This window comes from Thermotoga petrophila RKU-1, from assembly GCF_000016785.1.
Taxonomy (GTDB): Bacteria; Thermotogota; Thermotogae; order Thermotogales; family Thermotogaceae; genus Thermotoga; species Thermotoga petrophila.
Genome location: NC_009486.1, coordinates 1,777,013 through 1,823,511, shown reverse-complemented (window position 1 = coordinate 1,823,511; position 46,499 = coordinate 1,777,013). Strand labels below are relative to the sequence as shown.

The 46,499-nt window shown below is 43.9% G+C and carries 43 protein-coding genes and 1 riboswitch (1 of these 44 cut by a window edge); of the genes, 23 read left to right on the top strand and 20 right to left on the bottom strand.

Annotation, left to right across the window (positions count from 1 at the left end):
• Window positions 1-18: 18 nt before the first annotated feature.
• The 3 genes from TPET_RS09245 to TPET_RS09235 are packed head-to-tail and all read right to left on the bottom strand — an operon-like array spanning window position 19 to window position 3,001.
• A complete protein-coding gene (locus TPET_RS09245; protein ID WP_011944218.1) occupies window positions 19-759 on the bottom strand; it encodes a DUF4895 domain-containing protein in 741 nt (246 codons plus the stop codon).
• Window positions 756-1,949, bottom strand: a complete 1,194-nt coding sequence (locus TPET_RS09240) for a vWA domain-containing protein (RefSeq protein WP_011944217.1) — start codon at window positions 1,947-1,949, stop codon at window positions 756-758. The genes TPET_RS09245 and TPET_RS09240 overlap by 4 nt, the downstream gene beginning before the upstream one ends.
• The gene (locus TPET_RS09235) at window positions 1,946-3,001 is read right to left on the bottom strand and encodes an AAA family ATPase (RefSeq protein ID WP_011944216.1); all 1,056 of its coding nucleotides are present in this window, start codon (window positions 2,999-3,001) and stop codon (window positions 1,946-1,948) included. The genes TPET_RS09240 and TPET_RS09235 overlap by 4 nt, the downstream gene beginning before the upstream one ends.
• Before the next feature lie 67 nt (window positions 3,002-3,068).
• Between TPET_RS09235 and TPET_RS09230 the strand changes: the two genes are divergently transcribed.
• Both TPET_RS09230 and TPET_RS09225 read left to right on the top strand, forming a co-directional pair.
• Window positions 3,069-3,476: a hypothetical protein gene (locus tag TPET_RS09230; protein ID WP_011944215.1), complete on the top strand. Its 408-nt coding sequence runs from the start codon at window positions 3,069-3,071 to the stop codon at window positions 3,474-3,476.
• Window positions 3,442-3,900 carry a restriction endonuclease gene (locus tag TPET_RS09225; RefSeq protein ID WP_048810907.1) on the top strand — a complete coding sequence of 153 codons (459 nt, stop codon included), beginning with the start codon at window positions 3,442-3,444 and terminating at the stop codon, window positions 3,898-3,900. The genes TPET_RS09230 and TPET_RS09225 overlap by 35 nt, the downstream gene beginning before the upstream one ends.
• Here the strand turns inward: TPET_RS09225 and TPET_RS09220 are convergent.
• A complete protein-coding gene (locus tag TPET_RS09220; protein WP_011944213.1) occupies window positions 3,881-5,050 on the bottom strand; it encodes a TolB family protein in 1,170 nt (389 codons plus the stop codon). The genes TPET_RS09225 and TPET_RS09220 overlap by 20 nt on opposite strands.
• A gap of 27 nt (window positions 5,051-5,077) precedes the next feature.
• Here TPET_RS09220 and TPET_RS09215 point away from each other — a divergent pair, with 27 nt between their 5' ends.
• Genes TPET_RS09215 through mtaD form a run of 3 tightly spaced genes read left to right on the top strand, consistent with a single transcriptional unit; the run spans window position 5,078 to window position 8,019 of the window.
• A complete protein-coding gene (locus TPET_RS09215) occupies window positions 5,078-6,355 on the top strand; it encodes an ArsB/NhaD family transporter (RefSeq protein ID WP_011944212.1) in 1,278 nt (425 codons plus the stop codon).
• Window positions 6,356-6,364: 9 nt separating this feature from the next.
• Window positions 6,365-6,802: a CBS domain-containing protein gene (locus TPET_RS09210; protein WP_011944211.1), complete on the top strand. Its 438-nt coding sequence runs from the start codon at window positions 6,365-6,367 to the stop codon at window positions 6,800-6,802.
• Window positions 6,799-8,019: a 5-methylthioadenosine/S-adenosylhomocysteine deaminase gene (gene mtaD / locus TPET_RS09205; protein ID WP_011944210.1), complete on the top strand. Its 1,221-nt coding sequence runs from the start codon at window positions 6,799-6,801 to the stop codon at window positions 8,017-8,019. The genes TPET_RS09210 and mtaD overlap by 4 nt, the downstream gene beginning before the upstream one ends.
• Here the strand turns inward: mtaD and TPET_RS09200 are convergent.
• Window positions 8,007-8,363, bottom strand: coding sequence for a PadR family transcriptional regulator (locus tag TPET_RS09200; RefSeq protein ID WP_011944209.1), 357 nt, complete (start codon window positions 8,361-8,363; stop codon window positions 8,007-8,009). The two genes, mtaD and TPET_RS09200, sit on opposite strands and share 13 nt — an antisense overlap.
• The gene (locus tag TPET_RS09195; protein ID WP_038053785.1) at window positions 8,360-9,124 is read right to left on the bottom strand and encodes a class I SAM-dependent methyltransferase; all 765 of its coding nucleotides are present in this window, start codon (window positions 9,122-9,124) and stop codon (window positions 8,360-8,362) included. Before TPET_RS09195 ends, TPET_RS09200 begins: the two co-directional genes overlap by 4 nt.
• 65 nt (window positions 9,125-9,189) lie before the next feature.
• On the opposite strand from TPET_RS09195, the gene panD reads away from it, so the two are divergent.
• From panD to TPET_RS09165, 6 genes are all read left to right on the top strand, one after another.
• The gene (gene panD / locus TPET_RS09190) at window positions 9,190-9,534 is read left to right on the top strand and encodes an aspartate 1-decarboxylase (protein WP_011944207.1); all 345 of its coding nucleotides are present in this window, start codon (window positions 9,190-9,192) and stop codon (window positions 9,532-9,534) included.
• Window positions 9,535-9,539: 5 nt separating this feature from the next.
• Entirely contained in the window at window positions 9,540-10,454 is a 915-nt protein-coding gene (locus tag TPET_RS09185; RefSeq protein ID WP_011944206.1) for an RluA family pseudouridine synthase, read from the top strand.
• A complete protein-coding gene (locus TPET_RS09180) occupies window positions 10,430-11,662 on the top strand; it encodes a hypothetical protein (protein WP_011944205.1) in 1,233 nt (410 codons plus the stop codon). Before TPET_RS09185 ends, TPET_RS09180 begins: the two co-directional genes overlap by 25 nt.
• Window positions 11,634-12,905, top strand: coding sequence for a DUF5693 family protein (locus TPET_RS09175; RefSeq protein WP_011944204.1), 1,272 nt, complete (start codon window positions 11,634-11,636; stop codon window positions 12,903-12,905). Before TPET_RS09180 ends, TPET_RS09175 begins: the two co-directional genes overlap by 29 nt.
• Window positions 12,906-13,087: 182 nt before the next feature.
• Window positions 13,088-14,407: a type I glutamate--ammonia ligase gene (glnA, locus tag TPET_RS09170; protein ID WP_011944203.1), complete on the top strand. Its 1,320-nt coding sequence runs from the start codon at window positions 13,088-13,090 to the stop codon at window positions 14,405-14,407.
• Window positions 14,347-15,375 (top strand): hypothetical protein, encoded by a 1,029-nt coding sequence (locus TPET_RS09165; RefSeq protein WP_012896686.1) that lies wholly within the window; start codon window positions 14,347-14,349, stop codon window positions 15,373-15,375. The genes glnA and TPET_RS09165 overlap by 61 nt, the downstream gene beginning before the upstream one ends.
• A gap of 55 nt (window positions 15,376-15,430) precedes the next feature.
• Here TPET_RS09165 and TPET_RS09160 read toward each other — a convergent pair whose 3' ends face one another.
• Complete coding sequence (locus tag TPET_RS09160; protein ID WP_011944201.1) at window positions 15,431-16,702, bottom strand: PhoPQ-activated pathogenicity-related family protein; 1,272 nt, start codon at window positions 16,700-16,702, stop codon at window positions 15,431-15,433.
• Window positions 16,703-16,958: 256 nt separating this feature from the next.
• Window positions 16,959-17,708 (bottom strand): DUF429 domain-containing protein, encoded by a 750-nt coding sequence (locus TPET_RS09155; RefSeq protein WP_238374338.1) that lies wholly within the window; start codon window positions 17,706-17,708, stop codon window positions 16,959-16,961.
• A gap of 29 nt (window positions 17,709-17,737) precedes the next feature.
• On the opposite strand from TPET_RS09155, the gene TPET_RS09150 reads away from it, so the two are divergent.
• On the top strand, window positions 17,738-18,427 hold the full coding sequence (locus TPET_RS09150) for a radical SAM protein (protein WP_011944199.1): 690 nt from the start codon (window positions 17,738-17,740) through the stop codon (window positions 18,425-18,427).
• Window positions 18,428-18,464: 37 nt separating this feature from the next.
• Here TPET_RS09150 and rbsB read toward each other — a convergent pair whose 3' ends face one another.
• From rbsB to rbsK, 6 genes are read right to left on the bottom strand one after another with little or no spacing between them, the layout of a single operon-like run.
• Window positions 18,465-19,352: a ribose ABC transporter substrate-binding protein RbsB gene (gene rbsB, locus TPET_RS09145; protein WP_011944198.1), complete on the bottom strand. Its 888-nt coding sequence runs from the start codon at window positions 19,350-19,352 to the stop codon at window positions 18,465-18,467.
• A 30-nt stretch (window positions 19,353-19,382) separates the two neighbouring features.
• Window positions 19,383-20,303: an ABC transporter permease gene (locus TPET_RS09140; protein WP_011944197.1), complete on the bottom strand. Its 921-nt coding sequence runs from the start codon at window positions 20,301-20,303 to the stop codon at window positions 19,383-19,385.
• A complete protein-coding gene (locus tag TPET_RS09135; protein ID WP_011944196.1) occupies window positions 20,300-21,784 on the bottom strand; it encodes a sugar ABC transporter ATP-binding protein in 1,485 nt (494 codons plus the stop codon). Before TPET_RS09135 ends, TPET_RS09140 begins: the two co-directional genes overlap by 4 nt.
• Window positions 21,781-22,188, bottom strand: coding sequence for a D-ribose pyranase (rbsD, locus tag TPET_RS09130; protein ID WP_011944195.1), 408 nt, complete (start codon window positions 22,186-22,188; stop codon window positions 21,781-21,783). The genes TPET_RS09135 and rbsD overlap by 4 nt, the downstream gene beginning before the upstream one ends.
• Entirely contained in the window at window positions 22,166-23,179 is a 1,014-nt protein-coding gene (locus TPET_RS09125; RefSeq protein ID WP_011944194.1) for a LacI family DNA-binding transcriptional regulator, read from the bottom strand. Before TPET_RS09125 ends, rbsD begins: the two co-directional genes overlap by 23 nt.
• On the bottom strand, window positions 23,176-24,069 hold the full coding sequence (rbsK, locus tag TPET_RS09120; RefSeq protein ID WP_011944193.1) for a ribokinase: 894 nt from the start codon (window positions 24,067-24,069) through the stop codon (window positions 23,176-23,178). Before rbsK ends, TPET_RS09125 begins: the two co-directional genes overlap by 4 nt.
• A gap of 237 nt (window positions 24,070-24,306) precedes the next feature.
• Here rbsK and TPET_RS09115 point away from each other — a divergent pair, with 237 nt between their 5' ends.
• The gene (locus TPET_RS09115) at window positions 24,307-24,870 is read left to right on the top strand and encodes a LemA family protein (RefSeq protein ID WP_012896679.1); all 564 of its coding nucleotides are present in this window, start codon (window positions 24,307-24,309) and stop codon (window positions 24,868-24,870) included.
• Window positions 24,870-25,586, top strand: coding sequence for a TPM domain-containing protein (locus tag TPET_RS09110; protein WP_011944191.1), 717 nt, complete (start codon window positions 24,870-24,872; stop codon window positions 25,584-25,586). The genes TPET_RS09115 and TPET_RS09110 overlap by 1 nt, the downstream gene beginning before the upstream one ends.
• Here the strand turns inward: TPET_RS09110 and TPET_RS09105 are convergent.
• From TPET_RS09105 to TPET_RS09095, 3 genes are all read right to left on the bottom strand, one after another.
• The gene (locus TPET_RS09105; RefSeq protein ID WP_011944190.1) at window positions 25,572-27,077 is read right to left on the bottom strand and encodes a MutS-related protein; all 1,506 of its coding nucleotides are present in this window, start codon (window positions 27,075-27,077) and stop codon (window positions 25,572-25,574) included. The genes TPET_RS09110 and TPET_RS09105 overlap by 15 nt on opposite strands.
• The gene (locus TPET_RS09100; protein WP_011944189.1) at window positions 27,074-28,591 is read right to left on the bottom strand and encodes a MutS-related protein; all 1,518 of its coding nucleotides are present in this window, start codon (window positions 28,589-28,591) and stop codon (window positions 27,074-27,076) included. The genes TPET_RS09105 and TPET_RS09100 overlap by 4 nt, the downstream gene beginning before the upstream one ends.
• 40 nt (window positions 28,592-28,631) lie before the next feature.
• Window positions 28,632-28,695, bottom strand: a riboswitch (Fluoride riboswitch).
• Window positions 28,696-28,716: 21 nt separating this feature from the next.
• A complete protein-coding gene (locus TPET_RS09095) occupies window positions 28,717-30,363 on the bottom strand; it encodes a M3 family oligoendopeptidase (protein ID WP_011944188.1) in 1,647 nt (548 codons plus the stop codon).
• Between the two features lie 138 nt (window positions 30,364-30,501).
• On the opposite strand from TPET_RS09095, the gene larC reads away from it, so the two are divergent.
• Genes larC through larE form a run of 3 tightly spaced genes read left to right on the top strand, consistent with a single transcriptional unit; the run spans window position 30,502 to window position 33,246 of the window.
• Window positions 30,502-31,695, top strand: coding sequence for a nickel pincer cofactor biosynthesis protein LarC (gene larC / locus TPET_RS09090; RefSeq protein ID WP_011944187.1), 1,194 nt, complete (start codon window positions 30,502-30,504; stop codon window positions 31,693-31,695).
• Window positions 31,688-32,443 carry a nickel pincer cofactor biosynthesis protein LarB gene (gene larB / locus TPET_RS09085; RefSeq protein ID WP_011944186.1) on the top strand — a complete coding sequence of 252 codons (756 nt, stop codon included), beginning with the start codon at window positions 31,688-31,690 and terminating at the stop codon, window positions 32,441-32,443. Before larC ends, larB begins: the two co-directional genes overlap by 8 nt.
• Window positions 32,440-33,246, top strand: coding sequence for an ATP-dependent sacrificial sulfur transferase LarE (larE, locus tag TPET_RS09080; RefSeq protein WP_011944185.1), 807 nt, complete (start codon window positions 32,440-32,442; stop codon window positions 33,244-33,246). The genes larB and larE overlap by 4 nt, the downstream gene beginning before the upstream one ends.
• Before the next feature lie 175 nt (window positions 33,247-33,421).
• On the opposite strand, the gene TPET_RS09075 is transcribed toward larE, so the two are convergent.
• Genes TPET_RS09075 through TPET_RS09065 form a run of 3 tightly spaced genes read right to left on the bottom strand, consistent with a single transcriptional unit; the run spans window position 33,422 to window position 39,048 of the window.
• On the bottom strand, window positions 33,422-34,183 hold the full coding sequence (locus TPET_RS09075; RefSeq protein ID WP_048810906.1) for a tyrosine-type recombinase/integrase: 762 nt from the start codon (window positions 34,181-34,183) through the stop codon (window positions 33,422-33,424).
• A 30-nt stretch (window positions 34,184-34,213) separates the two neighbouring features.
• Window positions 34,214-35,086: a GGDEF domain-containing protein gene (locus TPET_RS09070; RefSeq protein ID WP_148186856.1), complete on the bottom strand. Its 873-nt coding sequence runs from the start codon at window positions 35,084-35,086 to the stop codon at window positions 34,214-34,216.
• Window positions 34,990-39,048, bottom strand: a complete 4,059-nt coding sequence (locus TPET_RS09065) for an MG2 domain-containing protein (protein ID WP_011944182.1) — start codon at window positions 39,046-39,048, stop codon at window positions 34,990-34,992. Before TPET_RS09065 ends, TPET_RS09070 begins: the two co-directional genes overlap by 97 nt.
• A gap of 178 nt (window positions 39,049-39,226) precedes the next feature.
• Between TPET_RS09065 and TPET_RS09060 the strand changes: the two genes are divergently transcribed.
• From TPET_RS09060 to TPET_RS09035, 6 genes are all read left to right on the top strand, one after another.
• Window positions 39,227-40,525 carry a DUF438 domain-containing protein gene (locus TPET_RS09060; RefSeq protein ID WP_011944181.1) on the top strand — a complete coding sequence of 433 codons (1,299 nt, stop codon included), beginning with the start codon at window positions 39,227-39,229 and terminating at the stop codon, window positions 40,523-40,525.
• A 166-nt stretch (window positions 40,526-40,691) separates the two neighbouring features.
• Window positions 40,692-43,136, top strand: a complete 2,445-nt coding sequence (locus tag TPET_RS09055) for an AAA family ATPase (RefSeq protein ID WP_011944180.1) — start codon at window positions 40,692-40,694, stop codon at window positions 43,134-43,136.
• Window positions 43,126-44,022, top strand: coding sequence for a PglZ domain-containing protein (locus TPET_RS09050; RefSeq protein ID WP_011944179.1), 897 nt, complete (start codon window positions 43,126-43,128; stop codon window positions 44,020-44,022). The genes TPET_RS09055 and TPET_RS09050 overlap by 11 nt, the downstream gene beginning before the upstream one ends.
• A gap of 123 nt (window positions 44,023-44,145) precedes the next feature.
• Window positions 44,146-44,328 carry a hypothetical protein gene (locus TPET_RS09635; protein ID WP_238374303.1) on the top strand — a complete coding sequence of 61 codons (183 nt, stop codon included), beginning with the start codon at window positions 44,146-44,148 and terminating at the stop codon, window positions 44,326-44,328.
• 81 nt (window positions 44,329-44,409) lie between these two features.
• Entirely contained in the window at window positions 44,410-45,468 is a 1,059-nt protein-coding gene (locus TPET_RS09040) for a hypothetical protein (RefSeq protein ID WP_148186854.1), read from the top strand.
• On the top strand, window positions 45,465-46,499 hold the 5' portion of the coding sequence (locus TPET_RS09035) for a DUF1156 domain-containing protein (protein ID WP_011944176.1). The gene runs 1,716 nt beyond the window's last position; the window shows 1,035 of its 2,751 coding nt (coding positions 1-1,035); the start codon lies at window positions 45,465-45,467; its stop codon lies beyond the right edge, outside the window. The genes TPET_RS09040 and TPET_RS09035 overlap by 4 nt, the downstream gene beginning before the upstream one ends.

The following is a 46,499-nucleotide window of genomic DNA, read 5'->3' as shown; positions in this document are numbered from 1 at the left end:
GTTTTTGCACGGTATTTATTATAACATTGAAACGAGGACCTCATACATTCTTTTCAATTTTTCCATAAAATCTTTCACAAAAGATTCCATGTCAAAGTCTTCTTCGAAGAACTGATCGTATCCTATTCTGAGTGTGAGAAAGGCCTGTTCCATAGGATTCTGCGCAGGTTGAATGCCCTTTTTCTTTCTCAAAACAACTCCCATTTCGTGGAGCAGCGAGATGTGTTCTTTATCTACCCACTCTGGAGTTTCAAGGAACACATCGATTCCCTCGTTTCTCAGAACGATCTTCAGTCGCGATTTTAAAAGTTTCATCATCTTTTCCAGATTCTCATCAGATACCCTGTTCTGGAAGAGAAAGAACTCCATGTTTTTCACTTTTTCTTGAAGGAATATTTTTTGAAGCCAGCTTTCATTTCCGGCGGACCTTAAAACCTTCACCTTCAACGGCATCCTGAATATTCCCGCGGAGACCGAATCCACCCTTTCGAACAGCTTCGTGTAGAAGGCGACCATGGATTCCGGCACATCTGCTTCCACCTTGTATATGCACGGTTCCCTATCGAAGGGATCTTCAACGGAGAGATTCAGCAGTCTTCTGTCGGATGTGTCAACCATGAGAAACAACGACGGGAAACGGTGTCTCTTTATTCTGAGCACAAACGTGTGAAGATGCACGTTGTCAAGCTTACTCTCGTAGTCTTTAAGAGGATTGTGTACCGATGTTTCCTTCAGAAGAAGTTCCAGTTCCCTCTTCATGAAAGGACCACCACCGCATCTCTTCCATACATCTTTCTCGCTTCCTTGAGAAATTCTTCGTTGTGATACCTTGAGAGCACGAAAAGGATTCTTCTCCTTGCGATCGGAACGTCGGTGTGACCATCCGTGAAGACAACTGTTCCCTCTGACCTGAGGACCCTTTCTGAGTAATCGATCGCTGGCTGAAGATCTGTGCTTCCTCCTCCCACAATCTCCAGATCCTTCCACTTTCCAGATCTGTACTTCATAGCCGATGTAACACTCTTGTCAACCTGAACGAGCCAGAGTTCTTCCCCTGCTATGTTCGAGATCTTCTCGAGTTCGGAAATAAACTGGTTCAGCTCCTTCTCCACAATACTTCCGCTGGTGTCCACCACAGCGGCTATTCTGGGAAGGTACTCGTTCCTCCAGCCAGGAAGGTGATCGTACCTTCTGTTTGGCCTCAATGGAGTCGTGTGGCGATCCGCTTTTATCGAAACACCGAAGAACCTCCTGAGGAGTGTTTTCCAGTCCAGTTCGGGATTTTCGAGCGAGAGCGAAACTTCCCTTCTTACTCCAGAGGGAAGAGTATCTCCAAAGAGGTTGAAAGCTTTCTTGGTTCTGTCTTTTGTGAGATCGAGGATCATCTCAACTGGAACGTCTTCCTCGAACAGTCCTGAGTGGTCGTCGACGTTATCCCGAAACTCCGCCACCACTTCCACATCGTACTTTCCGAGTCTTTCCATCTCCTCTAAAATCCATTTATGATACGCTTCAGCGTTTTCGAACATCATCCACTCAGGTGGCAGTACGAAAAGCGTATCGTTGTCCGTCGCGTGACCTTCCTTCACAAGTACGTCGAGCGGTATCCCAAAGGCTGCAAGTTCCGGGATGTACTGATTTATAGCGGCATCCATGGCAAGATCCCATATCTTTCTGTCTCTTTCATCCTTGGGCTTTATTCGAAAGTGCTGGAGAACGATGTGCATGACCTCGTGTATCAGAAGAGCCTGAACCATTCTCAGAGGTTTTCTTTCTATCGCTTCTGGATTGTACAACAACATCACATCTCCGGTTGTGGAAAAAGAGAGCTTCAGATTCCTCGTGTTTTTCGATGGTACCAGCTTGACACCGAGAAGAACGTAATAATAGAACGGTGATTCCTTTCCTATGTTCAGCAAAGCCTTTTTGAGAATTTCCTCACCTTTCATAGCTCGTTCACCATTTTTCTCATGTCTTCTCTTTCCAGCATCTTCTCGAGTATTTTATCGAAGATCCAGGACTTTTCTCCTTCCTTTTGAGCTTCATCGACCAGAAATCTTAAAACACCGTAAAAAGATTCCCTGGGCATGATTTCGGAAAGTCTGACCAGGTTCTTCGATACGTCGTCCAGGTGTCTTTCAAGTGTTCTCACGTCCACTTTACTCAGAAAATCTACTATCCTGAGAACCAGAGTGTTCGCAGCGTGTATGTCTTCCAGATTTTCTATCTTTCCATCAAAGAGCACACTTTCCACAGAAGGGATCTTTACTCTCTGAAAGAACGAATCATAAAAGGCCTTTGCAGCCTCTGGCCCCACGATTCCTGCCGCGATGACGTAGCCGTACTTTTCTTTTTCATCATCCGTCAGAGTTTTCAGCACATTTGAGAGCTTGTACCAGCTTCTCGGGGAAGGTTTCAGGGATGTTCTCAGAGAGAGACTTCTTTCGGAGAAGAGGAACTCGGGGTAGTCCCTTATGAAGTCTCTCACTTCTTTCGATACATTGTTCTTCTCAGCCCACTCCAGCCACTCGGAAACGTCTGGGTTCACTTCCAGAATGAAGAATCGAGATATGAACGCGGGATCTGTGATGAGATCGGCCTGATCGTACTCTTCCTCCGGGGGGTTCATGGCTGCCATGATCCACGTTCCTTCCGGCAAGATATGGTTGTGAATTCTTCTATCCACAAGGAGCTGCATGATCGCGTTTCTGACAGAACGATGGGCTCTGTTTATCTCATCGAGAAAAAGAATCGTATCGTCGCTTTCGGGCCACCAGTCTGGTTTTAAAAAGACGGTTTTCTCTTCTGTGCGGGCGGGAAGTCCTATCAAATCACCCGGTTCCATCTGAGAAAGAACCAGGATGATCAGTTCTCTTCCTGTTTCCGCAGCTATGTCTCTGGCGATATCCGTTTTTCCCACACCGAAATGTCCTACCAGAAGCGGTATCTCACCGGCCATCATGATCTTTTTTGCGAGGTACTTTGCCTCTTCTACGCGCACCCTTTCACCTTCCTTTCTCCATCTTCAAATGATATCATGTATTTCTGGGTGGGGTGGTAAGGTGAAAATGCTCGGGATCGTTCTCACAGCAGTCGTTATTTTCATCGTTTTCATCCTGAGCCTGATCGAGAAAAGGAAAAAAGTCGATGTTGAAACTGTTTGCCGAACTGTAAAAAGGTACTACGAAGGCAGAGGATACCAGATCTCTCATAAAACAGTGAGCGGTTGTGAAGTGTTTCTGATAAAAAAAGGTCTCAGAAAGATCATCATCTGTGTGGGCAGCGTGAACTTCGATGTGGTGAAAGAAATCCTCTACATGGCATACACGAACAGAACACGTGACATCAGAGTGGTCTATTCTTCCATCACTAAGGAATCTCTGGAAGCGTTTGAAAGAATGAGAAGAAATTCGAAAATACACAAAACGAAGGTGAAAGTGCATGATTTACATCATTTTGAGTCTGTTGTCTTTTAGCCTTCTTGTTCTCTTTCTGCGATGGGGGAAGAAGAGGAGAAAACAAAACCTTAGAAACCTTCTCGAGGCGGGTCTCAAGAATCCATATCGGTTCGAAGAATTCGCCAGAGAGTATCTGAAAGAACACGGTTTTAGATCGGTGAGAACAACGCGAAAGAGTAAGGATTTCGGGGCGGATATCGTTGCGAAAAGACGAGGAAGTACAGTGGTTTTCCAGGTGAAGAGAAGAAACTCCACGGTGGAGAAAGAGGTCGTGAAGGAACTCGTTGCGGCGGCCTATATTTATGGTGCCACGGAAGTTGGAATTTTCACGAACAGCGAGCTTTCCACCGGCTTGAAAAAAGAGCTCGAGGAACTGAAAAGATCGGGTGGTTTCATAAAGAGGGTCCATGTCATAAAGAACATCAATCCTGAGGAATTCTGAAACGAACGATCCATATATCTGGTTCGCTCCCTTTGCTGTACACGGAAAAGGCTACAAGTTTTCCATCTTCAGAGAACGCAGGGTAGAACGCATCGTAGGGGATATTTTCTGTGAGGCACCACACCTTCCCAGAAACCAGGTCTTTCGCGTAGATCCTGAAAACTCCGTCTCTGTTGGAAGAAAAGATCAGGTAATTTTCAAACACGTCCGGGTCGAATTCGTTGTAAGGACTGTCCTCGAGAACTGTTATCGTTCCATCTGGAAGCAGCTCGTATATCCCAAAGTTTGACTCTTTGAGTCCCACGAACACGATACCCTGATTTCCTTTGGCCGGTGTGAAAACCCAGTCGAATGGAAGATAGTACGTCTTTTCTTTCATTGTTGTCAGATCTTTCACAACCAAGTGATTCGAAGTTGCATCTTCCTGAACGTAAACTACCGTGTTGTTGTCGATCCAGTTCGGATTGTAGGAAGCGTACCTGCCACGTGAGATGAGCTGTATCTTCTTCGAGTAATCGGGCGAGAGCGGCATGTAGTAGATGTTCCAGTTTCCATGGAGTGAGCCCTGGAAAAGCAGGTATCTTTCATCCGGTGATATTCTCGGGAAGTACTCGCTGCTGCCGTAGATGGGCATTGGAAGTAGTTCTCCGTTTTGCCTGTCGATCAAGAACAAATTTCTGTTGCCGGAGAGTCTTTCAGAAGAGAAAACCAGGTATCTGCTTGAAAAGTCACAGTACTCATCGAGTGCGGGATGATAGGTGAGCCGGAACACATCTGGAAACTCATTTTTGGAAAAGAGATAGACAGAGACCTTCTCCAGGGGAAAAGAGGCACACTCCATCACGAAATCTCTGTAATATTTGTAACCCCTGGGATTGTACTCGTACCTTGCAACTTCATTTCCGTGTTTCCATTCTCCCACATAGAGGTTGTCCGTTGCGTCGTAGGAGAGGAAAAACGTCATCGAAAACGTCGCCGTCGAAGAGTTTGTGATTGTCGCTTCTTTCGGAAGAAGTTCCAGAATTTTCTCCTGAACATCCGCAAGAACAGAAGAAGCCTCTTCGGTGCTGAACATACTTAAATCGAGGGTTACAACAGAGAAAGAAACCAGGGGTATAATAGCAAAGATAAACAGAAACATCTTCTTCATCGATCTCTTACCTCCGGGGGAGATATTTTGTTCGAAGACGCCGTTGTTTCACTTCTGATCTTTATAATAGTATACCTCTTCATCATTCTGGAAAAACACCACAGAGCGGTCATCACCATGCTCGGAGGGAGCGCTGCCCTCTTTCTTGTGTTCAAAGATCCCATCGAAGCGCTGGTCAGGTATGTGGATTTCAACACGATATTTCTCTTGATAGGAATGATGATCTTCGTGTCCGTTACAAAAAGAAGTGGTCTGTTTCATTTTTTGGGACTGTACTCTATAAAACTTTCCAGAGGAAGTGTGTTTTTCTTCTTTGTCTCAATAAATTTCCTCGTGGCTCTTCTCTCCTCTTTTCTGGACAACGTAACAACGATACTGGTGTTCGTTCCTGTAACGCTGGTAGTTTGCGACACGGTTGATCTGGATCCCGTTCCCTTCGTGATATCGGAGATCATATCTTCGAACATAGGCGGTACCGCAACGATGATAGGAGATCCCCCAAACATCATGATCGCTTCCGCGGCGAAACTTCATTTCCTCGATTTTGTGGTCAACGTGGCACCCGCTGCTGTTCTGACCCTCATCGTTACTTTGATCTTTCTCTCTGCTGTTTACAGAAGGGTCATATTCAGAAAAATACCGGTGGAAGTGGTCAAAGGTTTCGAACCCCGTAGGGCCATCGTTGACAAAAAGCTGTTTTATCTCTCCATAATACTAACTCTGGTTGTTCTTGTTCTCTTTTCTCTTCAGAAACCACTTGGACTTGAAAGTTTCGAGGTTGCTCTTCTTGCTGGCTTCCTCTCGCTTGCCTTCTTAAATAAAAAAGATATAGAGGATGTGTTCAAAGAGATCGAATGGGGCGTTATCTTTTTCTTCATAGGTCTTTTCCTTGTCGTTGGTGCCCTTGAAGAGGCCGGTGTTCTCGAAAAAATATCAGAACTCGTCATCAGGCTTTCAAAAGGGAAAATGGAAGGCACCCTGATATCAATTCTGGGAATATCTGGGTTGAGTTCCGCTTTCGTTGACAACATACCGTTCACTGCCACCATGATTCCAGTGATAAAGAAACTCGCGGTTCTGGCTCCGGAAACGTTTTCTGATCTGAGGCCCCTCTGGTGGGCTCTTTCTCTGGGAGCGTGTCTCGGAGGAAACGGAACTCTGATCGGTGCATCCGCGAATGTGGTAGGAACCTCTCTCATAGCAGACAGAAAGCATATAACCTTCTGGGAGTATTTCAAGATAGGTTTTCCCGTGCTCATACTCAGTCTTCTGGTGTCAGGAGTCTATTTGTTGATCAGATATTGAGGTGAGATCATGAAAGTGAAAGACGTCTGCAAATTGATTTCTCTGAAGCCCACAGTTGTAGAAGAAGACACTCCTATAGAAGAAATCGTCGACAGGATACTGGAGGATCCCGTCACGAGAACCGTTTATGTTGCGAGAGACAACAAACTCGTTGGAATGATCCCTGTCATGCACCTTTTGAAAGTTTCTGGTTTTCACTTTTTCGGGTTCATTCCAAAGGAAGAGCTCATTCGCTCCTCGATGAAAAGATTGATAGCAAAGAACGCATCTGAGATAATGTTGGATCCCGTGTACGTTCACATGGATACAACATTGGAAGAAGCCTTGAAGCTGATGATCGACAACAATATACAGGAGATGCCGGTTGTCGATGAAAAGGGAGAGATAGTGGGAGATCTCAACTCTCTCGAAATTCTTCTCGCTTTGTGGAAAGGGCGGGAGAAATGATTATAGGAAATTGTCTGATACTGAAGGATTTTTCTTCTGAACCTTTTTGTGGAGCCATAGAAATCGAAAATGGCATGATAAAACGAGTGACCCAGGGAGAACTGAAGGTCGATCTGGATCTCTCCGGCAAACTCGTCATGCCGGCTCTTTTCAACACGCACACTCACGCTCCGATGACTCTTCTGAGAGGAGTCGCGGAAGATCTCAGTTTCGAAGAGTGGCTCTTCTCTAAGGTGCTTCCAATAGAAGACAGATTGACAGAGAAGATGGCATACTACGGAACGATCCTCGCCCAAATGGAGATGGCAAGACATGGTATCGCCGGCTTTGTCGATATGTATTTCCACGAAGAATGGATTGCGAAGGCGGTCAGGGATTTTGGAATGAGAGCCCTTTTGACACGAGGACTTGTGGACAGCAATGGAGACGATGGCGGACGCCTCGAAGAGAATTTGAAGCTCTACAACGAGTGGAACGGTTTTGAAGAGAGGATCCTCGTTGGATTCGGTCCTCACTCGCCTTATCTGTGTACCAGAGAATACCTGAAGAGAATTTTCGACGTTGCGAAGTCTCTGAACGCCCCCGTAACGATTCATCTTTATGAGACTTCCAGAGAAAATTACGACCTAGAGGATATTTTGAACATTGGCTTGAAAGAAGTGAAGACCATTGCGGCTCATTGTGTTCATCTTCCCGAGAGGTATTTCGATGTCTTGAAAGATATTCCATTTTTCGTTTCTCACAATCCCACGAGCAACCTGAAACTCGGAAACGGGATAGCACCCGTTCAGAGAATGGCAGAGCACGGGATGAAAGTTACCCTCGGCACGGATGGAGCGGCGAGCAACAACTCTCTGAATCTGTTCTTCGAAATGAGACTCGCGAGTCTCCTTCAGAAAGCGCAGAATCCACGCAATTTGGATGTGAACACATGTTTGAAAATGGCAACGTACGATGGAGCACAAGCGATGGGATTCAAAAGTGGAAAGATTGAAGAAGGCTGGAACGCCGATCTTGTGGTAATAGATCTCGACCTCCCCGAAATGTTTCCAGTTCAGAACATAAAAAACCACCTCGTTCACGCTTTCAGCGGTGAAGTTTTCGCCACGATGGTCGCTGGAAAATGGATCTACTTCGATGGAGAGTACCCGACCATAGATTCAGAAGAAGTGAAAAGAGAACTGGCCCGTATAGAAAAAGAACTCTATTCTTCCTGAAGCACTCTCTTTATTCTTTCTTCGAGTGTTTCTATTCTTCTCTTCATATCCTCCAGAGACCTCAATATCTCTTTGAGATAGAGTTTCCCCTGCAGGGTGATCCTGTAGATCTTTCTGGGAGGTCTGACCGTTGTATCCCGCTCGGTGCTGAGAAGCCCGCTCTCTTCAAGATCGGAGAGTACACGGTAAATGTTGCCCATGTGACCGATTCCGGGTATCTCAATACCAAACTCTGAGAGCCTCTCTGCGAGCTCGTATCCGTGAGAAGGCTTCTCCGCTACGAGTAAAAGAATGGTACTGGCAAGCCACCAGCCCCGGAATCCTCTCCCGCCTCTGTGTCTCATCCTGCGCTCACCTTCCTCGCAACGCACCACAGTCTTCTACTGTAGCTGGTCAGAGGGGACTTGCTGAGAAGATCTTCATAAAAAGAAAACACAAACCCCGCGTCACTCAGTGCATACGCGATTTCTTTCACTCTGTAGCCTCTTTCTCTATGTATCTCATCGAATCTCTCCCACAGGTTCCCTTGCTTTCTCTCGAAAACGGTCACATAGAAGGTGGCAATGGATTCCTCCAGTTCGAACTCTATGGTTTGAACCTCGAAGATGTCCTTTCCATCCTGCTGAATGTACACGGGGCCTTCCTGATTGGCCATCAAAAGCCCATAAACGGTGTTCATGTCGAAAAGCAACGCTCCGCCTGCTTTCAAAGCTTCATGAACTTTCTCAAAAGTTTTTTTCAAATCGCTGTAATCCAAAAGATAGTTGAGACTGTCGAACCAGCAGGTGACGATATCGAATTCTTCGTGGAAATCGAGTTCTCTCATGTCTTTTTTCAAAAAAACCACAGGTACGCTTTCTTCTTTTGCCCTTTTTCTGGCAAACTCCAGCATCTCAGGTGAAAGGTCTATCCCCACCACTTCAAAGCCCTGCTTAGCGATTTCCACAGCAAACGTTCCTTCTCCACAGGCCACATCCAATACTTTTTTTCCTCGAACATGAAAGTTTTCCAGAATTTTGGTGAAATTTTTCGCTATTCTCCTTGAAAACGATGTGTACGGCCCTTCGTGAAAAACTCGGGCGAATCGCTTGTAAATAATTCCCACCTCCTGTGTTTCTGTAAAATCATAACATATCTTCACATGATAAAATCTTTCGGGAGGGTGAAACGATGCTGAACATATATCTGAAGTCCAAAATTCACATGGCTAAGATCACGAGGAAAGAGGTTTACTACGAAGGAAGTATAGAAGTAGACGAAGAGCTGATGGAGAAAGCGGGCATCAGCGAGGGAGAGGTCGTACTGGTGGTGAACGTCAACAACGCCGCGAGGTTCGTAACATACGTTATAAAGGGAAAGAGGGGAAGCCGTGAGATAAACCTATACGGTGCGGCCGCAAGACTCGGTGAAGAGGGTGACAGAGTGATCATCATGGCTTTCACCTTCAGTGACAAACCCGTGAAAGCGAAAACGATCGTTCTCAACGAGAAAAACGAAATCATTCAGGAGAAATGAAAGTCATGAGAGTGGAAGTCACCAAGGAGAATTTCTACAGAAGACTGGACAAATTTCTGAGGAACCAGCTGAAAGACGTACCCCTTTCGGTGATATACAAGCTCATCAGAAAGGGAAAAGTGTATGTCAACGGAAAACGTGTGAAGGATCCTTCCTTCGATTTGGAAGAAGGAGATGTGGTGGAATTCCGGTATGTGAATCTGGAAAATCTTCCGAAGAGATCCGAGAAGAAGGATCTCACTCCAGTTCCCATGAAACTCGATGTACTCTACGAAGGCAAGCACTATCTTGTGTTGAACAAGCCGCCAAACATAGCCATACATCCTGGGAAAGGGGTTCATGTCGCGACATTGATCGAAGGACTCCTTCACTACGGTCAGGAAAAGGGATTTTCACCGTTCCTCGTTCACAGACTCGACAAAGACACCTCCGGGCTTCTCGTTGTCGCCAAAGATAGAGAGGCCGCGAGGATTCTCACAGAGTTGTTCAAGGACAGAAACATAGAGAAAGAATACGTTACGCTCGTGAGAGGAACTCCTGAGAACAACATGAAAATCACCATTCCTCTCGATGGACAGGAAGCGATCTCTGAGATCGTCTCAGTGAAATCTCTGAGAGATGTTTCACTCCTCAGGGTGAAAATACACACAGGCAGAAAGCACCAGATAAGAAGACACCTTTCACAGATAGGTTTTCCCGTTGTGGGAGACGATACCTACGGTGACAGACATTTCAACAGGGAATTTCGAAAGAGATACGGTTTGAAAAGACTGTTCCTCCACAGCTACAGAATGAAGTTCATCGATCCGTGGACTGAAGAGGAGAAGGATTTCAGAGCACCCCTTCCAGATGATCTTCTCAGCGTTTTGAATTTTTTAGAAGAGAGGAGTGATGAATGGTTAGAAGAATTTCTCTCCTGATTCTCATCCTTTCGTCTCTTCTTCTGTTTTCTAAGGAAGTGCTCTTCAACACTTACAACAACACCGGCATTGTTTCGTTGACGAACAGAACTTTTCCTTTTACAACTTCGCGCGACCTGGAGCCCTTCAAAGCTTCTCTTGAAACAATATACACTCCTCCAGAGGTTCGAGGCATCACTCTCGATCTTCCAGACAGCACGGCTCTTGTCCTGAACAACGGTGTGACGATCGGAGTCGATGTGGGGGATATCCGAATTCCCAAGGATGTTTTCACCGAGCTTCTCGACAGCACAGATCTCACGTTCGTTTACGACGCGTTCCCCGTTGAAGTCTTTTCACACAACATGGTCGTTGTTAAAGAGCCCATTACAAAAGAGAAACTCGAGTATTATCTCTCCTTTTTTTTCAAGGAATTTGAGATTCCAAAGAGAATAGAAGGCACCATAGACGTCACCCCAGAGCCTCCTGAGGTGAGATACTCAAAGGTGTGGCACCCTCTTATCGGAACGGTGGTCTTTCTGAATGTGACTGACGATTCCACCTTTGTCACACTCTGGAATGGAAGGGAAGGCAAATTGTGGTACCAAACCACGGAAGCCACGAGGCTCGAAGTAGAAGTGGTGGACTCTATAGGACAATCCACCAGTCTCTCATTCGAAGCTCTTCCTGTTTCTTTCGCGGAAAGATCGTACCAATCTTCTGTTGAGTTCGGCCAAAGCCTCATTCTACCACCTCTTGTGAACTGGTTTCTTCCATCAACTGGAGAAAAGCTCACCGTGTTTTCTCCAGAGTTTCCGGGTGTCTATCACCTCATCGGTTACGATGAATCTGGAAATTTTTTGAGAATGAAAGTCGAGGTGAGAGACACCACTCCTCCACTCGTTCTCTCTCCGGAGAAGATAGAAGACGCTTCTTCTTTTCGAGTTGAATACATCTGCGATGGAAGAGAAGTCCAGAAGATACCAGATGGGCATCACGTTGTCTTTGTGAAGGCTACGGATACTTTCGGTAACACGAGTACCGCTTTCTTTGTGGTGAACAGACCGCACAGAGTGATTGTGAGAGAAAGGCCCGTTCCCGTGTATCTGGGACCAAAAAGGAAAATCCAGATCGGCGGACTCTCCCTGAAAGGGAGTTTGATCTTCGGCTGGACTAGGGAAGAAGTCGAGGTGATGATGGGTGAAGAAGTTTACAAACTTGAGAAATAGTCTTTTTCTCATTTTTCTGGTGAGTTCTGTTGTTCTCATCGTGTTCTTTCTTCCAGAAAGGGTGGCTTATGACAGGAAAGGGATGGAATTTTCCTTTCTGTTCGACGACATGATCGATGGAAAGCGAGTGGTTCTCTTTGACCTTTCGAGCAGAAAAGATTTGCCACCGGAAGCCGAGATCGTGATTCTCAAAGGTGAACCTCTCTTCTGGGAACCTCAAGAGTTGGCAGAGAAATTGAAAGGAAAATGGCTTGGGATTGTAGAGTTCGATCCATCTTACGATTTCGCAAGAAAAGTCGTGCTTTTGAAGAAAGACGGCCTCTTCTTTCGTGTTCACACGGTGAAACCCGAAGAGATAGAAAAGCTAAATCTGGACGAAGAAGCGCTGTTTCACAGGTACAAAAGAGCCGTTCTTGAACGAAGTGTGGAGGTTCTCTGGATAAGGGACATAGACGAAAAAGAGTTCCTCGTTCAGAGGCTTTCCAGTTATTTCAAAGGAAAAGTTGTACCGTTTCCGGCTCCTCCAGAATCTGAACCGCCTTTCCCGAAGTGGATCTTCTTGATACCTCCCATTCTTATGATAATCTCTCTGAACCCTCTGCTTCTATCTATAGTTCTCGTTTTGCCTTTTTCAAGGGAATGGTTCGTGTCTCTCCTTTTTGTTTCCGGTACACTGGCGGCGTATTTTGTGCCGAAAAAGAAATGGTTGAAAGTGTTGAGTTTTCTCTTTCTGTCGATCTCTCTGTCTCTGAGTCTCAGCGATCTGTACCACCTCAACGGTATCCTGGACTTCCGCGGAGTGAAACTTTCACTCGTGCTTCTTCCCGGGCTTCTCTTTCTTTCAGGACTTTGGAAGAACAGAAGAAACTGGAAAAAGTACCTGCCTCTCCTTTTCCTTGCCATTCCTGTGGGTTTCTATTATCTTATGCGTTCGGGAAATTCGGGATGGGTGCTGGAAGTTGAAAGAAAGTTCAGAGACTGGCTGGAGAGTGTTTTGATGGTTCGGCCCCGTTTCAAGGAAATTGTGTGCTACCCGTTTTTCTGGTTGGAAGGATTCAGAGAATACGATTTTCTCAGAGAGAGTTTTGGCAGCGTTGCACTCGTTTCGATGTTCAACACGTTCTGTCATGTTAAAACGCCTCTGGTGGTTTCTATCTACAGAAGCGCTCTTGGCCTTGCTATAGGATATGCCGTGTTCTTGTTTCTGAAGATATTTCTAAACCGCTTTTTAACTTCCAAATAATTTGCAATTCACAAACGGCTGTTATATTCTACGCATAAAGATGCAAAAAGAAAAACCCCTCTGTCCCCGGGGACAGAAAGGATTGTTTTTTTTGATTTTTACTGGCCCAAACAACTTTATTTCGTGTCTTGGGATATTGATTATACCACAATGATTTTTTATGTTCAAGAGGAGGTGTTGTTATGACGATTGAGACCATCAAAAGAATCATCGAAGAGGAGAATGTTCGATTCATCAGGCTGCAATTCACCGACATCAACGGAATCTTGAAGAATTTAGAGATAACGCCGGATGTTTTTCTCGAATCCTGGGAAGACGGCATCATGTTCGACGGTTCATCCATCGAGGGTTTTGTGAGAATCGAAGAGTCTGATATGTACCTCAAACCCGTCCTCGATACTTTCGCTGTTCTTCCATGGACGGTCGACGGTGCAAAGAGTGCAAGGGTCATCTGTGATGTTTACACCCCTGATGGTAAGCCTTTTGAGGGAGATCCCAGATACAGACTCAGAAGAATGATTGAAAAAGCAGAACAACTGGGTTACACACCGTATGCGGGCCCCGAGATGGAATTTTTCATCCTTCCCATCAACGAAAAAGGAGAACCTGTTCCTGAGTTTCTCGATCATGGAGGTTATTTTGATCTTCTGCCGCTCAGCAAAGTTGAAGAGATCAGAAGGGATATCGCAATAGCCCTCGAAAAGATGGGGATTATTGTTGAAGCAACCCATCACGAAGTTGCTCCCTCCCAGCACGAGGTGGACTTCAGGTACGACACTTTCCTGAGAACCGCTGACAATGCCCAGACTGTGAAACTCGTCATCAAAACAATGGCAATCTTCCACGGTTATCATGCAACTTTCATGCCCAAACCTTTCCACGGTGTGAACGGATCGGGAATGCATGTTCACATGAGTCTTTTCAGGGGGGACAAAAATATCTTCTACGATCCCGATGATCCTCTTGGGCTTTCTAAAGAACTAAGATACTTCGTTGGTGGTATATTGAAGCACGCCAAAGCCCTCGCGGCCGTCACGAATCCTACGATAAATAGCTACAAGAGACTCGTTCCCGGTTACGAAGCGCCTGTTTACATCTCCTGGTCAGTTGGAAACAGAAGCGCCCTCATCAGAATTCCAAAGGCAAGGGGGAAAGCAACAAGATTGGAGTACAGATCACCCGATCCATCCTGTAACATCTATCTTGCCTTCGCAGCTATCCTTGCGGCAGGTCTGGACGGTATCATCAACAAGATCGAACCTCCCGCGCCGGTTGAAGAAAACATTTACCACATGACGTCTGAGAGAAGAGAAGAACTCAACATAGAATCGCTTCCAGGATCACTGAAAGAGGCTGTCGAAGAACTCAAGAAAGACGATGTTATAATAGATGCACTGGGAGAACACATATTCGAAAAGCTTGTGGAGGCTGCCGAAAAGGATTGGAAGGAATTCAGCACCTACGTTACAAACTGGGAACTGCAGCGCTACTTGTATCTCTGATCGTAAGTGTTTTCGCAGGAATCCTCGAAACAGAGAGGATAGAGCTCAATGTGAATCCTTTGAGAGGAACGATCAACGAGGGTGTCATCACCCTCGTTGATTCTTTGAAAAGAGAAGTCGTCGCGGTGGATGCGCTTTCAAAGAGAGTAACAGCGCGTTTCACAGGTTTTTCCTACCCCGTCTGGGGCATGTATCTCGAAGGGAATTTCTACGTTACTGATATGTTCGAGGGAAAGTTCATTGAACTCACTCCTTCGGGAAAGAGAAAGAGAGAAATTCTTCTTGGTGGGGATCCCACGGTCTTTCTTTACCACAACGGTGTTTTTTACATTTCGTTGTTTTCCCAGGGAACGCTCGTTGGAGTGGATCTACGTTCCTTCAAAGTTGTGGAAAGGTACAGAACAGGAGTTTCAAGCACCTATTTCGTTCCAACTTCGAAAGGAATCGCCTACCTTTGTTACTGGAGAAATGAAGACGATCCCGATGTGATTTACCTCAGGTACGGCAGCATGACCTCTGTTCGTCTGGGACTCTCCCGTCCTTTGCGCTACGTGGAAGGTTCAAGCGGTGATTACGTCCTTGACTACCGAAACGGCTGGCTCGTGAAACTGGTGAACGGGAAAGTGGTGTGGGAGAAAAACCTTCCTGATTTTGCTTACGGTATTTCCTTCTATGGTCCCGATCTTGCAGTTGCCAGTCTTGTCTCTCCCGTTATATCTGTGGTGGATAGAAACGGCAGTGTAAGACAAATCAACGTGCCGCACCCTGTGCTCTACCTCGAGGAGATAGGAAACTATCTGGTGGCACTTTCTGTGGAAGCGGAAGAGATATATCTAATAAAAAACGATAGAGTCGTTCAAACGGTTAAAACGGGAAAGTATCCTCTGAAGATTTTCAAGATCTCAGAAAAAGAATTCGCTGTTCTCTGCACCGATTCTGGAGAACTCATATTCTACACAGTCTATTGAGTCTTCACTTGGACTATTAGATTCACCAACTACATTTTCCCAAGATTTCACCCCGCTATTCCACTATCATCTTACTGCAAAGCTTCATCCTCAACCCATTGATTTCGAGAGTGACTCTCAAGAAGTACGCTTGATAAAAACCTTCAGGCTTTTCAGGAGGTACCCCGATCAGCGAATAATCGGTTTCTTCCACGCCACGCCTAAGCCACACCGTCTTTCTGAAATCTCTGCTCTTCGATCTTGCAAACCACAGTTCCGCGTCTACAATTTCCGGGATCTTTTCAACGAGTATTTTACCGCCCTCGTAGGAAAATTCCACCTTCGGTAGTTTGGGATACATCTTGAAGAACGAAGAGAGAGTCTCTATTATCTCCTTCACATTCTTCAGGTTGTGAGGATCGTTCGGGGAGTAGAAGAGAAAGGTTTCGCCCGGGAGGTCGTCCACGTAGAGGTTCGCCGAATCCACGGTCCAGTATTCATCGTTGGTGCCAAGCACGAGGATTTTTGGAAGAGAGAGTCTCAATCTCATAGCGTAAGGATCGACCATTTCAAGGAGCCTTTTTCCCAGATCACTTTCGAGAATTTCGAAGAGCCCTCTTTCCTGATAATCTTTGAGTTTTTCGCTGTAAGTGCTGTAGTACTCCTTTTGATGCAAGAGCTGGGCTTCTATGTTCAGATTGTCGTACACCATAGGAGCGATGGCGAAAACACGCGGGTCAAAGATCGCCGTAAGATACGTGGTCCACCCTCTTTTGGAAGCCCCTGAAACCATGAAGCCTTTGATTTCTATGCCTTTTTTCTCAAGGAAATCCTGCGCTGTGTCCATGGCCTTTATCACACCGTACGTCATGGGAACAAGGAGAGGAAGGTATGGATCGGGTTTTTCAAGGTACATTCTGAACGTCTCTGCAATCAACGCATCTTCTCTGAGACCAAAGATCGGCTGATTGGGAACATCACCCACAACCACGAAGGGAGACTCAAACATCCTCGCCACCCACAGATACTCCAGGACGTCCTCCAGAAACGACCTGTAGTAACCTTCGTTTTCCTCTTTCCTGCTCCCACCTGTTATCAGCAGGAATGCTCGATCTTTGTATCGTAGATTGGATGGAAGAATGATACCCACCCTGTGAAACCACTGAATCTCCTGCCATTTCATTCCATAGGATTTGAGAACGTATATTTCCTCACCCTCCTGGGTAGTGGTTGAGATCTTCGTTTCGTAAAGAGAAGTTCCTCTTTCTCGAGTGAGAACGTCCAGAGGATGCACGGCGAAGATCGTGGCGGTGAGAATCAGCATTATCAAACTTGTCGCTTTTTTCATACTTTCCCTCCTCATCAGGAGAATTTCATGTGTTCAGGGTCCTTGAATTCATCAACGCTGGCTTTTTTATTTTCCAACCTCTCTAATCCGCTACTTCCACACGGGCACGCTTTTGTGGATTTTCATCACGATGAGGTTGAATAATCTTTCGCAGATACCTGGAAGTTTCTCCCTTAGCGTTTTTCCTGCTTCACCTTCTGAAACCTTGGCTCTTTTGAAGAGAGGTAAAGGCTCTGATGGTGATTTTTTTCATCCTTTAATATCCTACCAGACTCTGAAGCAAAACGCTGGGAAAACGTGAGGGAGACACGGTAGACAGAAAGTTCCATCTTCCATTGATGATCTTTGGGATTTTTATGCTCATCGGAAGACCGTAGCGATCGTTCGGTGGGTTTTCGGGGATCGTCTCCAGTGAGAACTGTCCGGAGAGGGCAAGTACCAGAGCGTCGAGAAGGTCGTGAAGGGCAACTTTCAGTCTTTCTTCAGTCTTTTTCAGTTCTTTCACATCGAGTGTGAGGAATCTCCTCAGAACATCTATTCTCTGCTTAATTCCTTCTTCTGTGTGTTTTGAGGCAAGAAGTCTTCCAGAAAGCCTCAAAAAGCAAAGCTCTGGATGAGATTCTTTGATCACACTAACCAGCGAAGGATTTTCTCTCAAGAAGAGATCCACTTCCCTCACTTTTTCCACGATGTTCCAGAACTGAACAGAAAATCCCTTTCCCTGCTTTTTCCTGTTGATCATCAGAGCGTCCTCATAGGTTTTCTGATAAACCGCTTCTCTGACAGGCACGGTGAACACACATCCTGCCCGCCTTGAAAGGATCTTCCGTGCGAGTCTGTCACACACTCTTTCACCGGTCTCCGGAAGCCCTATGGGAATGTCCACAAGCACAGGAAATCCCAGGAACGAAAAGCGTTCCATGAGACCTATCTCCAAAACTTTGCGTTCTTCGACCAGGGCGTACACCCATCCTCTTCGGGTACCATCCACGCCGGCCGTGATCATCGTGTACATTATAAACCGGAGGGAATATCATGGGATTCGATCCGGTTGAAAGGTCAAAGAAGATAGAAAACCTTGTTATGAAAGACGGAGAGAGAAAATACTACAGGTTCAGGTACTCTCTGTATTATGGTGGGATCGTAACGGCAGACTCTGTCGGGTGTAATCTGCTCTGTGCTTACTGCTGGAACTACTTCAAGAACATGAGGCTAGAGAAGGTGGGAGACTTTTTCTCACCGGAAGAGGTGGCAGAAAAACTCGTGGAGATCTCAAGAAAAAGAAGATGCGATCTTTTCAGGATCAGCGGCGCAGAGCCGATTCTTGGAAGAAAATCGGCAGAACACACAAAAGAAGTGATGAAACTCGTGAAAGGAACGTTCATCCTGGAGACAAACGGCATTTTGTTTGGCTACGATCCATCCCTGGTGGATCTTTTCACTGACTTTGATGTTCTTGTGAGAGTGAATGTGAAGGGCTGGGACGAAGAAAACTTTGAACGAATAACCGGCGCGGATGGGCGGTATTTCCACTATCAGCTGAAAGCCCTGGAGAACCTGTATGGAAAGGTGCGTTTCTGGGTTGCCGTAATGTACGATCTATTCGGCGAAGAAGGACTGAGTGAACTCAAAAAGAAACTTCCCGTTCCTTGCAGGATAGAGAAGGAGTATCTGGAAAAATATTCATTCGTGGTGGAAAATTTGAGAAAGAGAGGTATTTTATAAAAGAGGGTGGGAAGAATTCCCACCCTCCTTAGGCTCTTCACTCGACGTTTTCAGTAGTTACAAGCTTCAATTCAACCGGGAAGAAGACTGTACCTGTTGTCAGATATTCAAACGCTTTTGTGACTGCCAGCTGACCCATCAGGTATGGTTGCTGCGCAATAGTTGCTTCCATTTCTCCCTTCTTGATAGCTTCTATTGCATCAGGAATGGCATCGAATCCTACTACGATTATGTCATCGAGTTTTCCAGCCGCTTTGATAGCTTCAATGGCTCCCAGCGCCATTTCATCATTTTGAGCAAAAACAGCATCGATGTCAGGATGTGCTTCAAGGATGTTTTCCATCACTGTGAGCCCCTCTGCTCTGTTGAAGTTAGCAGTTTGCTTCGCTACAAGCTGTAAGCCAGGATATTTCGCGAGTTCCTCTTCAAAGCCCTTCCCTCTATCTCTTGCTGCGGATGTTCCAGGAATACCTACAAGTTCCACTACCTTCCCCTTTCCGTTTAAAACTTTCGCTATGTACCTTGCTGCCATTCTTCCACCTTCAACGTTATCAGAGGCAATGTGGCACACTACTTTTCCTCCATTTGAAGCCCTATCCACTGTTATAACAGGAATCCCCGCTTCGTTTGCACTTTCCACGGCTGATACAATTGCGTCGCTATCAGTTGGGTTAATGATGATGAGATCAACACCTCTTTGGATCAAGTCTTCAATATCGTTGAGCTGCTTCGCTGGGTTATCCTGAGCATCCAAAACAATCAAATCGATTCCTAGTTTCTTTGCTGTATCTACAGCGCCATCTCTCAATGTTACGAAGAACGGGTTATTCAATGTTGATAGTGAGAGTCCTACAACGTACTTTGCGCCGAATGCTACTCCCAGCATAAGAAGTACCGCCAGCAAAGTGAATACCAACTTCCTCATACCACCACCTCCCTGAGATTTTCTGGGTGCTTATTTCTCTCTTTCCAGAAGGACCGCCGCCAGAATGATACTTCCTTTTACTGCTTGTTGATAAAATGGTGAAACATTCAGCAAATTGAGACCGTTGTTTATGATTCCCATGATCAAAGCTCCAAAGAGTGTTCCAAATACTGTTCCTTTCCCTCCAGAAAGGCTTGCTCCACCCAGAACCACCGCCGCGATGGCATCAAGTTCGTATCCTTGTCCAAAAATGGGTTGAGCGCTGTTAAGCCTCGCTGTTAAGATCATGGCGCTGATAGCAGAATATACCCCACTCACGATGTAAAAAATCATTTTGTAATTGTCAACGTTGACGCCACTTAACCTTGTTGCTTCCTCATTGCCACCTATTGAATATGCGTACAAACCAAGTTTTGTTTGGGAAAGGAGATACCAAGTTAGAAAAAACACTCCAAACATGATGAAAACAGGAACAGGGATCGAGAAAATCTCTCCACGTCCAATGAACCTGAAGGCATCGCTGAACCCCGTTATTGGCATACCGTTTGTGTACAGAAGGGTAAAGCTTCTGGCAATTGCCATCGTTGCGAGCGTTACAATGAAAGGTTGTAGTTTCGCCTTGGCTATCACAAAGCCATTGAAAAGACCAAAAAGAGCACCAACTCCCAGGCCTGCCAACATAGCTAGAAAAATGGATCCTTGCTTCAGAATTGACGCGAGTACAACAGCACTGAAAGCAAAAACAGATCCCACTGAAAGGTCTATTCCACCAGAAATGATGACAATTGTCATCCCAAAGGCTATGATTGCTTGAACAGAAACCTGTCTCAACACGTTGAGCAGATTGGAAATCGTTAGAAATCTATCGGAAAGAATCGACAGAGCGACCAACAGTGCAACGAATCCAACAACTACCGGGTATCTTCTCATAAGATTCCATATCTTTTTCATTTCACTTGCACCCCCACTGCAGCTTTCATGATGTTTTCTTGGGATATTTCATCTTTCTCCAGCAATGCTGTCATTCTGCCTCTATGCATGACCATTACCCGATCGCACAGATTAACTATCTCTGGTAACTCAGAAGAAATGAAGATAATCCCAGTCCCCTCGTTTGCCAGGTGATTCATCAACTCATAAATTTCTACCTTAGATCCCACATCGATACCGCGGGTTGGTTCCACGAACACGGCGAGTCGTGGCTTCTTCACCAAATATTTCGCTATCACTACCTTTTGTTGATTACCACCTGACAGATTTTTAACCAGCTGTTTGATGGAGGGAGTCTTAATATTCAGTTGTCTTACGAAGCGCTCAGCGATTCTAGCCGATTGTTTCCAGTCTATCTTTATGAACCGCGAAACAATATCTGTATTTGGAAGGATAATGTTTTTCATTACACTCAGTTCGAGAACGAGTCCCAGGGTTTTTCTATCTTCCGGAACCATAATGATACCATTTTCTAAAGCATCTAAAGGACTATCTAGTCTTTTTATTTCTTTTCCAAAAAGCACCATTCTTTTGAAATGTGGTTTCAGTGCCCCAAAAAGTCCCAAAGCAAGTTCGCTCTTACCGCAGCCTACTAGCCCAGCTATTCCGAAAATTTCTCCCTTTCTTAATTCGAAGGAAAGAGGTTCTACATAACCTGGCACAGAAAATTCCTCCACTTCAAAAAGCACTTCTTCTGTACACTTGTTAAATTTGGGATACATTTCCGATATTTTCCTTCCTATCATCATTTGTATGATGGTGTCGCGATCGTAGTCCCTCAAACTTCCCGTTCCTATCTTTTTTCCGTCTCTCAAAACAGTAACTCTGTCTGCTATTTCAAATATTTCGTCGAGACGATGTGAGATGAATATTATGGAGATTCCACGATTCTTCAAATCACGCATTATTTCGAAAAGTCTTTTCACCTCGTGTTCGGTAATGGTTGCGGTTGGTTCGTCCATTATCAGAATTTTTACTTTCCTAGAAAGGGCTTTGGCTATGGATACCAGCTGTTTCTCCGAAACACTCAATTCTTCTACCTTTTTATCAGGCTGAATGTCAAATTCAAGCTGCTTCAGAAGTTCACCGGCTTTTCTTACGAGATTTTTTTTCGAAACGTTCCAATTCTCTTCCAATCCCAAAAAAATGTTCTCAGCTACTGTAAGATTTTCACAAAGGTTCAACTCTTGATGAATCATTGATATCCCATGGCTTTGCGCTTCGAGAATAGAATTGAAAGTCACTTCTTTCCCATCCAGGAAGATCTTTCCCTCATCCGGTTTGAGAATTCCCGATAGTATTTTCATCAGAGTACTCTTACCGGCACCGTTTTCTCCAACAAGTGCATGAATTTCTCCCCTTTCCAGGTCAAAATCCACTTTGTCAAGAGCTACTACCCCTGGGAAGCGCTTCGTAATTTGTTTCATTTCGAGCAATTTCAAAATATCACCCCACTCACAAGAATGACGTTCGAATACGGTCTGTCAGCTCCTGTTCTTACAAATCCTTTCGAAGTTCTGGAAATTTTTTTGAACTCCTCATGAGGTACGAATTCTATTTTTACATTACTATTGTTTTTCCCTACGAGATTAATCAGTAAATCTCGAGTCTCAGGATTTTTTTCGTTCATCTCCTCAGCCAGGATGATTTTCTCAACCTCCAATTCCTTTAGAATAACTTCTACCACTTCCAGAAGGCCAGGTTTTCCTTTGTCGACTACTAAATCTACTTTCTTGGCTCCATCGGGTATGGGGAAACCCATATCAACGATTGCCAGCATGTCAGTATGTCCCATGTTTGCCACCATCTCGGATATAGTGGAGTTAAGAATTCCCACTCGTTTCATACTCTGAACCTCCTTTGGTTGATTCTCTGATGATCAACTCTGTTTCAAGCACGATCTTTTTATTCTTTTTGTTTTTTCCGCTTATCATCCAATGAAGTATCTTTGCGGACTCATAACCCATCGCATGAAAAGGTTGTCTAACTGTTGTCAGCGATGGTTTGTAATGCTTGCTGAACGGTAGATCGTCGAATCCGGTAACACTTACATTCTTGGGAACCTCGTATCCCATTTCCTCCAGGGCATCTATTGCCCCGTACGCCATAAGGTCGTTTCCACAGACGACAGCATCGGGGATCTTCCCTAGCTTCTTCACAAGTGAAAAACCACTTTCGTAGGTGAATTGTCCAAAGAACACCACATAGTCCTTTATCCCAGCTTCTTTGAGGGCATCCACGAATCCTCTTAACCTTTCCGTAGCACTGTACGTTCCTTCTTCGCCATTTAAAAAAGCAAACGATCTATGTCCTGTCTTCACCAGATACCACACAAGTTTTTTCATACCGTTGTAATTGTCGCTAACCACATACGGTGCATCGTACCCTTCGTATACCCTATCCACAAAAACCACTTTCACCTTGTTTAAGATGCTGTTCAATACTCGGTTGCTACTTCCTGCCCCAACCAGCAGCAGTCCATCCATTTTCTTTGAAACCAGCATCTCAATTAACTTTTCTTCTTCTTTAACATCATGGTTTGAACTACACACTACCAAAGAGATCTTTTTCTTTTTAAAGAAATCCTCAGCTCCTTTAATAATGAGCGAAAAAAATGGGTTTGTTATGTCAGGTACAATGAATCCTACTGTATCGGTGTATCCCTTTCTCAAACTTCGTGCCACCAGATTTGGTGTGTATCCCATTTTCCTGATAACCTCAAGTACCTTTTCCTCAAGTTCTTTTCTCACCGGTGCACTTTTGTTTATCACTCTTGAAACCGTGGAAGGCGAGACACCTGCCTCACGTGCTATATCTTTTATGGTCACTTTTTTCATAATTTCACCTTCAAAAACTCTTCCACTTCCTGCCGTGAGGGTATAGAACTTTGAGCCCCGAGCCTTGTTACGGATATAGCCGCTGCCGCCATTCCGAAGATCACAGCATCTTCAAGACTTCTGCCCTCTGCCAGCCCAACAGCGAAGGCTCCGTTGAAAACATCCCCTGCTGCTGTTGTATCCACGGCTTTTACCTTGAAAGCCGGAAAATGCTTTTTCTTATGTTTGTTCACAACAAGTGCTCCTTTGCTGCCGAGTTTCACTATCACGTTCTCGACACCAAGTTCCAAAAACCTTTCAGCGGCTTTTTCGATGGACAAAAACTCACCGAAAACTTCCCTCGAAAGAGCTTCGATCTCCTCCTCGTTCGGCGTAAGATAATTCACATGCTGGAAGATTTCCTTGCTTATTCCCTGTACAGGTGCAGGATCAAAAATTACGATACCGTTGAACCTCTTTGCACACTCCAGAGTGGTTTCAAACGAGATCTCGTTCTGAAGGAGAAGAATCTCACTCTCAGAGAGTGCTTTCCAATCGATCATCTCTTTCTTCAATTCGGCATTCGCACCAGAAAAGATGATGATTCTGTTCTGACCGTTCCTGTCCACCTCTATGAAGGCTCTTCCGGTAGGGGCATTTACTTGGAGGCACCCTTTTATTCCATGCCTTTCAAAATTATCCGAGAGAATTCTTGCATAATCGTCGTTTCCCAAACATGTCAAAAAATAACAGCCTCTTTCTCCTATTTTTGCAACGGTTACAGCCTGATTTGCTCCTTTTCCGCCGGGAAAAATGTTCATCTCGAGTGCCTTTTGAGTTTCTCCCGGTTTGGTGAAGTGATCAACCTTGAGGACGATGTCTATGTTTGAACTTCCAACAACTGATATCACTAGTGGTTTCCTCCTTGTATGGAACTTTGAAAACGTTTTCGAAATCGTTTTCACAAGAATGGTAACACAAATAGAAGCAAAACGTCAACATGAGAAAAACGAAGAAAAATCACAATAAACGCTGATAATTTCCGTTAATCGTCAGAAAACAGATTTTTTCCACATTATCTACGAATGAGAAATTCCAACAACATAAAATTCCATGATAACATGTTAAAAGTGGAAGGAGGGATTTCTGTGAAAAAAGGCCTCATCGTTCTGATAATCGTTCTGATCGTAGTGGTCATCATCATCGGCACCACGATAGGATACTACAACTACCTTGTTTCGCTGGAACAGGAAGTGAAGGAAAAGTACAGCCAGATTCAGAACCAGCTTCAAAGGAGAGCAGATCTCATACCCAACCTCGTGGAAACGGTGAAGGGATATGCTGCACACGAGAAAGAGATTCTCGAAGAGATAGCGAATGCAAGAGCGAAACTGATAGGTGCAAGAACACCACAGGAGAGCGCCCAGGCTGATGCAGAGCTTTCTTCAGCCCTCTCAAGACTTCTTGCCATAGCGGAAAACTATCCCAATCTCAAGGCTGACGCGAACTTTCGCCAGCTCATGGATGAACTCGCCGGAACGGAAAACAGGATCGCAGTCGCTCGAAGAGACTACAACGAAGCAGTGAAAAGGTACAACACCGCTATAAAGAGGTTCCCCGGTGTGATCTTTGCAAGGATGTTCGGATTCGAAGAGAAACAGTACTTTGAAGCAAAAGCCGGAGCAGAGCAGGTGCCAGAGGTGAAGTTCTGATGAGAAGAATCCTTTTTTTGATCCTCACTGCTTTATTTGTTCTTTTGTTTTCCGTTGAGTTTCCAGCCCCCACTCCGTACAAGTATGTGAACGACTATGTGGGTGTGCTAGATTCAGAGACGGTGGAAAAGATCGTTGCCGTTGGAAAAGAACTGGAGAAAAAAACGACGGCTCAGGTTGTTGTGGTGGTGGTTCCTTCTCTTTCTGGTCTCACGGTGGAAGAATACGCGAACCGGCTTTTCAGGGAATGGGGAATAGGCCAGAAAGAAAAGAACAACGGAGTCCTTCTTCTTGTCGCCATGAGCGACCGAAAAGTGAGGATAGAAGTGGGTTATGGTCTGGAAGGCGCCATACCAGATGGAAAGGCAGGAAGAATTCTCGATGAATACGTGATTCCTTATTTCAAAGAGGGAGAGTACGACAAAGGCATTTACTACGGCTATCTGGCGATCGCCAAGGAGGTGGCCAGAGAGTACGGAGTGGAGATCACAGGAACCTCCGATCTTCCCGAAAGAGGAACGGACATCAGCGGCCTTTCCATCATTATCATTGTCATCGCGTTCATCATCTTCTCTTCCATCATGGGAAGAGGAGGATACTGGTACAGGGGGCCCAGGTTCCCAGGTGGGTTCGGTGGCCCCAGGGGTGGATCAGGTGGATCCGGGGGATTTGGAGGAGGATCCTCCGGAGGTGGTGGTGCATCAAGAGGATGGTGAAGTTGAAGTTGATGATCTGAACACTTTGAGGTATATATCCTTCGCATGACTTGTCTGCGAAGGCAGGCCTTCTTTGATCTTGAAGGTTCTTTCACCGGTAGGTTTCCTTTCTGCTTGTAGAAACATCACTCTTTCATCTCCTGTAAAACGGCGGGCCAGTTCGTACACGTGTGTTACGTAAAAAACTTTAACACGGCTGTCCAGTAGAGCTCGAACAATCTGGTAGGCCACTTCGGAACCCTCCATTTCATTCGTAGATGAGAAGGACTCGTTGAATAGCACCATAGACCTTCTATGCAGATGAAGGACTATCTCATTCATTCTGACAAGTTCTTCTTCAAATTTTCCTCTCTTCAAGCTTGGATCTTCCTCTCTTTTAAAGTGCGTAAAAATTCCTTTGCAAACGTTCGATTCAAAGTACGACGCCGGAACGAACATACCAGCTTGCATCATCAGCTGAGCTTGCCCTATACTTCTCAGGAAAGTGGTCTTCCCACCGCGATTCGCTCCCATGATGAAAAAAACTCTTTTACCACGCGTGTTCAGATCGTTACTTATCACTCTATTTCTCTTTATTAGAAGCAAACTAAGATCGTAAAGCCCTCTGAAGGCGGTTACATCGTCCTCATCAATTGGTTTGGGATCGGGAAAACTTATCTTCGATTTTTCTACATCTTCCAGCAAGTTGAGACAACCAATATAGAAAGCCAGTTCTTCTCGAATTTTGTTCAAAAATTTTTCTACATGCTCTGCCGCGTAGTAAACTGTGGCTGCTACCCTGCGAAGTCCCAAATTGGTCAACTTCTCCAGTGCTCGTGCTCCACTTTCATCTCTTGGATGTAATTTATAAGAATACATTCGTCTCACACTGAGTAGTCTTTTCAGGATGCTTCTTGAAGAGTCAGGCTGGCAGAGGGTGTAATCTTTTCCTTCGTTACCTTTTCCGAGTTTTACTTTGAACAACATACCGTTTGAAAATCTCAAATTAATGAGATGCTTCTCCACAGTTTGTAAGTAGGCTTCATCCAGTTCCGTCCTTATCATCTCGAAAAACCTTGTGAAGCCTCGAGAATGAAAATTGTGACGATGTTCATCTGCCAACTTTTTAAGCTCTCTGAGCGCTACCAGCATGGCTTCTAAAGCTTTTCTGGAGCCGTTCAGGACATTGATAGGAGTTTTCCATCCAAAAACCCCCCACCAATTTTTCTTCTTGTTTTCTTGAACCTCCAGCGGTATCTGAAACAACCGCCTTACGACGTTCTGGTTTTTCATACAATCTTTGAGAATTTCCTGGCGGTACTTTATCGTCTCCAGATCGGTTTCTGGATTCAGAATGACATTTCTCACAACACTATACAGGTAACCATCTCCCTTTGCCATGTGATCGAATATCACATCTAAACCGAGATCTCTTGTCAAATCATCTGCATTGAAAGGCAACTCTCTTTTCAAATTGAAATCCTTGTCTGGGTACATCAAAAGTACTCTCATGGTTCAACACGCTCCCTTATTTTCCAATATGTGAGACCATACTTTTCCGCCAGCGAAACAGCGTACGATCGTCCATCAGCCGGTTTTCTGATGATTTTGAAAGTTCTCACAGCTGGATCCTGAGGGGAGACAGTTGCGACCATGCTCACAATTTTCTCATTCATTCTGGATAGTTCATCAAGGAAGGTAACCCATACACACAAGCAATCACGTTCCAAAATAGTTTTCATAATTTCTTTGCTCAAAAACAGAGCATCACTCAGTGCAGCCGAAGAAAAAATCTCATTCAATATGATCAAACTTTCGGAGGAAGTGCTTTCGAGGATGTCTTTTACACGGAGGATGTCGTTTTCTAGTTTGCTCATTTGATCCTGCACCCTTTCCTCTCTTTCGAAATGAGTGAAGATAGCGTCGGGTAAAAACAAACGCGCTCGTCTCGCGGGAATGGGAAGTCCCAGGGCGGCAAGATAATGAAGTTGACCAATCATCCTTGCGAAGGTTGTTTTACCACCCTGGTTCGGTCCTGTCACGACGATCACCCTCTCTGAGTTTTCAAGATAAAAATCATTGAAAACAAGCTGCCTGGTATCCAGCAAACCACTGGCTAGTGCTATGTCGAAAGCGTCTTCCACGTATTCGCTTTTATCAGAAGACACCTCAGGATAGCAGAAAGGTAATCCCTTTTTTCTCAGAGGTTCCATGAAATCCAAGTACGAGAGATAAAACTGTATTTCCCTCTCAAAGTTCAGAATAACTTTATCAGTAAAACGCCCGTTTCTTTCGCAAAAAAGGTCAAGTGTTGTAAAGGGCTCTGGATACAATCTCGATACGAACTCCAGAATCCTTGCTTCAATATGGCTCATCCCCAGTCCCTCTTCAATATCGAATTGAAACTCGTCCGCGCATTTCTCGCGGTTGAATCTTGAGAACACCTTCTCTATCTCCGGGGAGTATTCTTTTTCTCCTTCGTAGGGTTTCACCGTGAACATGCCGGGTTTTATAATGATACAGTAGTTTACATTTGAGAGCTTCAGTTTCACATTTTGAGCCTCTTCTTTAAGAGAAACGAAGGAAGAAGAACGAACGTAGCTTTTCAGGTACTCTCGAAATTTTCTCAGTCCAGAGGATTGGAGTTTAGCAGTGTTCATAGCGCGTGACAGTTCGGATACCGCATCGCAATATATCAGGACTGTCTCCAGGAACCATCCTTTTCTGTTGTACTCGTACTCCAGTTGCTCTACCATTTTCATATGTCGATGAAACGATGCCATATCTTTTGCGAACTTCCTGATGGCTTCCAGCAATTTTTCGTTGTTTTCCAAATCTTTCATCACTTCCTGGCGGTACCTTACGGTTTTCTCATCCTGAACAGGTGAGAGGTAATACTCTAAAATATCATTCCGTTCCTGAACGATCTCTCGAACCACACGATCAAGTCTCAAGTCTCTTAGGGTTTCTTGGGAAACTTGAATGGTTCTCACGGAGTCCACAAAAAGAACGCTGGGAAGAATCACTTTCAATCCCTCCCACAAAAGAAAATGGCCTCTACTGATCAAGCCAGTAGAGGCCATCAGCCCTCTTCAGGGCAGTTTGGGCGGGCCTCATCGCCCGTTGGGTTATTGTTTTTTTCCAAACGTTATTATACCATCTCCAGCTTTTCAATTTCTTCTGCAACAAAATTCACTATTTCCCTCAAGTAGTCTCTGGAAAAGTCCAGCTTTATTCCTGCTGTTTCATAGGCCTTATCGATTGGAAGAGAGCATCCGACCCTCAGAAATTCGGTGTAATTTTTAAGAACCCTTTCTGAGTCTTCCAGATAGTTCCTGTAAATTGCAAGAGCACCGATCTGGGCTATTCCATACTCTATGTAATAGAACGGAACCTCGAAGATGTGAAGCTGAAAGAACCACCTCGTTTTCTTTTCTTCGTCCAGATCGTTCCAGTCTACTCCCGGGTTGAACCTGTCCATCAGGTAAGCAAAGTATTCGTCCCTTTCTTTTGGTGTGTGATCTGGGTTGGTGTAGATCCAGTGCTGGAAGGCGTCCACGGTCATGCACCACGGCAAAAAGTAAAGCGCTCCTTCGAGTTCTTCGATCTTTGCCTTCCTGAGATCTTCCTGGTCTTCGTAGAACTCATTCCAGTACTCCATGGAGATGAGTTCCATTGACATCGAAGCAAGTTCAGCGACTTCCATTCTGTGGGGTCTGTAAAACACAGGGAGGCTCAGTGTTTCAAACGAATGCATCGAGTGCCCCAGCTCATGAAAGATCGTTCTCACATCCCCTGGCTGTCCAACCGCGTTCATGAAGATGAAAGGAGCGCCCGTCTTTGGAAGTGTGTGGTTGTAGCCACCTGGAGCCTTTCCTTTTCTGTTTTCAAGGTCAAGGAGTCTTTTCTCTTTCATGAGGCGAAACCTTTCTGCAAAGAGAGGGTTCACTCTTTCCAGGGCCCGCTGTGTTTTTTCTACGAACTCGTCTATCGAAGAAAATGGCTTCAACACTTTACCATCCACATCCACCGCTGTGTCCCACGGCCTTACACTCTCAACACCGAGTTTTTTCTGTCTGAGTTTTGTTCTTTCCATCAGGTACGGAACCACTTCTTTCTCCACAGCAGAGTGAAACTCAAACAGATCCTCCGGTGCGTATTCGAATCTTCCCTTCAACCTGTGCATGTAGTCTCTGTAGTTGGAGAAGCCGGCGTTCAGAGCCTGCTGATGTCTTATGTTTTTGAGCTCGTCGAAGAGTTCGTTGAGTTTTTCTCTCACTCTCCATATTCCTTCGTATCTTTTCCTCCAGGCAAGTTCTCTTGTGGACCTGTCGGGATCTTTCAGATAGGCGGAGAGTTGCTGGAGGGTTTTCTTTTCTCCCTTGAATTCCACCTCGATGCTTCCAACGAGTGTTCCGTAATTTTTGGCCAGTATACTCTCCTTCACCTGAAGAGGGATGTTCTCTTCCCTGAACAGTTCCACATCGTTCTTGAGGATCTTTATCATGTGCTCGTATCCAAGTGGTGCAAAACGTTCGTTTTCGACGATCTTTTCTTTGATCTTCTGTTCATAGGGTCTGAGTTTTGCAACGACCTCTTTCATAAACTCCTCGTAGGCTTTTGCGTACTCTTTGTTGTCTGCGTTCACAGTCATTCTGATGTAGAGCCAGGCGTGTTCCTCCTCCACCTGGTCGAAGAAATCCGTTACCCTGTTGACAAAATTTCTGAAGTCTTCAGAAGAAGAGATAGGAAACTTCAGAAGTTCGTTCACCAGAGGCTCAACGTCTTTCCACTGCATCCTCTACATCCCTCCCTCGCAGGCGTTCTATTAGTATTCTCACTCGAATTTCTTCGATGTGCTTCGTTTTAATTCAGATGTTACTTGGTTCGGAAAGGCAATTAGTATATACTCATTTCTAAAGGAGGGAGCAGAGAAATGGAGAAGATTCTCTACCTCGATCCGTTTTCCGGAATTGCCGGTGATATGTTCCTTGGGCTTCTTGTCGATCTGGGTGTTGATCCTGAGGAGCTCAAAAAACGCCTTTCAAAATTGGGCGTCGAGTTTGAATTGAGAATAAGGAAGGTCAACAAAAAGGGAATAACCGCAACGAAAGTGGACGTTGTCTTTCCAGGAAAAGAACACCACGAAGACCACATAGATCATGAACACCACGGAAGGCATCTTTCGGAGATAATGAAAATACTCGAAAGGCTCGAGGATCCTGCGAGGGAAAAAGCAACAGAGATGTTCGAAACCCTCGCCGAAGCAGAAAGCAAGGTCCATGGTCTTCCAAAAGAGAAGGTTCATTTCCACGAAGTGGGAGCCATGGACGCGGTGATAGAGATTGCAGGAGCCGTGGTAGGGCTGGAACTCCTCGGTGTGGAAAGAGTCTTCTGCGGCGCCGTCAACACAGGAAGCGGTTTTGTGATGACAGAACACGGTAGATACCCGGTCCCAGCCCCGGCAACCGCCGAACTTCTGAAGGGCATACCGATCTACATGGATCAAAAGGTGCGGGCAGAACTCGTCACACCAACGGGAGCCGTGATCCTGAAGGAACTGGTCGACGAGTTCGGAACACCGATTCTGAGAATAGAAAAGGTGGGATACGGAGCCGGAACAGTGGATCTTGAGATACCGAACGTTCTTCGAGGATACCTCGGCTTTCTGGAAGGAAAAAGTGAAAGAGACATCCTCATAGAGACAAACGTGGATGATATGAATCCTCAACTTTTTGGATACCTCATGGAAAAACTGTTCGAAACGGGTGCAAAAGACGTTTTCTACACCCCCATATACATGAAGAAGAACCGCCCGGCTGTGAAAGTTTCCGTCCTATGTTCTGAGGAAAAAAGAGACCAGATCCTGAAAGTTCTCTTCAAAGAAAGTACCAGTATAGGTGCAAGGGTCTTTCACCTCGAGAAGGTGGAAGCACCACGTAAGGTGATATCAGTGGAGACGGAATACGGAAAGATCCCCGTGAAAGTGGCATATTTTGATTCTGAAGTCGTGAACGTCTCTCCAGAGTACGAAGCCTGCAAAAAGATAGCACAGGAAAAAGAGGTGCCACTCAAAGAGATCTATAACGCAGTCTACAGGAAGATATCGGAGGTTCAAGGAAATGTTTGAGAGCATCCTGAATGCCCTTTTAAAGGGTGAAATAGCGCTCGAGGAAGCAGAAAAGAAGATTCTGGAGACTTTCTATGAAAGAACTGATGAGTTGATGCTGGATCTGGAAAGAGAAAGACGGCAGGGCTTTCCTGAGGTCGTTTTTGCATCTGGAAAGACAACCAAGCACATAATCCTGGCCGTGGAAAAGTTCCTGGAGAAGAAGGGAATCGCTTTTGTTTCCCATCTGGACGAGGAAAAGAAAAAGGTGGTAAAGGACAGATTCAGAGAGTATGAAATAAAAGAAGCAGGCAGGCTTCTGGTTGTGAAGAAGAAAGATATCCCTGAAAGACTGGATGGAACAGTGGGCGTAATAACTGCGGGGACTTCTGATGTTCCCTTCGCTGAAGAAACTTCTCTCATACTCGAAGAACTCGGTGCCACAGTGAGGAAGGTTTATGACGCAGGTGTTGCAGGAATACACCGGTCTTTTTATGCGTTGAAACAGGTAAAAGATGCTGATCTCATCATGGTTTTCGCTGGAATGGAGGGAATTTTACCTTCTCTCGTAGCATCTCTGACGGATCTTCCCGTGATAGCAGTTCCCACGCCCATCGGTTACGGACACGGTGGAGAGGGCACGGGAGCTCTTACAACGATGCTTCAGACGTGTGTTCCAGGCCTTCTTGTGGTGAACATAGGAAACACCGTCGGTGCTGCCGCAGCCGCCGTGAGGATTCTGAGAAGAATCGGGAGTGCAGAAAGATGAGCAAGATCAGAAAGATCCTGGAAGCTTTGAAAGAAAAAAAGAAAGTCGTGGTGATGTTCTCGGGAGGAGTGGACAGCACACTCCTTGCAAAACTCACTCACGAAGCACTGGGTGAAAACAGTGTAGCACTCACAATAGACTCTCCTGTCATCCCAAGGAAGGAGATAGAAAAGGCAAAAAGACTGGCAGGGCTCATCGGAATAAGACATGAATTCATCGAGTTGAACGAACTCAAAAGTAGACATCTCATAGAAAATCCTCCAGACAGATGTTATCTGTGCAGAAAACTGAGAGACAGTGTTGTGAAAAACTGGGCAAAAGAACATGGATTCGAAGTGATAGCAGATGGGTTGAACTTCTCTGACCTTCAAGATTACAGACCGGGCGTGAAGGCTTCCACGGAAGATGGGATCTGGCATCCCTTTATAGAGTTCGAAGTGACAAAGGAGGAAATCAGGGATTTTTCCAGAAAACTGAGCCTTCCAACCTGGAACAAGCCTGCCATGGCTTGCCTGTGCTCCAGGTTTCCATACGGTTTTGGCCTGGACATGGAGAAGGTCAGAATGGTGGAGGCGGCAGAGAATTTTCTCAGAGATCTTGGTTTTGAGGAAGTGAGGGTGAGATTTTTCCCGTACAGATTAGCAGTGATAGAAGTAAAGAAGGAGAATATGAAGGTCTTCATGGAGAAAAGAGAGAAAATCGTCTCAAACCTTCGAAAAATAGGTTTTTCCTTTGTGACGCTGGATCTGGAAGGCCTGACAAGCGGCAAATTGAACAGAACCATCGAGGATGTTTCGAAATAATCTTTCGGTAACAACCAAGAAATGTTAGTTTACGATACTGTATTGTATAGAAATGTATTATTTTATTATCTGCTTTAGAAGATATCAAGAAACAAAGTGTAGGTATGTCGAAATTTGATTATTCATAATATTAAATCGATAGAACATTACTTGGTATGGCTACTCTTATTTTGCATCAAATAATCTTCGGCACCTCAACCCCTTCGCTTGCTATTTTTAGATATATGGAAGTGGTTGAAATGTTGGCGTGACCAAGAAGGGCCTGTATCTTGTTCAGGGGAATTCCTCGCTCTATCAAAGCAACAGCGAAGGAATGTCTGAAAATGTGTGGTGTCACCTTTTTTCTTATTCCAGCCTTTCTGGCGTATCGTTTGACGGCCCTCTGTATCGAGCGAACAGAGGGCTTTTTCTCGAAGAAACCAGATCTCACGAGTTCTTCCACCAGATCTCTGGAAACGTTGATGATTCTTTCTTTGTTGCCTTTTCCTTTTATTCGTATTCTGGCGGTATCGTTCAGTGAGATGTCCTGTATTGAAAGACCCACAAGTTCTGAGACCCTCATTCCCGTGTTGGCGAGCACTTTGAAGATCGCCTTATACATTCGATGATCACATGCTTCGATGATGCGCTTGATTTCCTCGAGTTCCACGGCTTTCGGCAGTACCGCGTAGCGAGGGGGTTCGGCTTCGTTCCAGAAGCGATCCTTCACGTTCAGAATTCCTCTGTCTGCTTTCCAGTTCAGGTAGTTTTTCACCACAACGAGTTTGTTACGCTGGGTGGTGGGAGCGTTGCTTGATATTCTGTGTAGATATTCCCTCCAGGAATCAAGGGTGACGGGTTCGTACTCGGCGAATTCCTTCAAAATGGAGCGATACTGGTACAGTGTTCTTTCGCTTCTTTTCTTCACTACCCTGAGATATTCCAGGTACTCCTCCACGGAAATCACCTTCCAGATTGTGTCGTGACATTACTCTTCGTAGAATCTGACATGTTCCTTATTTCTTTTTGCCAGGTACATGGCAAAATCTGCCTTCCTGAGAAGATTGTTGAACTCTTCTCCATCTTTCGGGTAGAAAGCCACTCCGAAGTTTCCAGAGATCTGCACTTTCTGTCCTTCTATGTCGAGTGGTTTTTCCAGAGAGTTCAAGATTCTTCTCAAAACAGTCTCTATACAATCTTTCCCACAGTCGTATATGATGAACACGAATTCATCTCCTCCAAACCTTGCAATAACATCATTTTCTCTCAAGACTCTTTTCAGTCTGGTGCTAACCTCCTTCAAAATCTGATCACCCGCTTCATGTCCGAACGTGTCGTTTATCTTTTTAAATCCCGAAAGATCCAGGAAAACCACAGCAATCTCCTTTCCTTCCCTTTTTGCAAGAGCTAACAACTTTTTGCTCAACTCTTCCATCAGCCGTCTGTTGGGAAGACCTGTGAGGGGATCGTAGTAAGAAAAGACCTCTAAAAGCCGAGTTTTCTCTGCCAGCTCTTCTTCGACTTTCAATCGCTCAAAGAGGATTTTTGTGTATGTTGCAAACAGCCTTACCAATTCAAGGGAGACTTCGTTGAATGCATCTTCGCTTTCGAAGTTGTCCAGATTGAAAAGAACCATGGGTTTGCCTTTGAAATCGATAACAAAGCACAGGTTAGATCTGATTTCTTCAAACCTTGCATGTTCAACGAGTTTTCTGTATCGATCCTGGTCTAGAAGTTCTCTATCGATGAGGGCGGCGATCTTTCTTATGGAACAACATTCTCCTTTTGTCCATTCTCTGATTTCTTCTTCCGAAAAAGACACATCCGATAATTTTTCCAGGTCGTACCCTTCTGCAGCCACATAGTAGAATCTGTCTCCCCCCTGTCTCCAACGAAATCTCCGTCCAGAACCTCCAGATACCTTGTGACTGTGTTTTTTCCCGGATCATAGACGAGAGCTTCATTTCCAAGAACTATGAGAATCAAACCGTTTTGTGTCTTTATCCTGGAAAACGAGTACGTCTCTCCTTTTATCTCGACTCTGTTACCATTCACTTTCATGGTGATTCCTCCATACTCGACAGTTTCATTCCGGAGTTCATAAGGTAAGATGAAGAGTTCATCGTCCTTTTCTTCCTCAACCCTGTGTATCGAATGCGGTACATAGCCTCTTCCAAGCGGCACGAAGGCATCCACGAGGCTTCTTATCTCTTCTATGAAAAGCTCATACCTCTTGTAAAACTTTCTTTTTATCTCCATGCCCTCACTCACAGACTCTTTCGGTACAACTGGATGTACAACGTGCACCTCCACCACACCATTGCCCGAGACAATCAGAGGTCCAGGGACAAGTTGGCTCTCCTCTCCTGATCTCAGTACGAACTCTTTTCCAGAGTTTAAAACCCTCAAAGAGGTAGATTCGTACACTGGCATCGCTTCAAGGAGTGCAAGGATCGCAAAAGAGGTGTCCTTCGTGGAAGTCCAGAAGTATCCCTCTTTCTTCAAAAGAAGGTAGTTAACCAGTTTTTTCTGGAGTTCAGGGAACTCTTTCCATTTCACAAGGGCTTTGAGCAGGACACTGTTGAGTTGTATCTCACTGATGAGGGGGTCTTCAGAAGTCACCTTCAGATAGGCCTTTTGATCGTCCTGGACTACGTACTTCAGCACCTTCGTCAACGCTTCTTTTGACTCCATACTCAGGAAAACCAGATCTGCGGGGGTCTGGGGTTCGAACGGTTCGTGCTCGATGTCGTACAGATCCAAAACGTAGGAACCGTAAGCCGATGGATGGGCTTTGAGGTACTCTATTCCTCTCTCCAAAACACTTTCTGCCACATTATAACCTGCTTTCATTGTGAAATACAACCCTTCCATAACATAGCATGTCATGAAATTGTTGGTTTTGTCTGTAACAAACCATCCCCATCCACCGTCAGCATGCTGATAGTAATATATTCTGAACAATCCTTTTCGTATGATTTCATCCAGATCTTCCACCTTCAACCCCAGGTTGGCCGCAACCACCGCAGGGAAGAACCGACTCATGGTCTGCTCAACACATCCGTACGGAAATCCTATGAGTTCCCTCAAACTATCCTCGATGAGTGGTGTTATGCCGCTCAAAAACCTTATCTTCGAGAAAACAAACGGCCCTTCTGGAAGCGTCACTGTTTCTTCTCCGTCTATGAACATAATCCTATAAAATTCCCTCTCAAAAGCGAACCTTCTGACAGGAACTTTCAGTGAAATCGCATCACTCAGATCGCCTCCGCTTGCAAAGAATTGCACGAAACTTTCCTCGGAAGGAGAAATCGCCTTCACGGTCCAGGTCTCAGTGTGAGATGAGTTCGCCTCCATCAAGAAATGTCTCGACGAGTTTCCTTCAACGAGTTTTATGTTATCAGGCAGCTCTATTCTGATCTCGACGAAAAGCTCCTTCCCCGTTCTGTTGAAAACAGTTGCAGATAGTCTCATGATGTCTCCTTCCCTCAGGAAGGAGGGAAGATGTGGTGTTATGTAGAAATCCTTAGAAACAACGATGGTTTCTTCTCCTTGAGAAAATCTGTCCTTTGAAAAACCATAGGCAGTTGCTCTGAACGAGGTTATGCTGTCTGGCACCTTGAAACTTATCCTCGCCGTACCGTCGTGGAGTTTCACATCAGGTATCCACAGGACTGTGTCAGGAAAGTATTCTCTGACATTCACCCTACTGGGGAAAGCATTCTGTTTGAAATCGGCAAAGGTTTTCTCTTCGGGCAACGAAGCAAGTTTGTTTCGGATCGAATTCCTCGAAACGTAAAGTATCCATCCGGACGCGAAGTTTCCTCTCACCAGTGGATAATTCATGGAAGGATACAGAAATTCTTCGAGAACAGGTGGCTCTGTCCCCACAAGATCGTATATCGCCTCATCGACCACCGAGATGCAGATCTCATCCACACTGGATTTTATGGTGATCTGTGCGATTTCTCCTGGTTCGTACTGGTCTTTGTCGAACTTTATCTCCATGTCGGTGAAATTGGTATTCAAAGAAACATCCAGTTTTTTCGTCAGATAGATTTCGCCTTTTTCGTCGAATCCAGTAAAAACAAAGAAAATGTTCTTTTCCAGGATATTTTCAGGGATTTCAACGAGAAATTCGGTGGAACCTGTGAAGATAACGGGAATCGTTTTGTAGATCCTCTTCGAAGTAATTCCCAGAACACCCTTCACATTACCAGGGGCAAGGAGACGAACCGGTATTCTATCACCAGGTTTCACCGTGTCGCTTTCTGCGACGATCACAAACTCATTGCTCGTTCTTGCACCATGGTAGGCATACACGTAAACATGTGTCTTTGCCTTCTTGAAGGACAGTTCCAGTTTATAGTCTCTGACTTCATATGGAACGAACGTGAAAGTTGCTTCACCGTTTTCCACAACCGCTGTGCTCGTTGAATCATCGTGCAGGACGTAGAGAACACCTTCCAGAGGGTTTCCTGACAGATCCGTTACCTTCACAGTCATCCTCACCTGATTTCCAGGAGATGTGTAAACGAACCTGTCCTGTGGAGAGATTAAAACGTCATCAGCGTATACCTTTACCGTCTTTTTTTCTTCGATCTGTCTCTGACTCACATCTACCACGATGACCTCCAGAGCGTAGACTCCCTGAAAACCTTCCTGGGTCTTCACGCCAAACTCCAGAACTCCCTTTTCGTTCGTAAAGCCTGTTCCTCTGTAGACCAGATAACCATTTTCGTCTTCCGGAAACGCATGAACGTAATAGGCAACCTCTGCTTTTTCGACCGGCTGATCGTTGAAATACTTTACCCTGATCCGATAGTTTATAACTTCTCCAGATATGTACGTTTCCCTGTCGGTTTCGATGTTTACTCTGTATTCTGGCTTTCTGTACTCCTCAACCAGGAAATTCTCCCAGAACGTGTTCTCACCATGCTCGATCTTTATCCTGTAAAGACCAACTGGAGCCGTGTCTGGTAATTTCAAATCTCCGCTGAAGCCTCCGAGTGCACTGGTTTCAAAAGTTGACCTGTAGATCTCGTTTTCCTTCGTGTCGAAAACAGTCACGGTTACTCCTGTGCTTTCAAAAGCCCTGTACACGTTCCCATCAACCTTGAAAAGTTGTCCTCTGAAGTAAACAGTATCGGACGGTTTATAAATGGGTCGGTCCGTGATGAGAAAGAGTTTCTCATCTTCAACAAATCTTCTAGGGGAATACACATTACCAATGAAGCGAGAGTCTTTATACCTGACATAAACCGTATCGAAACGATCGTTGACTTCGACGGTTCCATATTCATCGGTGAAAAGTCTGCCAACTAATATTGAATCTCTGTACAAGAACACTTCTGCTTTTTCCGCGAAACCATCGTCGATATCAAAAACATGGAGCATGGTCCTGCTTCCATCGGAAAAGTAAATCACCTCAAGATCGGTAACGATGAACAATCCCCTGTCGAGTTCTCTTGTTATCACAGACGTTCCTGCCAACGGGGTTGTCAAAGTGGCAAAATAAAAGCCCTTTTCTTTCAAAGGAACGGAGAATTCTTTCCACTCGTTCCTTGAAGAGAATGTTTTTCTGTAAACAAGGGGATTGTTCTCCTGCCACCAGAAATCGAAATTTTCTTCGGTGAGGACGGCTTTCAAGAATGTCTCTTCGTCTTCCACTTTCCACACATTCAAGACAACATTTTCCATGTCCGAAACGACGAAAGAAATTCCTTCACCAACTCGCAGTATAGGATCTCCGGAAAAATACGCATATCCTCCAAAGAGAAAAGCAGCCATAAAGACCATGAAAGAAAAAAACAAACTTCTCATACCCCCACCCCCAGTTTACTCTGTCGTTTGTGTTATTATATCACTAAACATAAATCAATTTTTTTGAAAAGTGTAATACAGCGATCCGCTTCAGTTGGTTCGGCAGTAAGATCTGAAAATCATCCCATGCTATAATCTAATAAGGATGACCTAACTATAGTTGAGGGGAGTGAGTGGTATGGAGAAAGAAAAGGTGGAAATCTTCAAGGACATACTCAAAAGGCTTCACAAAGGAGAGGATATAGAATCTTTGAAGAAACAGTTTGGTGAGTTGCTTTCCAGGTTGTCACCTTTTGAAATTCCCGTTATAGAACAGGAACTTCTCAGAGAAGGTGAAATCGATGTGAAAGACATCATCAAGATGTGCGATCTTCATGTTGAGTTCTTCAGAGGAGCCGTTTCAGAGGCTGGCAGAGAAATAGAAAACCTCCCAGAGGGTCACCCTCTGAGGACTCTTTATGAGGAGAACAAACAGATACTCAAAGACGCAGAGGCTCTGGGTTTGCTGGCTTCTAGCACGTTTTCCCTCCAGAATGAAGATCCCCGAAGAAGAAACTTCTACGAAAAACTCGTCCAGCACGTGTCTGAACTTTCCAGAATAGGATACACGCACTACACAAGAGAAGAGATGCTTATATTCCCATACATCGAAAGAAGGGGAATCACCGCAGTTCCCACCGTTCTTTGGTCAAAGCACGATGAGGTGAGATTGAAAATAAAACTCCTGGTCAACCTCCTGAAAAAAGAAGAGGACGATGAACGACTGAAAAAAGAAGCCCTCGAACTCTCAAGGATGCTCTCAGATATGGTCTTCAGAGAAAACAATATTCTCTATCCGACTCTGAAGGTTCTTCTCTCCGAAGGTGAATGGAAGGCCATAAAGATGTTTGAAAAGGACATAGGATACTACAAGGTGGAAGTGGTGGAAGAATGGGAAACTTCTGCAGAACCGCTCCTCCCACACCAGATAGATCCAACCGTTCCTCCCGAAACGTACGAAAAGCTCCCAGAAGAGATCAAAAGGGTTGTAGGAGCACTCAGACCTGACACTGAGTATTCACTTGTTCGAGAAAATGATCTGAAACTGGAAAGCGGATACCTTTCCATGGAGGAGTTGAACGCAATTTTCAAGACACTGCCAATCGATGTCACCTTTGTGGACAAACATGACAGAGTTCGGTTCTTCTCAGGAGGCCACAGAATATTCCACAGGGCACCCACTGTCCTCGGAAGACCGGTGCAGTTCTGTCACCCACCAAGGAGCGTTCATATCGTGAACAAGATTCTAAAAGCCTTCAAAGAAGGAAGAAAAAACCCTGCAGAGTTCTGGATCAACATGGGAGAAAGAAAAATCCACATAAGATACTTCCCGGTTCTGGACGAGGACGGAAACTACATGGGCACACTCGAAGTAGTTCAGGACATCACCGACATAAAAAAACTCGAGGGAGAAAAAAGGCTCCTGGACTGGAAATAAGGTGAAAATTCTGACGTTTCCAGGCCCTCCCTCTGGAGGGTCTGTTTTATTGTTTTCCATATATTAAATTGAGGTAAAATCGAATTAGGAAACAAATCAACATTGTAGAAAAAAGGGATATTCTGAAAAAATCAATTTGTTATGAAAAAATAGGGGGTGAAAAGAGATGTACAGGATAAAAGACATCTTAAAGCCGAGGAAAGATGTTTTAGAGGGAACTTTTCAAGGAGTAATACAGACCCACAAGGTAGATACAAAAGAAGAACGTCTTGAAAACAATCCTAAAGAATTCCTGGAAATCACTTATCCATCTTCAGCAATAAAAACTATTCTTGAGATGATAAAGGAGAAGGTAACAGGAAAATCCTTTCAAGGAGGTTTTTTACTTGTAGGTCCTTATGGTTCGGGAAAATCTCATACTTTGATAACTCTTTACCACTTATTCAACAACCCATCGCTAGCAAGAAATTGGGGAAAAGAATGGAAGTTGGATTTTGAATTACCTGAGAAATCCCGCTCAGTCATAGTTTCCACGAGAAGATACGATGTTGACCACTTATGGGAACCTATTTTTAAACTTTTAGGAAAGGAAGACATACTCAACGAAGTCAAAAGATTTCCAACAACCGATCAAATTGAGAAAGCAATCGGTGATGATACCGTCGCAATATTCATTGATGAAATAGAAAACTGGTATGGTGCTTTTGATCCAGAAAAGCAGGCACATCTTATTGAACAGAATGAGACGTTTTTAGAGCATCTGTTGGAAGTAGCGGCAGATCCAACAAAGAGGTTATTTGTTTTTATAACGTTCCTGGAAGAAAAGGAGGGATTAAAGAAAATTTTTAACAGAACAAAACCAATAAGAATAGATGTAAGCCCAATTGAAGATAGAGAGAAAGTAGTACTGCATCGACTTTTCGAAAATATAGAAAATTCAGATAGGGATAAAATAGAAAGTGTGGTTGAGAAATATATTAATGCATATTCTTCCTCTCCAATAAAACTTGAAGATATTCAAAATTACAAACGGAGGATGATCAGAACATATCCATTCCATCCTTTACTCTTGGATACTCTCTTCCAGATATATGAAGCCGCGTCAGAAAGGCAGAACGTAAGAGGCATGTTAAACGTTCTCGCCGATGCTGTAAAAGATAATTACGAAAGGAAAGACTTAATCCTACTCAGTGATATTGATGAAAACGCTTTTAGAGGCATAGATCTGAAATTAATGGAAAAATATGAGTTTGACAAGGAAAGAGTAAAAGATATCGAGTTTGCTAAAGAGATATTGAAAACGGTATTGATTTTTACATTGAATGAGAAAACCCATGGGGCAACAAAATCAGATATCCTGCTATCGATATTTAGTCCAACTGAAGGGCATACTTTAAATTCCATTCTTGTGAATCTTGAAAATATCTACGGAAAACCCTACTATCTTCACAGGGAAAATGATGTTTACTTATTCAAACACGATCTCAACATTTATGCATTGCTTGAGAAGGAAAAGAGCAAGCTTTCAGAAGAGGATGTCAAAGAGAGAATAGTTGAAATAGTGAAAAAGGATGTTTTCGAAAATAGGGTTTTTATATTTGGTTTTGATGAAATACCCGATCACAACAAATTAAAGATCGTTGTATCACCAGAATCTTGGGGTGTGAATGATACATTAAAAGCTAAACTGAGTGAGTTTTATAAAGGGAAAACATGGCAGAATACTTACATTCTTGTACTACCTGTGGTAAATACAATATTCTCATTTGAAATTTTGGAGAAGGCCAAAAGATTGAAAGCTGCCGAGAATTTAATGAACCAGGTGAAAGATGAGGGAGAAAAATTAAAATTAAAGAAAATCATTCAGGACGAAGAAAAGGGCATTGCAGACAAAATAAGAACTTATTATGGTTATATTGTTAAATGGGTTGAACACGAAGGGGAGTTAGATTGCAGGCTAATAAATGTAAGTGCTGAAATAAATGCTATAAGGGAAAAAGCTAAAGGTGATCCGGGAGTTATCTGTGATTTTATCGTTGAATTAACACAGAACAAGCCATACGGTATAAGAATAGAAGAATTGATAGATGATTTCAAAAAATATAGAAGGTATCCCTTTATTCTGGATGACGAGACAATTTACACAGCTATAAGAGATCTGCATAGAGATAAAAGGGTGATAATCCAAGGAGAAAGAGGAAAGTGGTATATCGATGAATCTCCAAGGAGTATAGAACCATCCTTTGTTGTTATTCATCCAAAGTATATACCCCAAGTTGCGGAAGAATCCGAAACTTATGAAGAGGAAAATGTTGAAGAAATCACGGGAGATGACAAGAATGAAAATGATGATAAAACTGATGTGGTTATTGTCGAAAGAAAAGAGAAGGATGAACTATCACTTACTGGAAATTCTCCCAGGGTTATCCTCAGCCAGATCGAAGCTAGAACAAGCGAGAAAGATGAATTTGAGGAGATCCTTGTGGAATACAGGTTTAAGCAGAAGCTTTCCAAACAAGAAATTATGAAATTCGTCAAACAACTTCCCTTTCAGGAAGATTGTGAAATTAAGGCAAAAATAATACTTTGGAGGGGAAAAGATGAAAGTTAAAACTGATTTTGTAATGGATCTTATAAAAGATACCAATCCAGTCATAACAGTTGGCAAAAAACTTTTAGAGCTATGGTCAAATGTGGCTGAGGAAGAACATGAGATTGGAAATTATTATAGCAGAGGTGAAGAAAAAGAAAGAAGTTTTGAAGAGTTTATTTTGAAATCATACTGGGAATTTTATGATTTGCTTGCAAAAGCATGCCTGAAAGAAAAGGATGTTTTCCAGTTATATCCAGATTCAGTCGTTGTAATTATGGATGGAATGAGTATAAGGGAAAGTGCATTGTTGTCTAAACGTCTAGAGAAAGAAGGGTACAATGTAAAGCATGGGTTTAACTTTTCTGCCGTGCCATCAGATACTGAATTTTTCAGAGAAAAGATAAGGAAATCCATGAACGATTTCAATCAGATAAATAATCCTGAGAACATAAAGCTTACAGGCCGTGAAAAATACATCTGGTCACAGTTCCCGGATGTAATGTTAGATAAGATCCAAGCGGGTCACACCGTAATTTCATCGCTTGAAGAAATGTATAAAGTTGTGGAGAAGATAGTCCTCGAAATTTTATCAAAAATCAAAGCCGAGAGGATAGTAATCACATCCGATCATGGATATATAAGGACGGAAGCAGGTTTTGTTTTTCCTGTCCCAGACAAAGCAAAGAGAAAATTCCAGCAAATTTTTGGTAGTAAAAGATACGTGAAAATAGATGGTAACGACGTTGAAGATTTGATAAAGGTGGGATACGTCAAGGAGTTTAATGGATATTATTTGGCAAAGTCTCGTTATTCGTGGCCTGTTCCTGGAAGATACAGTATTTATATTCACGGCGGCCTGAGTTTGATGGAGTGCTTTGTACCTGTTTTGGAAGTGGTGAAATGATGGAAATACTCCAGATAGTAGCAGAATTCAAGGAAAAGTTTTCTGAAAAATTTGGCAAGATGGAGGTTATACTATTCGGTTCTTGTGCAAGAGACAGAAGGGGAATCGGATATTGATATCCTTGTGATACTGGACAGAGACGTTGATATTAAAGTGAGGGAATCTATTTGCGACATTGCTTATGAACTCAACCTCAAATACGATGTTGTTCTGGATGTAAGCATTTATTCGAGGAAGGAATGGGATAGATACAGAGAAGTCTTTCCGTTCATCATCAACGTCGAAAAAGAAGGTGTAGTTGTATGAACGAGAGGGAAAAAATCGTCAGATACTGGAGAAGAGCAAAAGAGTTGGAGAGCATTTCATTTTTCAAATGCGGTGGAGTTCTTGGAATTTCTGGTTGGTGTTGAAAAACTTGGGGGGATTGAAATGAAGATGAGAACAGAAAGTGATGTTTTGGTATTTCACGACGAGACAAATAGGGCCGGTGAAAAGAAATTGAGTGGACATATTTTATTATTTGTTCCTGAAAAGCTTCGTCTTTTTTATTCAAGTTCACTTTTCGGAGAAGAAGAAGTTGAATTAAACCCATTGAAAATGTTATTTTCAAAAATAGAGGAACTTCGGAGAAAATTCTCAGCATTCCACAAGTTCCACTTTAGTGAAATATCTGGAAATAAATGGACAAAAATTGACGAAGCAGGAAAACAATTAGTCATATTTGGTGTTGACGCTTTACGTTCAAAAGGTTCAAATATCTTTGAAAAGCCACTTCGTTGTAAAATTGCTGTTATTTTCTTCCCAACTCCAACTTCTGATATTTTAGCACTCTATGGTGGCGAATGTAGAAAAGAAAAAATAGTGCGATTTAATGAAACCATACTTCGTATGCTTCTTAAAGGGGCTGTGCACTATTTATACGACGAGGACAATAAGGTTAAAATTTTGAAAATAATAACCGACGGAAAACCGTATCATAGAAAGTTGAGTGAAGATAGAATTGTTTGGAGGTTAATCGAGCAAAGTCTTTCTGGAAATTTAAAAAAATATGTGGAGATACCGTTAGATGCAGAGATTCTCCATTTAGCATCAGATCATAGGAAATACTCTAAGGACACTGAAAATTATGTTTATGCAAATATGCTTCAACTTGCAGATATGCTCTTGGGAAGTGTCATTCAATCCTGCCTTAAAGGAATAAAATGGCAAAAGTTTTCTCCAGATATAGATAAGAAAAGCATAATTGCCTATCCAGTAAAGGAGATGATAGACAAAAGAAAGAGAGGAAAAAATTTCGTTCATAGCGGTCATTATAAGTCCTTCGCAATCTCCGAAGCCTGCATTGCAAATGGAGAATGGCAATTTGAAGATATTATGACCAAGGAAATAGTTATAAATGATGATTTGAATGGCATGACTTTGTTTGATTTGGAGGGAATGAAATGAGACCTATTGAAAAAGATTTTCCTATAGAACATGTGAACGAGATTGCAGAAAAGGAAGCTCACGCAAAAGAAAAGTTCAGACCAGTTCTTTTCATTCACAAATGGTGGGCAAGGAGGCTTGGAAGTGTATTTAGAACCATTGTTCTTTACACACTTGTAGATGAAAATACCAAAGTCTTGGACGAGAGAACGGGCAAATGGCGAAAAATAACGAAAGAAGAACTTGAGAATCCGTGGCTTTTGTATCTGAAAGATGTTGATTTTGGTGGAAAGGTTGTGCTTGATCCCATGATGGGTGGTGGAACTACTGTTGTTGAAGCTTTAAGAACAGGCTGTAAAGTTGTTGCCCAGGATTTGAATCCAGTTGCATGGTTTCTAGTAAAAAAGATAGTAGAACCGGTGGATATTGAAAAGTTAGAGGAAACATTTAAGAAATTAGAAAGTCAGGTTGCTGATGAAATAAAAAAATACTATAAGACGATATGCCCACATTGTTTGGAAGAATACGCAAAGATCAACAGTAGAGAACCTGAAGATGTTTTAAAAGAAGTGGTTGAGAAGTTAAAGGTTGCGAATGATCCAAAGGAAGTATATGGGCAGTACTGGTTTGAAGATGGGTCAAAGATTGGCTTTAAGAAAAACATATTTGCTGACACAATGTATTACTTCTGGATAAAGGAAGTTCCCTGCCTTGCCTGTGGAACAAAGATCCCGCTTTTCAGAGGCTACATGCTTGCGAAAACAAGAGACGGGAAGGGTTATCATGTGATTTGTCCAGAGTGTGAAAATATTTTTGTTGTCAATAATTATGAAAAAGATACAGAGTGTCCAAGGTGTGGAAAGAAGTTTAATCCTGATAAGGATGGAAATGTAGAAGGGAAATATTATATTTGTACAAACCCAAATTGTGGGCAAAAAAGCGTGATCGTTGAAGCGATTAAGAAGACAGGAAAGCCAGAAGAAAGACTTTATGCAGTTGAGTATTACTGCCCGCACTGTGGAAGAAAAGATTACAAGCAGGCAGATGAGTTT

Coding starts and splice junctions, on each gene's coding strand:
- TPET_RS09245 (WP_011944218.1), bottom strand. CDS start 759: ATGAAGAGGGAACTGGAACTTCTTCTGAAGGAAACATCGGTACACAAT.
- TPET_RS09240 (WP_011944217.1), bottom strand. CDS start 1,949: ATGAAAGGTGAGGAAATTCTCAAAAAGGCTTTGCTGAACATAGGAAAG.
- TPET_RS09230 (WP_011944215.1), top strand. CDS start 3,069: ATGCTCGGGATCGTTCTCACAGCAGTCGTTATTTTCATCGTTTTCATC.
- TPET_RS09225 (WP_048810907.1), top strand. CDS start 3,442: ATGATTTACATCATTTTGAGTCTGTTGTCTTTTAGCCTTCTTGTTCTC.
- TPET_RS09220 (WP_011944213.1), bottom strand. CDS start 5,050: ATGAAGAAGATGTTTCTGTTTATCTTTGCTATTATACCCCTGGTTTCT.
- TPET_RS09210 (WP_011944211.1), top strand. CDS start 6,365: ATGAAAGTGAAAGACGTCTGCAAATTGATTTCTCTGAAGCCCACAGTT.
- mtaD (WP_011944210.1), top strand. CDS start 6,799: ATGATTATAGGAAATTGTCTGATACTGAAGGATTTTTCTTCTGAACCT.
- TPET_RS09200 (WP_011944209.1), bottom strand. CDS start 8,363: ATGAGACACAGAGGCGGGAGAGGATTCCGGGGCTGGTGGCTTGCCAGT.
- panD (WP_011944207.1), top strand. CDS start 9,190: ATGCTGAACATATATCTGAAGTCCAAAATTCACATGGCTAAGATCACG.
- TPET_RS09185 (WP_011944206.1), top strand. CDS start 9,540: ATGAGAGTGGAAGTCACCAAGGAGAATTTCTACAGAAGACTGGACAAA.
- TPET_RS09180 (WP_011944205.1), top strand. CDS start 10,430: ATGGTTAGAAGAATTTCTCTCCTGATTCTCATCCTTTCGTCTCTTCTT.
- glnA (WP_011944203.1), top strand. CDS start 13,088: ATGACGATTGAGACCATCAAAAGAATCATCGAAGAGGAGAATGTTCGA.
- TPET_RS09160 (WP_011944201.1), bottom strand. CDS start 16,702: ATGAAAAAAGCGACAAGTTTGATAATGCTGATTCTCACCGCCACGATC.
- TPET_RS09155 (WP_238374338.1), bottom strand. CDS start 17,708: ATGATCACGGCCGGCGTGGATGGTACCCGAAGAGGATGGGTGTACGCC.
- TPET_RS09150 (WP_011944199.1), top strand. CDS start 17,738: ATGGGATTCGATCCGGTTGAAAGGTCAAAGAAGATAGAAAACCTTGTT.
- rbsB (WP_011944198.1), bottom strand. CDS start 19,352: ATGAGGAAGTTGGTATTCACTTTGCTGGCGGTACTTCTTATGCTGGGA.
- TPET_RS09140 (WP_011944197.1), bottom strand. CDS start 20,303: ATGAAAAAGATATGGAATCTTATGAGAAGATACCCGGTAGTTGTTGGA.
- rbsD (WP_011944195.1), bottom strand. CDS start 22,188: ATGAAACGAGTGGGAATTCTTAACTCCACTATATCCGAGATGGTGGCA.
- TPET_RS09125 (WP_011944194.1), bottom strand. CDS start 23,179: ATGAAAAAAGTGACCATAAAAGATATAGCACGTGAGGCAGGTGTCTCG.
- TPET_RS09110 (WP_011944191.1), top strand. CDS start 24,870: ATGAGAAGAATCCTTTTTTTGATCCTCACTGCTTTATTTGTTCTTTTG.
- TPET_RS09105 (WP_011944190.1), bottom strand. CDS start 27,077: ATGAGAGTACTTTTGATGTACCCAGACAAGGATTTCAATTTGAAAAGA.
- TPET_RS09095 (WP_011944188.1), bottom strand. CDS start 30,363: ATGCAGTGGAAAGACGTTGAGCCTCTGGTGAACGAACTTCTGAAGTTT.
- larC (WP_011944187.1), top strand. CDS start 30,502: ATGGAGAAGATTCTCTACCTCGATCCGTTTTCCGGAATTGCCGGTGAT.
- larB (WP_011944186.1), top strand. CDS start 31,688: ATGTTTGAGAGCATCCTGAATGCCCTTTTAAAGGGTGAAATAGCGCTC.
- larE (WP_011944185.1), top strand. CDS start 32,440: ATGAGCAAGATCAGAAAGATCCTGGAAGCTTTGAAAGAAAAAAAGAAA.
- TPET_RS09065 (WP_011944182.1), bottom strand. CDS start 39,048: ATGAGAAGTTTGTTTTTTTCTTTCATGGTCTTTATGGCTGCTTTTCTC.
- TPET_RS09060 (WP_011944181.1), top strand. CDS start 39,227: ATGGAGAAAGAAAAGGTGGAAATCTTCAAGGACATACTCAAAAGGCTT.
- TPET_RS09055 (WP_011944180.1), top strand. CDS start 40,692: ATGTACAGGATAAAAGACATCTTAAAGCCGAGGAAAGATGTTTTAGAG.
- TPET_RS09050 (WP_011944179.1), top strand. CDS start 43,126: ATGAAAGTTAAAACTGATTTTGTAATGGATCTTATAAAAGATACCAAT.